This window comes from Nesterenkonia suensis (assembly GCF_054782935.1).
Genome location: NZ_BAAGRN010000009.1, coordinates 1 through 56786, shown reverse-complemented (window position 1 = coordinate 56786; position 56786 = coordinate 1). Strand labels below are relative to the sequence as shown.

Annotated in this window: 53 protein-coding genes (1 of these 53 running past the window's edge); 25 read left to right on the top strand and 28 right to left on the bottom strand. The window is 67.5% G+C overall.

Translation table 11 applies throughout. From position 1 onward, the window contains the following. From ACYVKI_RS08865 to ACYVKI_RS08855, 3 genes are all read right to left on the bottom strand, one after another. Window positions 1-531 carry the 5' end (the start) of an aconitate hydratase gene (locus ACYVKI_RS08865; protein WP_460689991.1) on the bottom strand. 1467 nt of this gene lie to the left of the window's left edge, so 531 of the gene's 1998 nt are visible here — the first part of the coding sequence; it begins with the start codon at window positions 529-531; its stop codon lies beyond the left edge, outside the window. A 206-nt stretch (window positions 532-737) separates the two neighbouring features. Further along, on the bottom strand, window positions 738-2594 hold the full coding sequence (gene menD / locus ACYVKI_RS08860; RefSeq protein ID WP_460689990.1) for a 2-succinyl-5-enolpyruvyl-6-hydroxy-3-cyclohexene-1-carboxylic-acid synthase: 1857 nt from the start codon (window positions 2592-2594) through the stop codon (window positions 738-740). Window positions 2595-2603: 9 nt separating this feature from the next. Continuing rightward, entirely contained in the window at window positions 2604-3671 is a 1068-nt protein-coding gene (locus ACYVKI_RS08855) for an o-succinylbenzoate synthase (protein ID WP_460689989.1), read from the bottom strand. Window positions 3672-3720: 49 nt separating this feature from the next. Between ACYVKI_RS08855 and ACYVKI_RS08850 the strand changes: the two genes are divergently transcribed. Continuing rightward, the gene (locus ACYVKI_RS08850; protein WP_460689988.1) at window positions 3721-4716 is read left to right on the top strand and encodes a phosphatase PAP2 family protein; all 996 of its coding nucleotides are present in this window, start codon (window positions 3721-3723) and stop codon (window positions 4714-4716) included. Between the two features lie 39 nt (window positions 4717-4755). Here the strand turns inward: ACYVKI_RS08850 and ACYVKI_RS08845 are convergent, their stop codons facing one another. Genes ACYVKI_RS08845 through ACYVKI_RS08830 form a run of 4 tightly spaced genes read right to left on the bottom strand, consistent with a single transcriptional unit; the run spans window position 4756 to window position 7890 of the window. Continuing rightward, window positions 4756-4896: a hypothetical protein gene (locus tag ACYVKI_RS08845; protein ID WP_460689987.1), complete on the bottom strand. Its 141-nt coding sequence runs from the start codon at window positions 4894-4896 to the stop codon at window positions 4756-4758. 11 nt (window positions 4897-4907) lie between these two features. Next, window positions 4908-5567 (bottom strand): MBL fold metallo-hydrolase, encoded by a 660-nt coding sequence (locus ACYVKI_RS08840; protein WP_460689986.1) that lies wholly within the window; start codon window positions 5565-5567, stop codon window positions 4908-4910. Then, window positions 5458-7464, bottom strand: coding sequence for a rhamnogalacturonan lyase family protein (locus ACYVKI_RS08835; RefSeq protein ID WP_460690519.1), 2007 nt, complete (start codon window positions 7462-7464; stop codon window positions 5458-5460). Before ACYVKI_RS08835 ends, ACYVKI_RS08840 begins: the two co-directional genes overlap by 110 nt. Window positions 7465-7500: 36 nt before the next feature. Beyond that, complete coding sequence (locus ACYVKI_RS08830; RefSeq protein ID WP_460689985.1) at window positions 7501-7890, bottom strand: rhamnogalacturonan endolyase family protein; 390 nt, start codon at window positions 7888-7890, stop codon at window positions 7501-7503. Window positions 7891-8105: 215 nt separating this feature from the next. Between ACYVKI_RS08830 and ACYVKI_RS08825 the strand changes: the two genes are divergently transcribed. Then, the gene (locus ACYVKI_RS08825; RefSeq protein WP_460689984.1) at window positions 8106-9602 is read left to right on the top strand and encodes an alanine/glycine:cation symporter family protein; all 1497 of its coding nucleotides are present in this window, start codon (window positions 8106-8108) and stop codon (window positions 9600-9602) included. Here ACYVKI_RS08825 and ACYVKI_RS08820 read toward each other — a convergent pair. Beyond that, on the bottom strand, window positions 9550-10242 hold the full coding sequence (locus ACYVKI_RS08820) for an alpha/beta fold hydrolase (RefSeq protein WP_460689983.1): 693 nt from the start codon (window positions 10240-10242) through the stop codon (window positions 9550-9552). The two genes, ACYVKI_RS08825 and ACYVKI_RS08820, sit on opposite strands and share 53 nt — an antisense overlap. Before the next feature lie 127 nt (window positions 10243-10369). Here ACYVKI_RS08820 and ACYVKI_RS08815 point away from each other — a divergent pair, with 127 nt between their 5' ends. After that, a complete protein-coding gene (locus tag ACYVKI_RS08815; protein WP_460689982.1) occupies window positions 10370-11494 on the top strand; it encodes a fatty acid desaturase family protein in 1125 nt (374 codons plus the stop codon). Between the two features lie 189 nt (window positions 11495-11683). Here the strand turns inward: ACYVKI_RS08815 and ACYVKI_RS08810 are convergent, their stop codons facing one another. Both ACYVKI_RS08810 and ACYVKI_RS08805 read right to left on the bottom strand, forming a co-directional pair. Beyond that, window positions 11684-12496, bottom strand: a complete 813-nt coding sequence (locus ACYVKI_RS08810; protein ID WP_460689981.1) for an endonuclease domain-containing protein — start codon at window positions 12494-12496, stop codon at window positions 11684-11686. Between the two features lie 462 nt (window positions 12497-12958). Continuing rightward, window positions 12959-14818 carry a sensor histidine kinase gene (locus ACYVKI_RS08805; protein ID WP_460689980.1) on the bottom strand — a complete coding sequence of 620 codons (1860 nt, stop codon included), beginning with the start codon at window positions 14816-14818 and terminating at the stop codon, window positions 12959-12961. Between the two features lie 85 nt (window positions 14819-14903). On the opposite strand from ACYVKI_RS08805, the gene ACYVKI_RS08800 reads away from it, so the two are divergent. Next, window positions 14904-15581 carry a response regulator gene (locus ACYVKI_RS08800; RefSeq protein WP_460689979.1) on the top strand — a complete coding sequence of 226 codons (678 nt, stop codon included), beginning with the start codon at window positions 14904-14906 and terminating at the stop codon, window positions 15579-15581. Between the two features lie 80 nt (window positions 15582-15661). Here ACYVKI_RS08800 and ACYVKI_RS08795 read toward each other — a convergent pair whose 3' ends face one another. From ACYVKI_RS08795 to ACYVKI_RS08765, 7 genes are all read right to left on the bottom strand, one after another. Beyond that, on the bottom strand, window positions 15662-16978 hold the full coding sequence (locus tag ACYVKI_RS08795) for an ABC transporter substrate-binding protein (RefSeq protein ID WP_460689978.1): 1317 nt from the start codon (window positions 16976-16978) through the stop codon (window positions 15662-15664). Window positions 16979-17015: 37 nt separating this feature from the next. Next, entirely contained in the window at window positions 17016-18176 is a 1161-nt protein-coding gene (locus ACYVKI_RS08790; protein WP_460689977.1) for a branched-chain amino acid ABC transporter permease, read from the bottom strand. Continuing rightward, window positions 18173-19069 (bottom strand): branched-chain amino acid ABC transporter permease, encoded by an 897-nt coding sequence (locus tag ACYVKI_RS08785; RefSeq protein WP_460689976.1) that lies wholly within the window; start codon window positions 19067-19069, stop codon window positions 18173-18175. Before ACYVKI_RS08785 ends, ACYVKI_RS08790 begins: the two co-directional genes overlap by 4 nt. Then, window positions 19066-20946 (bottom strand): AMP-dependent synthetase/ligase, encoded by a 1881-nt coding sequence (locus ACYVKI_RS08780; protein ID WP_460689975.1) that lies wholly within the window; start codon window positions 20944-20946, stop codon window positions 19066-19068. The genes ACYVKI_RS08785 and ACYVKI_RS08780 overlap by 4 nt, the downstream gene beginning before the upstream one ends. Further along, window positions 20943-21821, bottom strand: a complete 879-nt coding sequence (locus ACYVKI_RS08775; protein WP_460689974.1) for an ABC transporter ATP-binding protein — start codon at window positions 21819-21821, stop codon at window positions 20943-20945. Before ACYVKI_RS08775 ends, ACYVKI_RS08780 begins: the two co-directional genes overlap by 4 nt. Further along, window positions 21818-22600 carry an ABC transporter ATP-binding protein gene (locus ACYVKI_RS08770; RefSeq protein WP_460689973.1) on the bottom strand — a complete coding sequence of 261 codons (783 nt, stop codon included), beginning with the start codon at window positions 22598-22600 and terminating at the stop codon, window positions 21818-21820. The genes ACYVKI_RS08775 and ACYVKI_RS08770 overlap by 4 nt, the downstream gene beginning before the upstream one ends. Before the next feature lie 276 nt (window positions 22601-22876). Next, window positions 22877-23809: a hypothetical protein gene (locus ACYVKI_RS08765; RefSeq protein WP_460689972.1), complete on the bottom strand. Its 933-nt coding sequence runs from the start codon at window positions 23807-23809 to the stop codon at window positions 22877-22879. 178 nt (window positions 23810-23987) lie between these two features. On the opposite strand from ACYVKI_RS08765, the gene ACYVKI_RS08760 reads away from it, so the two are divergent. The 4 genes from ACYVKI_RS08760 to ACYVKI_RS08745 all read left to right on the top strand — a co-directional run bounded on the left by ACYVKI_RS08760 (window position 23988) and on the right by ACYVKI_RS08745 (window position 29078). Continuing rightward, entirely contained in the window at window positions 23988-25220 is a 1233-nt protein-coding gene (locus tag ACYVKI_RS08760) for a histidine kinase (RefSeq protein WP_460689971.1), read from the top strand. Window positions 25221-25295: 75 nt separating this feature from the next. Beyond that, window positions 25296-25964 carry a response regulator transcription factor gene (locus ACYVKI_RS08755; protein WP_460690518.1) on the top strand — a complete coding sequence of 223 codons (669 nt, stop codon included), beginning with the start codon at window positions 25296-25298 and terminating at the stop codon, window positions 25962-25964. Between the two features lie 40 nt (window positions 25965-26004). Further along, entirely contained in the window at window positions 26005-28260 is a 2256-nt protein-coding gene (locus tag ACYVKI_RS08750; RefSeq protein WP_460689970.1) for a S9 family peptidase, read from the top strand. Continuing rightward, complete coding sequence (locus tag ACYVKI_RS08745; protein ID WP_460689969.1) at window positions 28260-29078, top strand: class I SAM-dependent methyltransferase; 819 nt, start codon at window positions 28260-28262, stop codon at window positions 29076-29078. The genes ACYVKI_RS08750 and ACYVKI_RS08745 overlap by 1 nt, the downstream gene beginning before the upstream one ends. Here ACYVKI_RS08745 and ACYVKI_RS08740 read toward each other — a convergent pair. Genes ACYVKI_RS08740 through ACYVKI_RS08725 form a run of 4 tightly spaced genes read right to left on the bottom strand, consistent with a single transcriptional unit; the run spans window position 29017 to window position 32829 of the window. After that, window positions 29017-30507: a sensor histidine kinase gene (locus tag ACYVKI_RS08740; RefSeq protein ID WP_460689968.1), complete on the bottom strand. Its 1491-nt coding sequence runs from the start codon at window positions 30505-30507 to the stop codon at window positions 29017-29019. The two genes, ACYVKI_RS08745 and ACYVKI_RS08740, sit on opposite strands and share 62 nt — an antisense overlap. Beyond that, complete coding sequence (locus ACYVKI_RS08735) at window positions 30500-31207, bottom strand: response regulator transcription factor (RefSeq protein ID WP_460689967.1); 708 nt, start codon at window positions 31205-31207, stop codon at window positions 30500-30502. The genes ACYVKI_RS08740 and ACYVKI_RS08735 overlap by 8 nt, the downstream gene beginning before the upstream one ends. Before the next feature lie 30 nt (window positions 31208-31237). After that, on the bottom strand, window positions 31238-32158 hold the full coding sequence (locus tag ACYVKI_RS08730; RefSeq protein ID WP_460689966.1) for a polyphosphate polymerase domain-containing protein: 921 nt from the start codon (window positions 32156-32158) through the stop codon (window positions 31238-31240). Then, window positions 32155-32829 carry a DUF4956 domain-containing protein gene (locus tag ACYVKI_RS08725; RefSeq protein ID WP_460689965.1) on the bottom strand — a complete coding sequence of 225 codons (675 nt, stop codon included), beginning with the start codon at window positions 32827-32829 and terminating at the stop codon, window positions 32155-32157. Before ACYVKI_RS08725 ends, ACYVKI_RS08730 begins: the two co-directional genes overlap by 4 nt. Before the next feature lie 135 nt (window positions 32830-32964). Here ACYVKI_RS08725 and ACYVKI_RS08720 point away from each other — a divergent pair, with 135 nt between their 5' ends. Beyond that, on the top strand, window positions 32965-33342 hold the full coding sequence (locus tag ACYVKI_RS08720) for a hypothetical protein (RefSeq protein ID WP_460689964.1): 378 nt from the start codon (window positions 32965-32967) through the stop codon (window positions 33340-33342). Here the strand turns inward: ACYVKI_RS08720 and ACYVKI_RS08715 are convergent. After that, window positions 33320-33835 carry a DUF4269 domain-containing protein gene (locus tag ACYVKI_RS08715; protein WP_460689963.1) on the bottom strand — a complete coding sequence of 172 codons (516 nt, stop codon included), beginning with the start codon at window positions 33833-33835 and terminating at the stop codon, window positions 33320-33322. The genes ACYVKI_RS08720 and ACYVKI_RS08715 overlap by 23 nt on opposite strands. Beyond that, a complete protein-coding gene (locus ACYVKI_RS08710; RefSeq protein ID WP_460689962.1) occupies window positions 33832-34824 on the bottom strand; it encodes a DUF2332 domain-containing protein in 993 nt (330 codons plus the stop codon). Before ACYVKI_RS08710 ends, ACYVKI_RS08715 begins: the two co-directional genes overlap by 4 nt. 58 nt (window positions 34825-34882) lie before the next feature. Between ACYVKI_RS08710 and ACYVKI_RS08705 the strand changes: the two genes are divergently transcribed. Beyond that, window positions 34883-35650 (top strand): hypothetical protein, encoded by a 768-nt coding sequence (locus ACYVKI_RS08705; protein ID WP_460689961.1) that lies wholly within the window; start codon window positions 34883-34885, stop codon window positions 35648-35650. Here the strand turns inward: ACYVKI_RS08705 and ACYVKI_RS08700 are convergent. Continuing rightward, a complete protein-coding gene (locus ACYVKI_RS08700) occupies window positions 35557-36381 on the bottom strand; it encodes a YwaF family protein (protein WP_460689960.1) in 825 nt (274 codons plus the stop codon). The genes ACYVKI_RS08705 and ACYVKI_RS08700 overlap by 94 nt on opposite strands. Before the next feature lie 188 nt (window positions 36382-36569). Here ACYVKI_RS08700 and ACYVKI_RS08695 point away from each other — a divergent pair, with 188 nt between their 5' ends. The 9 genes from ACYVKI_RS08695 to ACYVKI_RS08655 all read left to right on the top strand — a co-directional run bounded on the left by ACYVKI_RS08695 (window position 36570) and on the right by ACYVKI_RS08655 (window position 45470). Continuing rightward, window positions 36570-37745: a PucR family transcriptional regulator gene (locus ACYVKI_RS08695; RefSeq protein ID WP_460689959.1), complete on the top strand. Its 1176-nt coding sequence runs from the start codon at window positions 36570-36572 to the stop codon at window positions 37743-37745. Between the two features lie 126 nt (window positions 37746-37871). Then, window positions 37872-39284 carry a GntP family permease gene (locus tag ACYVKI_RS08690; RefSeq protein WP_460689958.1) on the top strand — a complete coding sequence of 471 codons (1413 nt, stop codon included), beginning with the start codon at window positions 37872-37874 and terminating at the stop codon, window positions 39282-39284. A gap of 83 nt (window positions 39285-39367) precedes the next feature. Next, window positions 39368-40165 carry a 3-hydroxybutyrate dehydrogenase gene (locus ACYVKI_RS08685; RefSeq protein WP_460689957.1) on the top strand — a complete coding sequence of 266 codons (798 nt, stop codon included), beginning with the start codon at window positions 39368-39370 and terminating at the stop codon, window positions 40163-40165. A gap of 71 nt (window positions 40166-40236) precedes the next feature. Next, on the top strand, window positions 40237-41019 hold the full coding sequence (locus ACYVKI_RS08680; RefSeq protein ID WP_460689956.1) for a CoA transferase subunit A: 783 nt from the start codon (window positions 40237-40239) through the stop codon (window positions 41017-41019). Between the two features lie 7 nt (window positions 41020-41026). After that, complete coding sequence (locus ACYVKI_RS08675) at window positions 41027-41695, top strand: CoA transferase subunit B (protein WP_460689955.1); 669 nt, start codon at window positions 41027-41029, stop codon at window positions 41693-41695. Window positions 41696-41787: 92 nt separating this feature from the next. Further along, window positions 41788-42774 (top strand): 1,4-dihydroxy-2-naphthoyl-CoA synthase, encoded by a 987-nt coding sequence (locus ACYVKI_RS08670; protein ID WP_460689954.1) that lies wholly within the window; start codon window positions 41788-41790, stop codon window positions 42772-42774. A 613-nt stretch (window positions 42775-43387) separates the two neighbouring features. After that, a complete protein-coding gene (locus ACYVKI_RS08665; protein WP_460689953.1) occupies window positions 43388-44305 on the top strand; it encodes a hypothetical protein in 918 nt (305 codons plus the stop codon). Window positions 44306-44455: 150 nt separating this feature from the next. Next, complete coding sequence (locus ACYVKI_RS08660; protein WP_460689952.1) at window positions 44456-44677, top strand: hypothetical protein; 222 nt, start codon at window positions 44456-44458, stop codon at window positions 44675-44677. A gap of 76 nt (window positions 44678-44753) precedes the next feature. After that, window positions 44754-45470 carry a DUF6994 family protein gene (locus ACYVKI_RS08655; RefSeq protein WP_460689951.1) on the top strand — a complete coding sequence of 239 codons (717 nt, stop codon included), beginning with the start codon at window positions 44754-44756 and terminating at the stop codon, window positions 45468-45470. A gap of 48 nt (window positions 45471-45518) precedes the next feature. Here the strand turns inward: ACYVKI_RS08655 and ACYVKI_RS08650 are convergent, their stop codons facing one another. Then, window positions 45519-45968: a hypothetical protein gene (locus tag ACYVKI_RS08650; RefSeq protein WP_460689950.1), complete on the bottom strand. Its 450-nt coding sequence runs from the start codon at window positions 45966-45968 to the stop codon at window positions 45519-45521. A 33-nt stretch (window positions 45969-46001) separates the two neighbouring features. On the opposite strand from ACYVKI_RS08650, the gene ACYVKI_RS08645 reads away from it, so the two are divergent. Continuing rightward, a complete protein-coding gene (locus ACYVKI_RS08645) occupies window positions 46002-46484 on the top strand; it encodes a hypothetical protein (protein WP_460689949.1) in 483 nt (160 codons plus the stop codon). A gap of 137 nt (window positions 46485-46621) precedes the next feature. Continuing rightward, a complete protein-coding gene (locus ACYVKI_RS08640; RefSeq protein ID WP_460689948.1) occupies window positions 46622-46912 on the top strand; it encodes a hypothetical protein in 291 nt (96 codons plus the stop codon). Between the two features lie 23 nt (window positions 46913-46935). Here the strand turns inward: ACYVKI_RS08640 and ACYVKI_RS08635 are convergent, their stop codons facing one another. Together ACYVKI_RS08635 and ACYVKI_RS08630 are read right to left on the bottom strand one after the other, a co-directional pair. Beyond that, window positions 46936-47244 carry a HigA family addiction module antitoxin gene (locus ACYVKI_RS08635; protein WP_460689947.1) on the bottom strand — a complete coding sequence of 103 codons (309 nt, stop codon included), beginning with the start codon at window positions 47242-47244 and terminating at the stop codon, window positions 46936-46938. 34 nt (window positions 47245-47278) lie between these two features. Then, window positions 47279-47935: a hypothetical protein gene (locus ACYVKI_RS08630; RefSeq protein WP_460689946.1), complete on the bottom strand. Its 657-nt coding sequence runs from the start codon at window positions 47933-47935 to the stop codon at window positions 47279-47281. Between the two features lie 845 nt (window positions 47936-48780). Here ACYVKI_RS08630 and ACYVKI_RS08625 point away from each other — a divergent pair. Together ACYVKI_RS08625 and ACYVKI_RS08620 are read left to right on the top strand one after the other, a co-directional pair. Beyond that, a complete protein-coding gene (locus tag ACYVKI_RS08625) occupies window positions 48781-49884 on the top strand; it encodes a helix-turn-helix transcriptional regulator (RefSeq protein WP_460689945.1) in 1104 nt (367 codons plus the stop codon). Window positions 49885-50601: 717 nt separating this feature from the next. Continuing rightward, complete coding sequence (locus ACYVKI_RS08620) at window positions 50602-50922, top strand: hypothetical protein (RefSeq protein WP_460689944.1); 321 nt, start codon at window positions 50602-50604, stop codon at window positions 50920-50922. 977 nt (window positions 50923-51899) lie between these two features. On the opposite strand, the gene ACYVKI_RS08615 is transcribed toward ACYVKI_RS08620, so the two are convergent. Next, window positions 51900-52976, bottom strand: coding sequence for a glycosyltransferase family 2 protein (locus ACYVKI_RS08615; RefSeq protein ID WP_460689943.1), 1077 nt, complete (start codon window positions 52974-52976; stop codon window positions 51900-51902). A 537-nt stretch (window positions 52977-53513) separates the two neighbouring features. Between ACYVKI_RS08615 and ACYVKI_RS08610 the strand changes: the two genes are divergently transcribed. Continuing rightward, window positions 53514-55928, top strand: coding sequence for a LuxR C-terminal-related transcriptional regulator (locus tag ACYVKI_RS08610; RefSeq protein WP_460689942.1), 2415 nt, complete (start codon window positions 53514-53516; stop codon window positions 55926-55928). A 506-nt stretch (window positions 55929-56434) separates the two neighbouring features. After that, window positions 56435-56638, top strand: coding sequence for a hypothetical protein (locus ACYVKI_RS08605; protein WP_460689941.1), 204 nt, complete (start codon window positions 56435-56437; stop codon window positions 56636-56638). Window positions 56639-56786 lie beyond the last annotated feature (148 nt).

The following is a 56786-nucleotide window of genomic DNA, read 5'->3' as shown; positions in this document are numbered from 1 at the left end:
CGAGATCCAGGGCGGCAGCTCACCGGTGAGCTCCACACCCCAGACCTCGGGCATGGTGACGTACAGCGGCTCCCCGGCCATGGCCATGGCCACCTCGAGGCCGCCGACGCCGATGGCGAGCATCCCCAGGGCTCCCGCCGCACAGGTATGGGAGTCGGAACCGACCATGGTGGCCCCGGGCCGTCCGAAGTGCGCCTGGTGGACCGGATGCGAGACGCCGTTGCCCGCCTTGGAGAACCACAGTCCGAACCGCCGAGCCGCCGACTGCAGGAACAGGTGGTCCTCGGGGTTCTTCTCGTCGGTCTGGAGCAGGTTGTGGTCCACGTACTGGACGGAGAGCTCCGTGCGCACCTGGTCCAGGCCCATCGCCTCCAGCTCCAGCATGACCATGGTCCCGGTGGCGTCCTGGGTCAGCGTCTGGTCGATTCCCAGGGCGATCTCCTCGCCGGGCTGGAGCTCACCCTCGAGCAGATGCGAGGTGATGAGCTTCTGCGTGAGGTTCTGCGTGAGGTTCTGCGAGGCTCGCGCCATGCCTGTCCTCCTTCGGCGGTCGGGGCCCGCGGGTGAAGTCCACGGGGCAGACTCTCTCCCCTCGACCTTCCCTCCCCTGTCCCGCCCGACACAAGGGTTGCGGCACCGTCGACGAGGAGTCTTCCTCCCGCACATCTCCCCGTAGGTGAAGCGCGCCAGCCCCTGCCGATGCGCGGGGACGTGACCCCTGGATCACAGGGGTCACGTCACAGCGCCGCGACGCCCTCTTTCATGCGGGCATGCAGATCGCGCAGGCCGCGCCGATCCGTGCGGACCTCGATGAGCCGGAGTCCCAGCCGGTCGTCCGGATGGGCCAGCGCCTGCCGCAGCTGATCCAGGTCCGTGACCATCCGGTGCTCGATCCCGAAACCGGCGGCCACCGCGGCGAGGTCCACAGCCTGCGGAGTCCCGAACAGCCGCTCCACCGTCTCGGCCTGGCCTGCTCGACGCGCCACCTCGCCGTGCTCGAGCTGATCGAAGATCGCACCCCCGGAGTCGTTGACCACCACCACATCGACACTGGGCGTGCGCTCCCCGGCAGGCAGCAGCAGGGCGTTGAGATCATGCAGGAACGTCAGATCCCCCAGCAGCGCCGTCACCCGATGCCCCCGAGCCAAGGAGATCCCGGAGGCGGCCGAGAGATTCCCATCGATCCCCGAGAGCCCACGCAGCGCGAACAGCTGCACCGGCTCCGCAGCGCGCAGCTGAGCCGCCAGGTCCACGTCACGGATCACCGAGGAGGACCCCAGCAGCAGCGGGGTCCGGACACTCTCCGCCACCGCCTGCGCCACCTGCACCGACGACGGCCCTCCGGACCCACCCTGCGCCAGCTCCCGATCCACGACCTGTTGGGCGCGCCGCCCCAGGCTCATCCACGTCTCGAGCCACCCCTGCGGCGGGGCCCCGGCGAACTCCCGGATCCGCTCCGGATCACTCTGCACCGGTCGCGGAAGCCGCTCATCATGCCACCCGACCCCGGTGGGACCGTACTGGACGACGTCGACCCCTTCCGCGGCCAGCAGCCGCTGCACCGGACGGGACAACGTCGGCCGACCGGCGACCACCACGCGCTGCACCGAGGCGGTGAGCCGCCCGGCCGCGCTGGTCTGCGGGGCCTGCAGCAGCAGCCGGTAGGCCGGCACTGCCGCATCGGCGTGGCGTGAGCCACTGGTCGGCTCGGCCAGCAGCGGGTGGCCGAGCTCCAGCGCCAGCTGCGCCGCCTCCGTCGGGGCGTCATGGCCCAGCACGAACACCGTGCGCACATCCGGTTCGATGCTCTGCACCGCCCGCAGGCTGCGCCGGATCTGTTCGCGGGCCGCCTCCCGCTCCTCGGCGTCGAGCCCGTCCAGCAGGGTGCTGCTGTGCAGCTGCTCGGCCGGCTGCACGGACGAGTCCCGCAGCACGGGGCGGCGAGCCCACCGTTGCGGAGTGGCCACCGCACTGCCGTCGGGCGTCCGAGGGGTCAGCGGGTCACGGAAGCCGATGTTCAGATGGACCGGGCCAGGCCCCCGACCGCGGGACTCCGTGGCCTGCCGCATCAGCAGCGCGACCTGCGTCTCCGCGGAGAGCATGTCATCCCGCGAGATCGGCTCCAGACGCACCTCGCCCTGCTCCAGGTGGATCTCGTCACGCACACGGGCGCCGAACATGCCCTGCTGCCAGGTGGTCTGGTTCGCTCCGGTGCCGTGCAGCTCCTCCGGACGGTCCGCGGTGATCGCCACCAGCGGCACCCCGGCCATATCGGCCTCCATCATCGCCGGCGTCAGGTTCCCGGCCGCGGTCCCGGATGTGGTCACCACTCCGGCCGGCTGCCCGGAGTCCAAGGCGATCCCCAGCGCCGTGTAGGCCGCCGAACGCTCGTCGATGCGCACATGCAGGGTGATGACGCCCAGTTTCTCCGCCTCGGCCAGGGCGTAGGCCAGCGGGGCGGACCGGGAGCCGGGCGCGATCACCACATGGCGCATGCTCAGCGTCAGGCCGCGCACCACCCGGCGGGCGAGACGCATCGCCTCAGCGTCCACAGAGTCGTCGAATTCTCGGAAGGGACGCCGGCTGGAATGCATGCCCCAATCCTAAGACGCCGGGCTCTCCCGTACCGGGTCGGCGAGCACTGCGTGGGCGGCGCGCAGCCGCTGCTCCCACCAGGTGCGCCGCTCCCCCGCCACCCGGTGCTGCGCCAGCAGCCGCTCTGCGGGTTCGGGGGCCGTCACCATGCCGTCACGCATCGACACCGGGAGCATCCCCTCCTGCGGGATGAGCGGATGCTCCACGACGTCGGCGGCCAACAGGGTCGCGGTGCCCAGCCCACAGGCGTAGGGCAGGGTCTCGAGCCGGGCGGCCAGCGCGAGCCCGGCGGCGAGTCCCACGGAGGTGTCCAGGGCGGAGGAGACGACGGCGTCCAGCCCGGAGGTGCGGACCACGGTGGCCGCGGCGTCGACCCCGCCCAGCGGCGGGACCTTCACCACGATCAGGTCTGCCGCCCCCAGGCGGGCGACGCGCAGCGGGTCCTCGGCACGGCGCACGGCCTCATCGGCGGCGAGGCGGATCGGCGTGCCGCGGCGATGCAGCTCGGTGCGCAGATCCGCCAGCGGCTCCACCCCGGCCACCGGCTGCTCGGCGTACTCCAGCCGGTCACCGACGACGTCGGCGATCACCTCGAGCGCCCGCAGCGCCTCCGCGGAGCTCCACCCTCCGTTGGCGTCGATCCGCAGCCCCGCGCCGGGCACCAGTCGGGCGACCTCACGGATGCGGGCGACGTCGTCGGCGAGGCTCTGCCCCGGTTCCGCCACTTTGATCTTCACCGCAGGGATCGACTCCGGGCGCCCGGAGCGGGCCAGCACCCCGGAGACCTCTGCGACGGTGACGGCCGGCATCGTCGCGTTGACCGGCACTCGGGTCCGGCGCGGCGCCCCCAGTCCCTGCCAGCCGGCCTGCACGGCGGCGGCCAGCCACGCGGCGGCCTCGCGGGCCGGGTACTCCGGGAACGGAGCAAACTCGGACCATCCGGCGGGTCCCTGCAGCAGCATCGCCTCCCGCCAGGTCTGCCTGCGGAACCGGGTGCGCATCGGCAGACTGACCACCACGGCGCCGTCGAGCAGATCCTCCGGTTCAGGCAGGTGCGGGGCAGGCAGGCGTGTCATGGGCACAGTGTAGACATTCCGCGCACGGTCTCCTGCGATACTGGTGCACATGTCCGACGCCTCCTCCCGTCTCCGACTGCCGGCCCGCCGCACCTGGCTGTGGGTGCTGGGCATGCTGCTGTGCACCTTCGCGCTCGTCGCCGTGCACGAGTTCTTCCTCCGGTCATCCACGGGGCAGTGGCTGGAGCAGGCGACCTTGGAGTCTCGGTACTGGAACATCACTCAGGGCCCACTCCAGAACGACACCTTCCGCGAGGTGCTCCGCGCCGTCCCGACCGTCGCCGCGATCATCTGCGGGGTGATCTTCCTCGCCGTCACCCTGCTGCGGCAGCGGTTCGTGGCCGCTGGGATCGCCCTGATCGTGTTCCTGGGGGCGAACGTCACCACGCAGGCGCTGAAGAACGTGTGGCTGCACCGCCCCGAGGCCGAGGTACCGATGTCGGACCCCAACATGCAGCTGTGGTGGTGGGACGTCGCCTCGTTCCCGTCCGGCCACACCACGCTGGCCGCCGCGGCCGCCGTCGCCGTGTTCCTGATCAGCGGCCCGCACCAGCGCCCGTTCATCGGACTGTTCACCGGCCTGTTGGCGGTGTTCTCCGGGGCGGCGATCTTCATGACCGGCCATTTCCCCTCCGACATCATCGCCGCCTACCTGGTCGTCGCCCTGTGGGGCCTGGCCGGCGGCTGGCTGGTGTTGCGCACCGGGGAGCCCTGGAACACGGTCACCGTCGAAGACGACACGGCCGTGGGCGCCGGCGCCGGACTGGCCTGGTTCCTGGGGCTCGTGTTCTGCGTGGCGGCCGGACTGGCTCTGCTGTTCGCCGGCGGCTGGGAGGCCGTCCGCACGGCGGCGGAGGATCCCAGCGGCTGGCACTGGCTGGCGGGCACGCTGCTGCCGACCGGACCGGGTTTCCTGCTGTGCGCCGCCGGAATCACGTTCTTCGACGCCGAGACCGGACGGCGGCACCACGGGCAGGCCCTGCACCAACCGCAGCATGCCCGGCATGCGGTCCCCCCGCAGTTCACGCACCTCTACGAGGTGTGACGCGAAGTGTGCCTCGGATATCCTCCTCGGCCCGCCCCCTCAAGGCACCCAGTCGATGTTCGCCCAGATCGTCAACCCCATGATGACCATCACCGCCAGGATCACGACCAGCCGGTTCACCCCGACCTGGGAGTCAGGTTCTTGGGGGCGCTCATCGGAGCGGCGGTTGTTGATCAGCATCGGTGGGCGGGTCAGTGCCCGCCGCGCAGTCGGCTGATGAGTTCCCGGGACTCCTCCGGCCCATAGGGCAGGATCGGGATCGCTTTGGTGGCGTCGGTGACCGCGTCACGCAGCGCCTGCTGAGACACCGAGTGGCCCTGCTCCATCCGCCGACGCATCGAGGCGATGAAGTCCGCGTCCACGGGTCGGCCGTGACCGGGGATGAACCTCGAGCAGCTGCCCGCCAGCGACCAGATCCTGCCCAGCGTGCGCACCCACTCCTTCGGGTGAGAGTCCCGGAAGCTCGGATCCGTGCCTTCCCGGACCAGGTCGCCGCAGAACATGATGCCGTCGCGGCCCGAGCGGTGGCCCGAGTCCGGGTCTGCGCCGGGGATCGTCACCACCAGGTCCCCGTCGGTGTGGCCGCGGCCCAGGTGCTCGACGATGACCGTGCGGCCACCGATGTCCAGAGTCACCGGCTCGTCGGCGACCAGGCGGGTAGCGGTGGCGACGTCGGCGTCGCGGTGGGCCAGGACGGTCTCCACTCCCTGCTCACGCAGGTAGGCGTTCGCGCCGATGTGATCACCATGCCCATGGGTGTTGACCACGACCAGCTCCGCGTCGGTGACCTCCCGGACGGCGGCCAGCAGAGCCCGATGGTCTCCGGCGGCAGGTCCTGGGTCGATCAGCACGGCCTGTCGCGTGCCGACCACCAGGCCGACGTTCAGCGGTGTGAGTCCGCCGGTGACGGTGGCCATCCAGACGTCGTCGTCCACTCGGGTGAAAGGGGCGAGGCCAGGGCGTTCGGCCATCGTGATCACCTTCTCTGCCAAAAGGGGGTGCCCGTAGGGCTTCATTCTGCACCACGGGCGCCCCTCTGGCGAGGAACCGGCCGACTCGGCGGGCCTCAGCCGGTGCTCGGGTAGTGACCCTCCGGCACCGGGACCTGCCGCCAGTCGATGTCATGGCCCAGGTAGAAGTCCGGGTAGGTCGGCTGATCGTAGACGGTCTGCTGGTAGGCCACCCCACCTGGTACTGCGGGTCATGCATCAGCGTGTACAGCTTGCCGTCGGTCACCTCGGTGGCCGTGTGGATCCGCAGCGCGGAGCTGTCTGACGTGCGCAGCACCAGCTCCTCACGCCAGTCGCCGAAGATGTCCGCCACCAGAGACGGGTTGCCCTTGGTGTAGTTGTTCGTCCGCGGGCCCTCGGCCTCCAGCAGGATGCCGTCCTGCCAGTCCTCGATGCGCAGGGTTGACTCCCGAGCACCGACGATGATCTGCGTCGTCATGTCGGCCGCCCAGCGGCTGCTCATGTTCGTGCCGGGGACATCCCCCTCGACGGCCTCGCCGTCTGCCGTCCACAGCCCGGTGGCGCCCTCCTCCTCGTTCGGCGGGATGGAGACCCATGCGTGGTATCCCGGGGGCTCCGGGTCGATGTCGCCGACCATCCCCCGGCCCACGTCGGTGCCCGTGCAGTCGCCCCACAGGGTCTCGCCGGTGGCGGCGTCGCGCATCACGGAGCCGTAGGGCGCCCAGGGTCCGGCCTCATGGACGGAGAAGATCTCCTGGCCCTCCCGAGCCGGGTCGAAGTGCTCCACGTGCAGGGCACCCCCGTGGCCCAGCGGAGCCTCCTTCCCGGCGATCGGACTGCCCGGGTGTCCGATGCCGGTGGAGGAGTAGAGCAGGCTGCCGTCGTGGTCCAGGGTGGCGGAGCCGTAGATGATCTCCTGGTTGCCGTCGAAGTCGTAGGCGGCGACCGCCGACTGCGCCTGGCCGTCCAGGTGGGCCACTCCGGTCAGGAAGCGATCCACCCGGTTGCCCGGCTCGACGCGGGACATCGCGTAGTCACCCCACATCAGCCCGTCGACGCCGCGCTCCGGGGTGTAGGGGACGGTGTCCAGCTCAGTGCCGGTCTCGCCGTCGAAGACCGTCAGGCACTCCGGGCCGTGGACGATGAATCCCTCGAAGGTCCGCAGGTCATTGCGGTCGCTGCGTTCGGGCACGTAGTCGTCGATGAAGTGGTCGGCCAGCTGGCGGGTGTCGGCGTCGCCGAGCGGGTAGTCATAGGAGGGCTCCTCGCCGAAGGCCTCCTCCAGGGTCTCCGGCCAGTTCCCGGCGACCACCTCGGGACGCTCGTGCCAGCCGCAGAAGACCTCCACCACATGCTCGTAGTAGTCATCGGCGCTCATCCGATGGTCGTCCTCGTGGCTGTACCCGGCGTCCAGGTCTTCCTGCGGCATGGTGATGTGCTCGCCGTCGTCGGCCACCGTGCCGGGGGCGGACTTCATCATGATCTCGGCAGTGCCGTCGCCGTCGAAGTCATAGACGAGGAACTGGGTGTAGTGGGCCCCGGCGCGGATGTTGGGGCCCAGCTCGATGCGGTTCAGCAACTCACCGTCGAGGGTGTAGGTGTCCACGTAGACCTCCCCGGTGCAGCCCACCTGGGAGACGTCCATGGAGTTGTTGGGGTCCCACGTCACGACGAACTCGTACTGCCCGTCGCCGGTGGCGTCCCCGACGGAGACGTCATTGGCGAGGTACTCATACTCCTCCCCGGCCGGGGTGGACGCCGACTCGGGCTTCTGCAGCGGCAGGTCATAGTGACCCTCCGCCCAGACCTCCGCCTACCCGTCGGGCCCGTTGTGCGGAGCGTTGCCCACCGGGGCGACGGCGTAGGTGGCGTCAGCGTCACCGGCGGCGTCGAGATAGTTCGTGGAGTCGTTGACCGTGGCGATGCGCTCACCGTCCCGCAGGACATGGAAGGTCGGACCCCTCATACCATGATCGGTGGCACCGGAGGTCTCCTCGCCCAGCAGCCGCCAACTGAGGGAGACGCCGTCGTCGGTGCCGACGGCGACCAGCCCGCGGTCCAGGGCCTCCAGCTGGTGGCCGGGCCGGGCGTCCTGCGCGGGGGTGATCGGCCCTGCGGACACGGATCCGGCGGTCAGGCTCAGCGCCGCGGTGCCCGCCAGCACAGCGGCGGCGGTGCGGGCTGTTCGTCGTCGACAGGGCACAGGCTCAGCTCCTCGTTCATCGCTCTCCGGCCATCCAACGTTGCAAGGTAGGTCACCCTAGAGCGAAGAGGCGCCCCCGGACAACGGTGAGGAAAAAACGTTTCAATAGCGGTGGGGACAGCGTTGTCGTGACATGACGGCCGACGGCGCACCGGCCCTCAAGCTCGACCTCCGCCTGTTGCCCGCCTCACAGCGCACGATAAGGTCAGCCCATCATGACTATGGATTCACTGCTCCAGATCATCGGAGACATCGAGGAGACCGCATGGTCCTGGCTCGGCGTCTGGGTCATCATCGGTGTCGGCATCTACATGACCATCCGCACCGGGGTGGTCCAGCTGCGACACCTGCCCGCGATGTTCACCGCCATCGTGGAGAAGGCCCGACGGGACGAGACCGGACGCACCAAGTCCCTCTCGGCATTCCAAGCCTTCACCATCACCGCCTCCGCCCGCGTGGGCACCGGAAACATCGCCGGTGTGGCTGTGGCGATCACCCTGGGCGGCCCGGGCGCGATCTTCTGGATGTGGATGATGGCCATCCTGAACTCTGCGACCTCCTTCGTGGAATCCACGCTGGCCCAGCTCTACAAGACCCGCCGCTTCGACACCTTCAAGGGCGGACCCGCCTACTACATCCAGCGCGGACTGGGCTCCCGCAGCGCCGGCATCGTCTTCGCCGTGATCTTCATCTTCTGCTTCGCCCTGTCCTTCACCTCCCTGCAGGCCAACACCGTCGTCGACGCCATCACCGGTGCCGCAGGCGCCACCGGGATGGCGGACACCACCACGCTGACCTGGGTGCTGGCCGTGGTGCTCACCGTGCTGACCGGACTGATCGTCGTCGCCGGCCTACGCAGCGTCGCCCGGGTGGCCCAGAACGTGGTGCCGCTGATGGCCTCGCTCTACATCATCCTCGGGCTCGTGGTGATCCTCCTGAACCTCGATGAGGTGCCCCGGGTCTTCTCCCACATCCTCGGCGACGCCTTCGACTTCCGCGCAGCCGCCGGCGGCGCCTTCGGCGCGATGATCATGGCGGGCGTGCAGCGCGGCATGTTCTCCAACGAGGCCGGCATGGGTTCGGTGCCGAACGTCGCGGCCACCGCCGACGTCTCCCACCCCGCCAAGCAGGGTCTGGTCCAGACCCTCGGCGTCTACCTGGACACGATCATCATCTGCTCGGTGACCGCGTTCATCATCCTCTTCACCTTCGAGGACCCGCTGGGAGCGGACGCCGACCTCGGCGTCGAGCTCACCCAAGGCGCGCTCGAGGCCAACTTCGGGGCATTCGGTGCCATCGCCTTGGCCGTGATCATCACCCTGGTCGCCTTCACCTCGGTGCTGGGGAACTACTCCTACGGCGAGGCGAACATCCTGTTCATCACCCCCTCGGAGAAGGTGCGGAAGATCTTCGCCCTGGTGCTCACCGGCGTGGTGTTCCTCGGGTCCATCATGAGCGTGGACCTCGCCTGGACCATCGCCGGGGTCACGATGGTGATCATCGCGCTGTTCAACCTGGTGGTGATCTGCCTGCTCGGAGACAAGGCGTTCCGCCTGCTCAAGCACTTCGACTCCCAGCGCAAGCAGGGCCTGGACCCGGTCTTCGTGGCCGAGGACATGCCGGACCTGAAGAACGTCGAATGCTGGGACCGCGAGGACGTCAGCGACTACCTGCAGCAGCGAGACGCGCCGCCAGCTCCGCGGGGCGGGTGAACTGCGGCCAGTGGCCGGAGTCGATGTCGACCAGCTCGACATCGTCCCCGGCCGCCAGCTCCGGCATGACCCCCGCCGCCATCCAGCCCCGGGCGTCCTCCACCGAGAACTCCGGGCACACCAGCGTGACCGGGACCTGGTGCCGCCGCCGATCCCGGTAGGTCACTATCGCCTCCAGCACCCCGGCCGGGCTGGGACGCATCATCTCCTCCAGCCGCGCGCGGGCGTCGTCATCCAGGTCCCGGACATCAGCGGGCTCGAAGCCCTCCCAGCCGGGGAAGGGGACGTCGTCGCCGTCGGCGGCGAAGCCCTCCAGAAAGGGCCGCCCCTCCGTGGCCGGCATCCCACCGATCATCACCGTGCGGGCCACCGAGTCCGGCCGGGCGTCCGCGGCCAGATACGCCAAAGTGGCCGCGGCCGAATGACCCACGACGACGGCGGGCTCCGGGCCTTCCTCCACGGCGGCGAGCACAGCGCCCAGATGGTCGTCCAGGCCGAGGCCCGCTCGGCGGGCGTCGCAGGACTCCAAGCCGGGAAGGGTCAGCGCGTGGACCTCGTGGCCGGACTCCCGCAGCAGGTCAGGGACGGTCCCCCAGGAGTCGGCGGCCAGCCAGAGGCCGGGGATCAGAATGAATCGCATGGGGTGAACCCTCAGCGCAGACCGGGGCAGAGTCAAGAGTCGGCGCCTGACCCCCTACCCCAGTAGGGGGCGGAGTTGGCTCCAGCGGGTGACGCCGTCGGACCGAGCTGCCGCTTACGCTGACGCCATGAGCATCGCCAGCATCGACACCCCGAGCACCGAGCGGGGACGCACCGAGAGCACCGTGGAAGACACCGTCTCGCGGATCCCCCGCAACTCCCTGACCAAAGACTTCGCGGCCCTGGCCGCCGAGGTCAAAGAGGCCGGCCTCATGGACCGCCGGGCCGAACGGTACATCCTGCGCCTGGTGCTCCTCGGCCTGGCGACCATCGGCTCCGTGGCCCTGATGCTCACCCTCGGACAGAGCCTGTGGCAGCTCGCGGTGGCCGCCGTCTTCGGCATCCTGTTCACGCAGCTGGCCTTCCTCTCCCACGACAGCGCCCACCAGCAGGTCTTCGCCTCCGGGCACCGGAACGAATGGTTCTCGCGCATCGTCGGCAATCTCGGTGTGGGGCTGAGCTACGCCTGGTGGTCCCGGAAGCACGGGCGTCACCACGCCAGCCCCAACACCATCGGGCGCGACGGCGACATCGCCACCGGCGCCCTGGTGTTCGTCCCCGGGGAGAACGAGGGCCGCACCGGCTTCATGGGGTGGATCACCCGCCGCCAGGGATGGCTGTTCTTCCCGCTGCTGACGCTCTTCGCCTTCGCCCTGCACTACAACGCCGTGCGCACCATCATCCTCGAGAAGAAGGTCAAGCACCGCGCCGTCGAGGCCGTGCTGATCACCATCCGCCTGATGGGCTTCCCCGCCCTGGTCCTGCTCACCCTGGGCCTGCCGCTGGGACTGGCGTTCCTGGCCGTGCAGCTGGTGGTCTTCGGCGTCTACATGGGCGGCAGCTTCGCTCCGAACCACAAGGGCATGCCGCTGATCCCCAAGAACGAGCGGGTCGACTTCCTGCGGCGCCAGGTGCTGACCTCGCGCAACATCCGGGGCGGACTGCTCATGGACTGGGCGATGGGCGGTCTGAACCTGCAGATCGAGCACCACCTGTTCCCGCGCATGCCCAGCATGAACCTGCGCAAGGTCCGTCCGATCGTGAAACGCTTCTGCGAGGAGCGGGGCGTCACCTACACCGAGGCCGGGCTCGTCGAGTCCTACGGCATCGTGCTCCGCTACCTGAACCGGGTGGGGCTGGGCTACGCCGACCCGATGGACTGCCCGCTGATCACCCAGTACCGCGGACGCTGAGGCCAGCCGCGCGGGGGCGCGGGTGGCCGGAGCAGGTGCCCTCCCCGGCTCCTCCCCGGTTCGCTCCGACACCCCCTCCCCTGCTCGAGGGGCCACTATCCCGTACAGCTTCTCCGATCTGACACGCGTCAGGTCAGGACGATCCGCGGGACTCTGACTCCTCGACGCCATCGATCTCTCAACGAGACCTCAGGGCCGCCAGCCGCGGGCGAGCAGCGCCTCGGCCACCTTCTCCACAGCAGGGCCCCATGCGCGCACCTGATGCCGCCGAGTGATGCGCACTTCGACCCATCCCAGCGCCGCAGCGAGCTCCGCCCGCCAGACATCGCGCTCCACCTGGTGAGGGCTCGAGTGATGAGCCCCCTCATACTGGACCGCAACCTTCCACTCCCGGAACATCAGATCCGGTTGGAACGCCGGTCGGCCATACTCGTCGAACACCCACGCGTTGACCTCCGGATCCGGAAGGCCCGCCCGGTGCAGCGCCAGCCGCAGACGGGTCTCCTGCGGCGAGTCCACCCGCTCCCGGGCCAGGGCAACAGCCTGCCGAAGCATGGCAACGCCACGCCCTCCGCTCCTCGAGTCCACGGCCGCCTGCAGCTCCTGGCGCGTCGCAGCGGCCCCCCCTGGGCCTTCGAACTCCATTCGCGGGGTGCGGAGGACGACGTCTGCGGCGATCAGTGCATCGTCCAAGGACCCTCCTGCGAACTGGTCCGCCCAGGTCCTCGCCGCGGTGGTGACCTGGACATCCCCGATCCGTGTGATGTGATCGCTCGAAATGTCAGCACGATGCCCCACGACGCCCTCCCGTCGAATCCGGGTGCGGGACCGGGGCACCGTGAGGTGGAGGGGTTCCTGCAGCTCCTCGCCCCACAGTCCCAGCAGCGCGGCGGCCGTGCGATGGGTGGCGACGTCGGCGTCGGCGGTGAGCACCTGCAGTGCGGCCATCAGAGGAGACAGCTGGTGCCCACCGGCGTCGTAGATCCCGTGCCCCAGCCTCACCAGGGTCCTGTGCCGCAGGGCGCGCTCCAGATCGGCGTTAGAGCACGCAGACAGGTCGCGCCGTCGCACAGGACCCTCTGGCACCGACGGCGGAGGGCGGCGACGGCCATCCGTCGCCGAGTCGTCGAAGGGATTCATGGCATCCATCCCACCGGATTCCGGAGCGGCTCGCAGGCGTTGTCCACAGGGCTGTGGATGATGTGACGCGCGCCAGGCCGACCAGACAGCCTGGGCGGGAGCAACACGCCTCGCTCACCACGGATCCAAGAGTCATTCTCCCGGACGCCATCCAGAGGTGAAGCGCTTCACGAGTGGTCCGATGCGCCGGAAAATGACTCCTCGTCGGGGCAGGGCGCACGGGGCAGGGCGCACGGGGCAGCGCCTGCGGGAGGCAGGACGCACGAGGCAGGGCGCACGAGGCAGGGCGCGCGGGCCGCACCGCGACGAACCAGCCCGGGACCATCACTGCAGCGGCAGGCGAGCCTCCACTCGGAAGCCACCCTCCGGCGTCGGGCCGGTCTCCACCTCTCCGCCGACTGCGCTGACCCGCTCCTCGATGCCCTCGAGCCCCAGCCCGGCACCCGGCGAGGGCTCGACCTCACCCTCCGGAGAGGCGGTGTTGACCACCGCCAGCAGCAGCCCGACCGGTGTGGCCCGTGCCGTGACCTCCACCGTGGATCCCGGAGCGTGGCGCAGCGCGTTGCTCAGCGCCTCCTGGACCAGCCGATAAGCCGCCAGGCCGGCACTGACAGGAACCCTCGGCAGATCCCCCAGGCCATGGGCATGAATCGTCACCCCTGCAGCACGAGTGGACTCCACCAACTGACCGATGTCCCCGAGCCCCGGAGTGGTACCGGTGGGGGCGTCATCCTCGCCCCGCAGGATCCCCAGCAGGTTCCGCATCTCCCCCAGCGCCTGCCGCGAGGAGCGGGCGATCTCCTCGAACTCCCGCCGGGCGTCGTCGCTGATTCCTGGCACACGGTAGGTGGCGGTGGCCGCCTGCACGCTGATCACCGACATGCTGTGGGCCACCACATCATGCAGCTCACGAGCGATGCGGTTGCGCTCCTCCAACTCCCGACGGCGCCGCGCCTGCTGGGCGCTGTCCTGCTCAGAGGCCTGCAGCCGCCCGGCGTTGAAGATCCACTGGCGGATCAGCACCCCGAGGACCACCACCGCCGCACTGACAGCAGTGAAGACGATCGCGGTGCTCAACGCCCCCTCGCCGAGGTCCGGGGTGGTCGCGACGACGGCCGAGACGGTCAGCAGCGCGCTGGTCGCCCAGCCGCTGGCCGCCACATACCAGCGGTCGCGCAACGCGACCACCAAGAGCACCCCGCACTGGGTCAGCATCGCAGGCACCGGCCAGGGCCAGATGCCCACCCCCGACTCTGCGGTGACGCCCATCGTGGCCGCCGCGGCGACGAGCGAGAGCCCGATCCCGGACCAGGCATGGCGCAGGGTCAGCACCAGCGCCCCACAGTGGGCGAGTGTGACCACCATCGCCGCGACGACGCTGACCTGGTACGCCACGACGATCACCGGCCAGCCGACCGCCAGGAGCACGACGGCGGCGAACACCGCCCCCAGCCAGGACCACGCTCGGGCGCTGAACGAGGCCCCGGCGGAGGCCCGCTCTGCCGCGGAACCAGGAGTGACCTGCGGCTCGCTCACCGGGGCGACGCTGCCGTCACCGGGGAGCCGTCCGCGTCCACCGGCGCCGAGCAGACTGGTGGCGAGCACCGCGTCCAGCCAGGCCAGCCCGTGCATCACCGCTGGCAACGTGGCCAGGAAGACCACCCCAAGAGTGAAGAACACCGCCGAGTCCAGCAGGTAGCGCCCCGTGGGATCAGCCGGCAGCAGGGCGGGGGCGGCGATCTCCAGCAGCTGGATCAGCCCCCGCTGACCCGGGATGAACCGCGACCAGAAGAAGTAGGTGAGCCCGGCAGGACCCATCGCGATCCACACCACTGCGATCACGAACGTCACCAGCCTAGCCGGCAGAGCCACCAGAGACTCGAAGATCAGATCGAGCCACCGCCGCGGATCTCCCAGCAGACGCAGCAGCCCCGCCAGGCCCGCTCCCCGCCGGCGGTACAGCACCGGCTCCGGCATGGCACCCCAGATCCGCAACCGACGGCGAGAGAGCTCGGCGAACTCGGAGGCGATGATCAGCGTCAGCGGCAGCAGCAGCGCCCCCGCCCCCAGCGGAGCGGTGGCGATGGAGGCCGCAGTGAGGCTGATCAGCAGACTGAACCCGAAGACCGCGATGGGCAGTCCGGGCAGCACGTAGGCGCTGTCACGCAGGAGACGGCGGATCATTGGGGGATCCTCGAAGGTGGGCTCTGATGATCACATCACATCACAGAGCGCTGTGCAGGGCATACCAGAGGGGTACCGTAGGACCATGTCTGAGACCCCCTCCGACGCGGTGCGCGTGCTGATCGTCGATGACCAGTCGATGATCCGCGCCGGATTCGCCGCACTGCTCGACGCCCAGGAAGACCTCACCGTGGTGGGCACCTCGGAGGACGGGCAGGGGATCGTCGACGTCGTGCACAGCGCCCGGCCCGATGTAGTGCTCATGGACATCCGGATGCCCCTGGTCAACGGCCTGGAGGCGACCCGCCTGATCGCTCAGATGCCCGGTGCTCCGCCCCGGATCCTCATGCTGACCACCTTCGATGCGGACGAATACGTCTTCGACGCGCTGCGCGCCGGGGCCAGCGGCTTCCTGCTCAAGGACGCCACTCCGGAGGAACTGGTGCACGCGGTGCGCGTGGTCGCCGCCGGTGAGGCGCTGCTCTCCCCCAAGGTCACACGCACCCTCATCGCCGATTACGCCGACCGGCCGACGTCGAAACCCCAGACCCACCTGATCGCCGAGCTGACCGACCGCGAGCGCGAGGTGATGACCGCTGTGGCCCGCGGCCGGGCGAACGGGGAGATCGCCGGAGACCTGCACCTGGCGGAGCAGACGGTGAAGACCCACGTCTCCAGGATCCTGACCAAGCTCGGGCTGCGGGACCGCACCCAGATCGTCGTCACCGCCTACGAGTCGGGGCTGGTGCGCGCCGGAGAGTGAGCGGACAGGACGGCGGGGGTGCCCCGGTCGTCGGCGCACCCCCGCCGTTCAGAGCCCCTCGGCTCTCAGTCCAGCGCCGTTCAGTCCAGCGCCGCGCAGGGAGAGTCGAAGGTGTAGGCCTCTGCCGTGGCGCCGACGGTGAGGTCCTGCTCGGTGACGGTCCCTCCGGGGGCGTCCGGGTCCACCGAGTTGATCACACTGGCCCGGTAGGCGCTCTCGTCAGGGTCGCCGACCTTCGATCCCGCCTCCGGGGGGAGCATCCCCTCGTAGTCGACCTCCTCCAGTTGCTCGGCGGCCAGGACCATGTTCTCCCGGGTGATGCCGCCGTCGAGCTCAGCGGAGTGCTCCAGAGCGGCGAGCATCGGGTAGCTCCAGACCCACCCGGCGACGTAGCCGTCACTGGGTGAGACATCACCCAGCGTCTCCCGCATGGCGTCATGGCCCGGACTCTCCGTGGACCAGTTGCCCCAGGCGCTGGCCTGGAAGTACATGGCTTCCAGAGCATCCGCCGCGGCCGAATCGAGCAGGCCGGGGTTCCACGTGGGGCTGGACCCCACGGCGGTGCCCTCCCACCCCTCGGAGGCGGCTCCGGCCACGATGGCGGCCGTTTCGGTCGGACCGGCGGTGATGACGATGAGGTCCGGGTCCTCCTGCACCACCGTCGACACCGCCTCAGCCTGGTTGTCCTGACCCGGAGGGGTGGTGACCTGATCGAAGTCCAGCCCATGGGCCTCGGCGGCCGTCTCTGCCCCGACGGCGGCGTCGGTGCCGAAGTCCGTGGGGTAGCCGATCGCCAGCACGGAATCGACGTCCCCACGGTTCTCGGTGGCCCAGTCCACGCCGTTCATCGCCTCGAAGCAGTAGTTCGCTCCGGACTGGACGATCATCGGCTCGAAGTTCCAGGCAGAGTTCCAGGAGGCGGGTGCAGCGATGACGCCGTCGTCTCGCATGTCCTCCAGGATCGCCATCACCTGGGAGGATCCCAGCGCCTGCGCCAGTGCGAGGACGTCGGTGCGCATCTCCTGATAGCGCTGGCTGGTCAGCTGGGGGTCGTACTCGGCGTCGGCGACCACCAGCTGCACGTCGTAACCGGCGACGCCGCCGTCCTCGTTGACCCGCTGCCAGAACGCCTCCTGCGCCTCGGTGAGCGGGACCGCCACCGCCGAGAAGGTGTCGGAGAGGTCGGAGATGATGCCCAGGGTGATGCACCCGTTGTCCTCGTTGACGGCATCCGGGCAGGGGTCGGGGCTGACGCCCGGCGAGGCGGCGTCGGCCTCGTCGCCTCCGCCTCCGCGGCAGCCGGTGAGCAGCAGGGCGGCGACGGCCGCGCCTGCCAGTGTGCGGGGGAGCAACGTTCGTGCTGTCCGGGGTGAACGTGTTGTGTGTGAACGTGTCATGAGTGATCCTTGCCTTTCCATGGCTCGTGGGTGATCGCTAGTAGGTGAACGGCCAGCCCTTCCAGTAGTTCCGTATGCGGATCCAGATGCCGTAGAACCCCCGGGGCTCGGCGATCAGGAAGATGATGATCAGCAGCCCGTAGAGGATCCCTTCGAGCTGGAAGACGTTGAGCAGTCCTCCCCCGGTCACCGAGGTGCTGACGAAGGGCACCACATGGGCGATCTCGATGGCGAGCCGGCCCAGCACGGTGATGAACAGGGCGCCCATGATCGACCCGGAGATGGTCGCCACTCCGCCGATGAGCACCATGGCCAGGAACTGCACGCTGAGCAGCAGGTCGAAGGAGCTGGGCTCGATGACCCGGACCACGCAGTAGTACAGCGCCCCGCAGATCCCGGCGTAGAACGAGGACAGGGCGAAGGCCAGCACTTTGTGGGCGGTGAGGTCCACCCCGATGACGGCCGCGGCGACGTCGCGATCACGGATCGCGGCGAAAGCCCGGCCGACCCCGGAGCGGGCGATGTTGCGCGCCGCCACGGCGAAGATGATCAGGAATATCAGGGCCACCACGAACAGCTGCTGGTCCCGGGACCAGTCCAGGCCGGGGAAGCCGCCCGCCTGGGAGGCGTTGATGCCGAAGAGCTCCACGTCCGGGGCGCGACGCCCCACACCGGGGCCGCCGGTGAAGGTCCGTGCCTCCCGGAAGATGTGCAGCCCCAGGAACACCAGCCCCAGGGTGACGATCGCCAGGTAGAGCCCGCGCAGCCGCACGGCCAGCGGCCCGACGAGCAGCCCGGCGGCGGCGGCCGCCAGTCCGGCCGCGGGCAGCCACACGTACATCGGCATCCCGAACCCGAGCAGCCGCCCGTCCGGGTCGCCTCCGATGACGGCGGCAGTGAAGGCGCCGAGGCCGATGAAGAACGCATGCCCCAGGGAGACCTGCCCGGCGTAGCCGGTGACCAGGTTCAGTCCGATGGCGCCGATGGCGGCGAACATTCCCAGGGTGAGGATCTGCAGCAGGTCATCGGTGACCAGCAGCGGTGCGCAGAACCCCACGAGGATCATCACCAAGGTGGATCGACGTTTCGCCGGGGTGTTCAGCAGCGCCATCTCCTGGGCGTAGGAGGTGCGCAGCCGGGGACGTCCCCGCGGCGGTCGGGGGCCGCGGGATGTGTGACCGGTCGAGGTCGTCGTCATACTCGCTCCACCTCCTTGGTGCCGAAGAGTCCATAGGGTCTGATCAGCAGCACCAGGAACATCAGGGCGTAGGGCGCCACCAGGGAGAAGTTGGAGCCGAGGAACGGCATGTAGGTCCCCTGGTAGACGGCGGTGATCTGTTCGACGACTCCGATGAGCAGTCCGCCGATCACCGCTCCCTGGAGACTGTCCAGCCCACCGATGATGATCGCGGGCAGCGCCTTGAGCGCGATGACCCAGGTGTCCTGCTCGATGCCTCCGGAGCCTGTGGCGATGAAGGTGCCGGCGATGGCGGCCAGCCCGCCGGCGATCGCCCAGGCCAGGGCGAAGATCGCGCCGACCCGCACGCCCTGGGCGGAGGCGGTCTCCTGGTCCAGGGCCGTGGCGCGCATCGCCAGTCCTGCCTTCGCGTACCGGAAGAACAGCGCCAGCGAGACCACGGTGATCAGTGTGACCACGATGATGGTGACCTGCCGGTGGCTCAGCGCCACCCCGAGCAGCTCGTAGCGCTCCCCTCCCCCGGGGAACCGCAGGGCCCGGGAATCGGCTCCGATGTACCGGTTGGCCAGCACCCGCAGCACCACGTCCACACCGATGGTGATGATCGCCAGGGTGAACACCGGCTTGCCGACCATCGGTCGCAGCGCCAGCCGCTCGATGAGCATGCCCAGGCCCGCACCCAGCAGAACCGCCACGATCATGGACGGCCAGAAGGGCCAGCCGAGGATGCCCGAGAGGTGATAGCTGAACAGCCCGCCGCACACCATCAGCGCCGGCTGGGCGAAGCTGATCACATGAGTGGCCTTGTAGATGATGACGAATCCTATCGCCAGCAGGGCATAGATCGCGCCCTGGGCGAGGCCCGAGGTGACGGCTTGAGCGAAGAGTGTCATCGTGCCGCCGCCTCGTGGGTCGTCTCCTGGGTCGTCTCCTCGGTCGTCTCGCCGTACATATGGGCGATCTGCGCGGCGAACTGTGCGGTGATCGCTGACCGTTTGACCTTCTGCGTGGCGGTCAGCTCGCCTTCGTCGTGGTCGAGCTCCTTGGGCAGCAGGGTGAAGTGTTTGATGGTCTCCACCTGGGCGAACTTCTGATTGGTCTCATCGACCACTCCCTGGATGAGCTCGCGCACCTCGTCCTTGGCGGAGAGGTCCCGGTAGGTGGTGAAGGCGATCCTGCGCCGCTGGGCCCATTCGCCGACAGTGTCCTGTTCGATGCCGATCAGTGCGGTGAGGTACTTGCGACCGTCGCCGATGATGATCGCCTCCTTCACGTAGGGCGAGCTCTTGAGGCTGTTCTCGATCTCCGAGGGGGAGATGTTCTTCCCCCCGGCGGTGATGATGATGTCCTTGATCCGATCGGTGATCTTCAGATGGGTGCCATCGACCCACTCGCCGACGTCGCCGGTGTGCAGCCAGCCGTCGTCGTCGATGGTCTCTGCGGTGGCGTCCGGGCGGTTCCAGTAGCCGGCGAAGGTGCCGCGATGCCGGGTGAGGATCTCGCCGGTGTGTTCATCGATGCGCATCTCCACGCCGGGTTGGGGCTCTCCGACCGTGCCCAGCACGACCCTGCCGGGCATGTTGGCCGAAGCCATGGCCGCGTTCTCCGTCATCCCGTACACCTCGTGCATCGGCACTCCGATGCCCATGAAGAACTTCAGCACCTCAGGGGCGATGGGCGCGGCACCGGAGGCGGCGTACCGGGCGTGGCGCAGGCCGAGCCGTTCCCTCAGGGCGCGGAAGCAGGCGACCCAGCAGACCAGGTAGACCAACCGGGTGAGCACCGTGTGGCGGCCCCGGTTCTCCACCAGGGTGTCGCCGATCCAACCAGCGATCCGCATGAACATCGCGAAGGAGGTGCGCTTGAACCAGGTGGCCCCGCTCATGCGGATGTGGATGCCGGCGACGCTCTTCTCCCAGATGCGGGGGACCCCGAACACCACAGTGGGCTGGACCTCGCGCAGCGCGGTGGTGACGGTCTCGATGGACTCGGCGAAATTCACCTGGGTGCCGGATCCGGCGTTGAGCCATGTGGTGAAGCACCGTTCGGCGACGTGGCACAGCGGCAGATAGGAGACCAGCAGATCGTGGCTGTCCGCCGGTTCTCCCAGGAAGGCTCCCTCCTCGCTGGCCCGTTCGATGACGAACTCGATGTTGTCGATCGTCAGCATCGCGCCCTTGGGCTTGCCGGTGGTGCCGGAGGTGTAGATCAGGGTGGCCAGGTCCTCGGGCTCCGCAGACTCGGCGAGCGCGGTGAGCGCCTCCGGGTGCTGCGTGAGGTGCTCAGCACCCAGGGCGAGGAACGACTCCCAGCTGATCAGCCGCTCGTCGGTGTACTGTCCGGCGATGCCTCGGGGCTCGATGTAGACGATGTGCCGCAGCTCGGGCAGCTCGTCGACGATCTCCAGCGTCTTGTCCACCTGTTCCTGGTCCTCGGCGATGAGCACGCAGGATCCCGAGTCCTTCAGCAGGTGGAGCACCTCGGGGGTGGGATTGGTGGGGTAGAGCCCGACGGTCGCGGCACGGACGGCCACCGTGCCGATGTCCGAGAAGAGCCATTCCCGGCGGTTCTCACTGTGGACCGCCACCCGATCGCCGATGCCGACGTCGAGGGCGAGCAGGGCATGGCCGACGAGCACTGAGGTCTCCCAGTACTCACGCCAGGTGGTCTGTTCCCAGATGCCGAAGTTCTTCTCGCGCATGGCGACGGCGTCGGGGGTCTCCTGAGCCCGCTGACGGATGCGCAGGGGCAGCGTGCGGGTGGTGTTCATGGGGCCTCCTGCGGGTGTCTGCCGGCAGCGTCGTCAGCAGCGCCAGCAGCATCGTCGGTGCGGTCCACGTCGTCGGTGCGGTCCGCATCGTCGGTGCGGTCCGCGTCGTCGGTGCCCAGGTAGGCGCGGATGACCTCGGGGTGGGCCTGGACCTCCTCGGGGGTGCCGGTGACCAGTGGGGCGCCGAAGTTCATCGCCATCACCCGGTCAGCGAGGTCCATGACCAGGGCCATATCGTGCTCGACCAGGATCATCGGGATCTTGAGCTCGGAACGGATGTCGAGGATGAACCGGGCCATGTCTTCGGTCTCTTCGCCGTTCATGCCGGCCACCGGTTCGTCGAGCAGCAGCAGCCGCGGCTCCATGGCCAGGGCCCGGCCCAGTTCGATGCGCTTCTGGATCCCGTAGGGCAGCATGCCCACCGGCAGATCCCGGTAGCCTTCGATCTCGAGGAAGTCGATGATCTCCTCGACCTTGCGACGGTTGGCGAGCTCACTGCTGCGGGCCTTGCCCCACCAGATGATCGAGTCCCACCAGCGGTAGTTCAGATGGTGGTGACGCCCGAGCATCAGGTTGTCGGCGACGGTGAGATTCTCGAAGAGCTCGATGTTCTGGAAGGTGCGCGCCATGCCGCGCTGGGCGATGGTGTGGGGGCGGGCTCCGAGCAGAGACTCCCCGCCGAAGCGGACGGTGCCCTTCTGCGGCCGGTAGACCCCGGAGAGCACGTTGAAGATGGAAGTCTTGCCTGCCCCGTTGGGGCCGATGATGGCGAAGAGCTCCGCCTGGCGGATGCTGAAGCTGATCCCGTCCAGTGCTTTGACCTGGCCGAAGCTGAGCTCCACGTCCTGGACCGCACAGATCTCCTGGGTGTTCATGAGAGCCACCTCTTCCGGCGCTTGTAGTGCTTGAGGTCTCGGTAGGAGGTCGCCAGCTCGCCGCGGCCCAGGTAGAAGTCCCGGATGTCGTCGTTCTCCAGCAGCTTCTGGGCGTCGTCGTCCATGACGATCTTTCCCTGCTCCATCACGTAGCCGTGGCTGGCGATGGACAGCGCCATCATGGCGTTCTGCTCCACCAGCAGCACGGTGGTGCCACGTTCCTGGTTGACCTGGACGATCAGGTCCCGGATCTGCTGGATGATCCGTGGCGCCAGCCCGAGGCTGGGTTCGTCGAGCAGGATCACGTCGGGCCGGGCGACCAGGGCGCGGCCCATGGCCAGCATCTGCTGCTCTCCCCCGGAGAGGTAGCCGGCGGTGCGTCGGCGCCGCTCGGCCAGCACCGGGAAGAGCTCGTAGATCTCCTCGATGGAATCGGTGAGGCTACCCCGGCGGGTGTGACCTCCGATGCGCAGGTTCTCCTCCACCGTGAACTCGGCGAAGACGCGGCGACCCTCGAGGACCTGGCCGAGCCCGGCGGAGACGATCCGGGAGGCGTTCCAGTGTTGGACGGCCTGGTCGCCGAGCTGGATCTCCCCTTTGGTGACCTTGCCGTCGTGGATGTCGAGAAGTCCGGAGACGGCACGCAGCAGGGTGGTCTTGCCGGCTCCGTTGGCTCCCAGCAGTGCGGTGATCTTCCCCAGTTCGGCGGTGAGGCTGACTCCTCGAAGGACTTGGATGACGTCGTTGTAGACGACGTCGACGTTCGTGACGGTCAGCACTCGGCCTCCCGGCAGTCGAGGCGCCGCAGTATCTGAGTGATCATGTGTCCCCTCTCGTGCACTGATCATGTGGGAGCTGAACATAGCACCTCGATGTGAGCCCCGTCACAGATGTTACCGAGACGTAATCTACTTTTCAGTATCTGGTCAGGAATGCATCGGACACTTACCCGCGGAAGCTGTAGGGTTCGGGCACACCACCACACACGACGACGGCGGGCAGGCGACCTCCTTCGGTCACCCACCCGCCGTCGTCGTGTACGTCCTCCGGGACGCTCAGTCCACCGCGACGAACACGTCGTCGGCGAACATCCCCGGCGACACCTTCAGCACGCCGTCCTCCACGCCGTCAGTCGGCACGTGGAGTGCGATGTTGCCGGTGGTGGAGGCGCCCTCGTACAGCGTGCTCATGGAGTCGAAGCTGTCCGGCTCCACTGCGCTGCGGTCATGGGAGGCGAACGTGTTCCCTTCCGGAGACACGTAGCTGACGCTGACCATCGGCATGTCTCCCTCGGGGTCGTCACCGATGTACTGGACGCTGAGGTTGACCAGGATGTAGGTGTGCCCCTCCTCGGGGTCCTCGTTGAACTGGTTCTCCTCCAGCACGGCGGCGGTGGCGTCCAGGTCCACGCTGTTGACCGTCACCGCCCAGTCGGAGGTGGTGATCTCCGAGCCCAGCGGGTAGGGGTTCGCGCGGGTGCCCTGCTCGGCGTCGTCGTCGGCACCTGCTGCGGGGGCCTCGTCCTCCTCATCAGATGCCGCGGCGGCGTCTGCCTCCTCCTCGGAGGTCGCCGCGTCCTCAGTCTCAGAGGCGGGCTCGCCGTCGTCGCCCTCATCCTCCTCCGGCGCGGAGACGGTGGTCTCATCGGTGAAGGCGTCGTCGAAGGCGTCGGCCACCACGGCGAAGAAGACGATGACCCCGATGACGGTGCCCACCACGGAGACGATCAGCCCGGCGATCCCGGCTCCACGCTTCTTCCCCTTCAGGAACAGGGACACCAGCGCCAGGACGAAGGCGATGGGCAGCAGCACCCATCCCAGGATCAGCGCGCCCGGCACACAGGCGAAGATCGTCCCGAGGATCGCGGTGACCAGTGCGATGATCCCGACGATGTTCCGGCTCGGCCCAGCCTCGACGGCTGCGGGTCCGGGTTCGGCTCCGGCTCCGGGTCCGGCTCCGGGTCCGTGTCCGGGATGGATGGAAGTCATGGCTCAAACCTGCTTTCTTCAGGGAACTGCGAGTGCTGCACGATGTGCTGATTCGAGCCTGTCGAAATCCGCACCCCCTCGGCACCGCTGATCAGGCAGACCGCGCTGCCCGATCGGGCACACTGACCTGCCGGATCCGCCGTGTCCACATGTCAGAGCGCCTCCGTACACTGGCGGCATGTTCCCCCGAACCTGGCCCCGGATCGTGCGCCTCGCCCTCTCCGGCATCGTCGTGCTGGTGATGATCGGCACCGGGCTGCTGGTGACGGTGGCGACGGCGATGACGAACCCGGGGTACACCGACCCGGCGACGGACGAGCCGACCACTCTCGGCGCCATCATGGCCGGACTGGGGATGCTGGCGCTGCTCACGCTGCCCGTCTACCGTCGGCTCCCGCTGGTGCCGATGATCACCGGCACCGTCGTCGCACTGCTGCTGCGCCTGGACCCGTTCGTGCTCGCCGTCGGGCTGACCGTGTGGATCGTGCGGGCCGAACGCCGCTGGCACTGGGCGGTCGCCGCCGCCGGATTCGCCGTCATCCTGATCTGCGCGGGCCTGCACCTGCACGCCCTGTCCGGCTGGCCGGACCCGGACTACCGACGCACCGGGCAGATCCTGGTCGCCGTCGTCACGGTCCTGTGCCTGGGGCTGGTGCTGGGGATCTCCCTGGGCGTGCGGCAGCGCCGCACCGCCCGGGCGGCCGAGGCCCACGCCCGGGCCGCCGAACACAGCAACGAGCAGCTCACCGAGCAGCTCACCCGTCAGCAGGAGCGGCAGCTTCTGGCCCGTGAGGTCCACGACACCTTGGCCTCCGACCTCTCCGGGCTCTCCCTGCATGTGGGCGGCCTGGAGAAGGCCGCGCAGAGCACCGGCGACCCACGGCTCGGTGACGAGCTGCGCACCACCCGCCACTATGCCGACCGAGCCCTGACCAACCTCCGCGCCCTGCTCACCTCCCTGCGGGAGGGCGGAGCCGGCGACGACGCCCCAGCACCCTCCCCTCAGGGTGTGGCCGATCTGCAGGCCCTGTTCGCCGAGGCCGCGGCCGGCGGCGTCGACGTCCGCCCCTTCGTGCTCGTCGATGGTTTCTCCACAGCCCCAGACGCCCTGCAGCACGCGGTCCGCCGCATCCTCCAGGAAGCCCTGACCAACGTGCTGCGGCACAGCAGCGACCGCACCGCGGAGATCAGCCTGACCGGCGGTGAAGGCCAGGGGATCGAGCTGCGGGTCACCAACCGGCTCCCGGAGCAGCCCCGCTTCACTGCCGGCTCCGGCACCGGCCTGGTCGGCCTCGAGGAACGGGCCCGGGCGCTCGGCGGCACAGTGGAGACTCATCAGCACGAGGGCCGCTTCATCCTCACCGTCCAGCTGCCCTGGCCTCCGCCCGAGGCCGCCCAGCCACCCGGCTGAGCCCCAGCCCGTCCCCCGCCTCTGACCTGGGGATCCCCCGTCGTGTCAGACCCCAGTTGGTAGACTTCCGGCGTGATGCTCTCCGTGGTGATGGTCGACGACGACGCCCTGGTCCTGGGCTCGTTGCAGAACATCCTGAGCGGCGAGGAGGACATCGCCGTCGTCAGCACCGCCCCATCCGGCGCGGAGGCGATCGACGCCGTCCGCACCCACCGTCCCGACGTCGTCGTCATGGACCTGCACCTGGGCGCAGGCATGGACGGCGTCGAGGCCATCCGGCGGATCCGCGAGCAGCTGGCCCCTCCTGCCGTCCTGGCGGTGACCGCCTTCGGCACGGACACCCACCTGCATGGCGCCCTCGACGCCGGGGCCACCGGCTTCCTGCTGAAGGACGACGCCACCGAGTTCCTCGCCACCGCCCTCCGCATGGCCCACGAGGGCGACCCGATGATCTCCCCGGCGATGACCTCCCGGCTGGTCGCCAGCTACGTCGGCCCGCAGACGGAGCCGGTCTGCGAGGCGGCCCGTCGACGCGTCAGCGGACTCGCCGAGCGCGAGATCGCCGTCGCCCGGCTGATCGGTGACGGCAAGACTTATGAGGACATCGCAGGTGAGCTGTTCATCTCGCCGAGCACCGTCAAGAGCACCCTGGCCAGCGCGCGGGCCAAGATCGGGGCGGACACCAGCGCCCAGCTGGCCGTCATCGTCGCCCAGGCCCGGCTGGATCTGAACGGACTGGCCTGACGACACAGCCATGACACCGCCCTCTGGTTGAATGGTGCCCATGTCTGAGACCACCACGATTCCCGCTCCCCCGCAGGCGAAGAAGGTTCCCACCACTCGCACCCACCACGGGGACACTGTCACCGATCCCTACGAGTGGCTGCGGGACAAGGAGTCCCCGGAGGTCATCGATCACCTCACCGCGGAGAACCGCTACACCGAGGCCGTCGCCGCGGGCCAGGAGACGTTGAGGGAGGCGATCTTCGCCGAGATCAAGCACCGCACGGTGGAGACCGACCTGACCGTGCCCTCCCGGCGCGGCGGGTTCTGGTACTTCACCCGCACCATCGAGGGCGAGCAGCACCCGGTGTACTGCAGGATCCCAGTCGGCGCCGTGCCCGCGGGCGACGATTCAGACTCCCTGGCGGCGTGGACCCCGCCCGAGGTGGAGCCCGGCGTCGCCCTCGACGGTGAGGTCACCTACTTCGACACCAACGCCGAGGCGAAAGCGCATGCCTTCTACCAGCTCGGCGGGATGAGCATCGACGAGTCCGGCCGGCTGCTCGCCTACTGCGAGGACACCACCGGCGACGAGCGGCACACCCTGCACTTCCGGGACCTCACCACCGGGAAGAACCTTCCGGAGACCGTCGCGGACGTCCACGGCGCCGCCGTCCTGGATCCCACCGGGTCGCGGGCCTACTACATGGTGGCTGATGAGACCTGGCGCCCCTGGCGACTCTATGTCCACACCCTGGGCACCGAGTCCTCCGACGACCGGCTGCTGCTGGAGATCACCGATGAGCAGCTGTGGACCGGGTTCGGCCTCTCCTCGGACAAGCGGGAGCTGATCATCGTCTCCGGCAACTCGGAATACGACGAGACCCGCCTGTTGGACCTCACCGACCCCGACGCCGAGCCGGTCCTGCTGATCTCCGCCGAGCGCCGGCTGCTGCACAGCGTGGACCCGATCGAGCTCGACGGCGAGCGGAAGCTACTGGTCACCCACAACGCACACGGTCCCAACAATGCGCTGAGCCTGACCACCGCGGAGGCGCTGGCCGCCCAGGACTCCGACGACGAGCTGGACCTGGGCCGCACGGTCCTCCCCCACGAGGACACCGTGAAGCTGGAAGGTGTGGCCGTCACCGCCGCGCAGGTGCTGGTCAGCGCCCGACGCGACACCGTGGAGTCCGTGCAGATGCTCTCCCTGGACACGCTGCGCAGCGTCCGCGACGGCGGCGCGGCGGTGCCGACGTCGTCGCTGCCCGGCCCGCGGTTCGAGGAGGAGCTGTTCACCTGCGCGGTGACCTCCGCCGAGCACGAGGCCCCGCTGTTCCGGGTGCTCTACACCTCCTGGTTCACTCCGCCGCGGATCTATGACATCCCCCATCCCGCCGCCTCCGACGACGGCGGGGACACCGCCGCCCCCACTCCGATCCTGCGCCGCGAGACCCCCGTCAACGACGTCGACCTCTCCGCCTACCGGGCCACTCGGATCTGGGCCCCCGGGGAGGGCACCGCGCCGGACGGTTCGCCGGTGCAGATCCCGGTGACGGTGATGCACCACCGCGACGTCGCCCCGGACGGCACCAACCCCACCCTGGTGTACGGCTACGGCTCCTATGAGATGAGCATGGATCCGTTCTTCGGAATCCCTCGGCTCTCCCTGCTCGACCGCGGGATCGTCTTCGCCGTCGCCCATGTGCGCGGCGGCGGGGAGCTGGGCCGCTGGTGGTACGAGGACGGCAAGAAGCTGGCCAAGACGAACACCTTCACCGACTTCCTCTCCGCGACCGACCGGCTGGTGGAGGCCGGCTGGGCGGACCCGGCGCGCATCGCCGCCTTGGGCGGCTCCGCCGGCGGGCTGCTGATGGGCGCGATCGCGAACATGGCGCCGCAGAAGTACACGGCGATCGTCGCGCAGGTGCCGTTCGTGGACAACCTGACCTCCATCCTGGACCCTGACCTGCCGCTGTCCGCCCTGGAGTGGGAGGAGTGGGGCAACCCGATCGAGGACCCCGAGGTCTACGCGTGCATGAAGTCCTACTCCCCCTATGAGAACGTCCGGAACACCCGCTACCCGGCGATCGCCGCAGTCACCAGCCTGCATGACACCCGGGTGCTCTACGTGGAGCCGGCCAAATGGGTCCAGCGGTTGCGCGAGTATCAGCAGGGTGAGGACCCGGTGCTGTTGAAGATCGAGATGGACGGCGGCCACGGCGGCGCCTCCGGCCGCTACGAATCCTGGAAGGAGCGCGCCTGGGACTACGCCTTCCTGGCACACCACCTGGGCGCGGCCGAGCGGCGGTTCTGATGGGCGAGGTCATCACCGTCGAAGGGCCGTGGACGGAGCATCCCCCGATGGTCCGGGTCTACGACGTCGAGAACTCCGGCGGGTGGGATCACGAGTTCTACACCGCGCTCATCGAGGAGACGGGCGCCCGGAGGATCAGCGACATCGGCTGCGGCACCGGGGTGCTCGGCGTCGAGCTGGCCCGCCGGGGCTTCGAGGTCACCGGGGTGGACCCCGCGGCGGCGATGATCGAGGCCGCCCGCACCCGCCCCGGGGGTGAGGCCGTCACCTGGATCCACGGCACGGCGGAGCAGCTGCCGAGCGGCTGGGCGGACTTCGCGCTCATGGAGGGCCACGTGGCCCAGTACTTCCTGCCCCGATCGGCCTGGGACGAAGTGCTGCGCCATGCCCACCGGACCCTGGTGCCCGGCGGCTGGCTGGCCTTCGAGTCCCGGAACCCGGAGGCGATGGAGCTGGACGCCTGGGACCCCGAACACACCCGAGAGACCCAGCCGCACCCCGACGGCGGCGAGTTCACCTCCTGGGTGGAGCTCGCCGGGGTGGACACCACCTCCGCCGACGCCGTGACCGACGGACCGCTGATCACCCACCGCGGCCACACGGTGCTGCCCGACGGTCAGCACCTGGTGGTCCACGAGACCCTGCGCTACCGGAGCCTGCCCACCCTCGTCGAGTCCCTGGGGCAGGCCGGCTTCGTGGCGGTCGAGGTATGGGGCGACTGGGACCGGGAGGAGCTCACCCCGGACTCCCCCGAGATCATCGTGCTGGCGCAGAAGCTGCCGGACCCGCCGAGTGAGGAGCCGCCGGCAGCCGGATGACGAACCGGGTGCGGCCCGGACGGGACTCGCAGCGGATCGTCCCCCGGTGGGCATGGACGATCGCCGCGCAGATCGCCATCCCCAGGCCGGTGTTGCCCTGGCCGGCGTCGGCATCGCCGCGGCTGCGAGCGCCGTCGCCGCGCACGAACCGGTCGAAGATGCGTGGCCGCAGCTCCGGCGGGATGCCGGGGCCGTCGTCCTCGACGGCCACCTCCACGGCCTCAGGCCCGTCCGCGCGCAGTCTCAGGGTCACCGCGGTGCCCTCCGGGGTGTGGTCCTTCGCATTGTTGACCAGGTTGGACACCACCTGGTGCAGCCGGGCGGCATCGCCGCGCACCGTCAGGTCCGCAGCGCCCTCGGGCAGGTCGATGTGCCACTGATGCCCTGGGGCGGTCAGCTGGGCGTCGGCGGAGACGTCCACCAGGATGCGGGCCAGCTCCACGGGTTCGTCGGCCAGCGGCACCCCGGAGTCCAGGCGGGCCAACAGCAGCAGGTCCTCCACCAGCAGCCCCATGCGCTGCGATTCGGAGCGGATCCGCTGGGAGGAATGCCCCAGCTCCTCCGGCATCTCCGCCCGCCGGCGCTCCATCAGTTGGGCGTGGGCGCTGATCGCCGCCAGCGGGGTGCGCAGCTCGTGGCCGGCGTCGGCGATGAACCGGCGCAGCTGGTCCTCGCTGCGCTGCCTCCGGCCGATGGCGTCCTCCACATGGTCGAGCATCCGGTTCAGCGCCGCACCCACCTGCCCCACCTCAGTGCCCGGGGACGTGTCCTGGTCCTGTACCCGGCTCGGCATGGAGACGGTGCCCTCGGCCAGCGGGGTCTGCGACACCTGGGAGGCCGTACGGGCCAGCCGCTCCAGCGGGCGCAGCCCCAGCCGGATGATCCATCGCCCGCCCAGGGCCGCCAGCGTGACCCCCAGCAGCCCCACCACGGTGAAGGACAGGGTCATGTCCCGGATGGTCTGATCCACCTCGGACAGCGACTGCCCCACCACCACCTGTCCGCCGTCGTCGAGCGCGGCCGAGGTGACCCGGTAGGAGCCGTGCTCGCTCAGCTGGATCGTCTCAGCGTCGGGCTCCAGTCCGGCACCGTCACGCAGCTCTCCGCGCTCCGCGTCCGAGAGTGGGGAGACCACGCCGGACTCGTCGGTCAGCTCCGCGACGTCGTCGACGCCGTCGGCCTCGATGATCACCACCGAGCGGGCCCGCATCCGCGGGATCTCCTGGCTCTCGTCCTCCACCGCGGAGCGCTGCGCCTCCAGCACCGTCTCCAGCTGGTCGTCCACCCGGTCCAGCACGGTGTGCCGCTGCACCGCGACCGTCACCACGCCGATCACGCCGGTGGCCACCACCAGCAGCATCACGATCCCCGCCACCAGCTGGCGGCGCAGCGGCCACCGGCTCAGCCGGCGCTGGGTCCGCTCACTCATCGGCGGCCCGGATGGAGTAACCGACCCCGCGCAGCGTGTGGATCATCGGCGAGCCGAGCGCGTCGATCTTGCGCCGCAGGTAGGAGATGTAGAGCTCCACCACCGACGAGCGGCCGCCGACGTCGTACTGCCACACCGCGTCCAGGATCTGGGCCTTGGACAGCACCTTGCGCTGGTTCTCCATCAGGTACCGCAGCAGGGAGAACTCAGTGGCGGTGAGCTCCACCGGCTGGCCGGCCCGGGCGACCTCATAGGTGTCCTCGTCCAGGACGAGGTCTCCGACCACCAGCACCGAGGACTCCTCCGCCACGTGCCGCATGTGCCGGCGCACCATGCCCCGCAGCCGCACCACCACCTCCTCCACGGAGAACGGCTTGGTGACGTAGTCGTCCCCGCCGGAGGTCAGCCCGGCGATCCGATCGGCGACATCGTCCTTGGCGGTGAGGAACAGCACCGGCACGTCCTCTCCGGAGGCGCGCAGCCGACGGACCACCTCGAAGCCGTCGATGCCCGGCATCATGACGTCCAGCACGACGACGTCGGGGCGAAGCTCCCGCACCGCGGCGAGTGCGGCCTGGCCGTCCCCCACCCGGCGGGGCTCCCATCCCTCGGCGCTGAGCGCCATGGCCAGGACCTCACTGAGCATCGGGTCGTCGTCCACCACCAGCGCACGGATCGGGCTGCCGTCCAGGCGGGTCATCGCATGCTCCTGACTCCCCATGGGAGCACCCTACCGGCTGGACAGGCTCTCACCATGGTGGATCCCGGAGGAGAAGTGCCGGCGCAGCGTGCGCTTCCAGGGGGTCGCCGGAAGCTCCGGACACAGCGCCGCCAGGCCGGTGCAGTACTTGGACAGCCGGGTCGGACGCACCCCCAGCTGCCACAGCATCCGGTCCGCCTGGCCCGCGCCGGAGGCCGACTTGGTCTCGACGACGGCGAGGCGCGGGGTGGTCAGGGACTCGGTGCGCGCGAGGGCGCGGGCGGCGGGATCAGCGACGTCGACGGCGTCAGCGGCGACGTCAGCGGCGACGTCAGCGGCGTCCCCCTGTCGGGTCCAGCGCAGGTCGGTGTCGATCGTCATCCGCGACGGCGGCTCCCCCGGCTCGGCGGGCGGCAGCAGCAGTGTGGTGCGCCGGTAGGCGGTGCCCAGCGACGGCACCAGCTCCTCGATCCGCGCCGGGTCCACCCCGGTGGAGGACAGGGCGGAGGCGACGTCGTCGTCGGCGGTGCCGCGGAAGCGGTCCAGTTGGACGGAGGGGTGGCTGGTGCGCTCCTTGACGGTCTCCCCGCGGGCTCCCGAGCGCTTGATCTCCAGGTAGGCCTGACCGGTGTCCACATACTGGCGGGTGCGCAGCTTGAAGCGGCGCCGGCGTCGCAGCGTGGACTGCAGATAGGAGACCCGGTCCGGGGTGTCGAAGTACAGGGACCGGTAGCGCATGGCTCGCGTCCCGGAGACCTCCAGCACCCGTGATGGGCCGTCCTGGAGGGAGCGCAGCAGCTCCTCCAGCTGGGTACCGGGGACCACGTATTTGCGGTCCACCCGGGTCTGCAGCGCGGCCTGGGCGTTGAGCTCCTCCAGAGCGATGGGGGCGAATCCGGCGGCGAGGGCGTCGATGAGCAGGCCGGGATGGGCGGCGCGGGCGAGGCTCATGCCCGGCGCTCCATCTGCGCGGCCACGGACTGCTCAGGCACGGACTGCTCGGCCACAGGCTGCTCGCTCACGAGCTGGGATGCCCCGGCCTGGACTGCCCCGGCCTGGGCTGCCCGGAGGTCGCGCGGGCGAGGGTCGGCCCAGCGCACGTTGACGGTCATGGTGTCGTCCACGAGATCGACACGCGTGATGCTCACCGAGCGGACCGGCGCGCCGATGAGCGGCTCCAGGCGGGCGCGCACTGTGTCCAGGTCGAGGTCCGCACCGTCGAGGCGCAGGGTCTGCTGGCGGGAGCGGCCCAGGACCAGCGGCGAGTCCACCAGGGCCACGGCCAGCAGGATCAGGGCGATCAGCGCGATGCCCAGCACGGGATAGATGCCGTCGAAGCCGGCGATCAGGCCGATGGCGAGGGAGGCGAAGTAGTAGGCGACCTCATGCTGGGAGATCTCGGAGGAACGCAGCCGGATGATGGACAGCACGCCGAAGAGGCCGAGACCCACCCCGATACCGATCTCCAGGGAAGACAGCACGGCGGCCACGGCGAAGACGCCGATGTTGACCACGACGAAGGCGGTGACCAGATCACGGCGGTGGTGCCGGCGGAAGTACAGGCCGAAGGTCAGCAGCAGGATCGCGGCGGCGTCGACCATGACCATCCAGAGGTGTTCCATGGGGTTCTCCTGGGATTCTCGATGACGTGTCGAGTCCCCATGGAAGGGCACGATCTTATGAACGCCCTATGAATCGGCGATGTCTGGGTCAAGAATCCATAGGGCACGCTCCTGACCCCCTGCTACCGTGTGGCCATGCCATGGTTCGCCTGGATCGTCCTCACCGCCATCATCGTCGGTGGCATCGTCGCCGTGGTCACCACACGGTCGGAGCGCGGCATCGGGGCCCCGGGCGACCGGGAGGAGCTCGAGCAGCTCAAGAAGCGCCTCGCGGAGCTGGAGAGGCGACCCGCCGCCCCGGAGGTGGAGGAGCCGCACATCCCCACCCGTGCGGAGGAGAACCTCACCGCCGAGGACCGGTGGCGCCTGGACATGCTGGAGGCCCGGCTGGAGAGCCTCGAGGGAAGCACAGGACGGACGTCGGCCGACGCCGACGACGAGCGGAACAGCGGCAAGCCGAATGACGGCGACTCCGGCGAGCCCGACGGCCTCAGCGGCGACACCAGGCACTGACGACGTCGTCGTCCAGAAGGGCCGCATAGGGGTCGCCCGAGATGCCCAACGCCTGGGCGAAGGCAGGTTCCGTCTTCATGCCGTGAGACTTCAACCCCCGCACCCGATCCCGAAGCCGTTCACCGTGTGCCTCCAACAGGCGGCGCTCTGCCACCATGTGCCGGTGCGCCCGGTGCTGAGCCACCGGCAGCGCCTGGACGAAGAGCTCCACCAGATGACCCGCCCGGCGGAAGGCCACGCACCAGGCCGCTTCTCGACTGTGCCGCCAGGCACTGAACCCCAGCTCATCGGCGAACCGATCATGCAGTCTCTCGTAAACGATGTCGATATCGTGCGCGTGGATGAGCACGTCCAGGTCAGAGCCCTCGATGTCAACACCGATCGGCAGCGTGCCCGCCAGCGCCCAGTCTTCGACGCCCGCGATGCCATCGAGCCCGAGCCCGTCCACCAACCGCTGCGCCTCCGCCAGCCGCCTACGGCTCCCCTGAGTCACAGTGCCTGGGCGTACTGCCCGTGGGGGCCCGTGCGGGCGATCGGCTCGCCGTCGAGGGCCAGCACGAAGTCCGGGGTGTCGCCGCCCTGGGGCAGCTTTTCGGTGATCTCCGGCAGCACCCGGGCGCCCTCGTTGGAGATCCACCGGGCGTGGGAGGCCCGCACCTGTCGGACGAACGACTCCCGGTCCTCCAGCGGCAGATAGGCCAGCACCGCCGAGTGAAAGACCACCGGGGTGACACCGTAGGGGACCTGGGAGAGCAGCTGGGGCAGCATCCCGTTGAGGTCGCCGCGCACCAGCGACGGCGGCTGGGACGCCACCAGCAGAGCCCCGGCGTGGATGCGGTCCAGGCGGTACTCCATGCCCGGCCACACCAGGGTCTCCAACCATTCGCGGTCTTCCTCGTGGCGCAGGTCCAACGGGTTGAGGTCCACCCCGGCCCGCCAGGCGATCTCCGGCAACGACGACGGCGCCTCGACCCCCTCCAGTCCGCAGTCCAGCTCCACCTCTGCCCGGATGGGGCCGGTCGGCTCCAGAGTGACGGGCCCGGCCGCGGTGCCATAGCGGATCGTCCAGCAGTCCGGGTAAAGCAGCAGGCCGGCCGAGGCCCCCACCTCGATGAGCGCCACCGGCCCCTCGATCTGTGCGAGCGCGAGGTTCAGCACCGCACTGCGTCCGGGCTCGTTGGTCTGGGTGCGGCGCTGCCGCATCGTCTCGGCGATGTCCTCCCAGTGGGTGATGACCTGCGGGCGGGCGTCCTCCCAAGACTTCAGCGGAGTGCCGTGGAGGCGCGCAGCGGCGAAGAGCAGGTTCGGCTGGCGCTTCTCCGGCGGCAGGCCGAGCAGGCGGTCGAGCACTTCGGTGTCCTCGGCGACCCCCAGGGCCCAGTCCTCGTACAGCACTGACACCGGGGCCGCCTCGACGTGCCCGAAGTGCCGGTAGAACTCGCGCAGATGGTCCAGGTCGCCGTCGTGTGTGATCTCCCGCATACCCACACCCTACGGCCAGCTCAGCATCCGGGGAAGGACCCTCCGGTACGGTGACCACATGGAGCGCACCCCGGACTCTGAAGCGCCCTCAGGTACCGAGCGCCGCACCGGTTTCTCCCTGCGTCGGCAGGCCTTCCGGTTCCCCAACCGGTTCGTCGACGTGCTCTTCTCCTGCCGACTGCCACCGATCGTGGGCCGAAGGGTCACCTGGACCGGACGCGGGCGATGCGGCGGCATGGCGTTCTCCGCGCTGGACCACTTCCACGCCGGAGCGGAGGTGCCGGCGTCGACGGCTGAGGACTTCCGCACGGCGGACGGGACCTGTCCGGACGTCCCACCGGATGGGCATCCGCTGGCCGACCACATCCGCACCCGTCAGCGCCACAGCATGCTCACCGGTTGGGGCGGGGCCCGCAATGGGCTCCGGTATCTGACGTGGAGCGCACTGCCCACCGGGTGGCTGATCCGGCTCACCCGGCGGGAGCTCCGGCGCGCCCTGGCCTCACTCGACGACGGCGTCCCCGTGGTCATCGGCCTGGTGAGCGTCCACTCGCTGCGCCCGTCGGCGCTGGGCCGCAACCACCAGGCGGTCTGCCACGGGTATCGACGCACCCCGGCGGGCGAACTGGAGCTGCTGGTCTACGACCCCAACCACCCCTACGATCCGGACGTCCCGGCCCGCAGCGCAGTGGTGCTCCGGCGGTCCGTGGGGGACGCGCCGTCGTCGCCGTATCAGTCCGGCGCCCCAGACTCTGGGCCCCGGCCCTGGCGCGGCTTCTTCATGGCGCGGTACCGGCCCCGTCGGTTGCCGACCGCGCTGCGCTGAGGAGCTGGCGTCCGGGTCCGCTGTCTGGCCCGGGAACCCGACCTGGTCCAGGGCAGCGTCATCAGCGCCCACACCGCAGCGACGAGCACGATCTCCCAGAGGATGTAGATCGGCCAGGGTCCCAGCAGATCCAGAATCGAGTCGCCCGGGGGAAGCGCGTTGAGAAATCCGTAGTTGGTGCCCAGCCAGGAGTTGAGGACCATCACGAGCCCCGCCCACGCCAGCACCGCCCCGTAGGCGATGCCGAAGTCCCGCCACGTCGGCCGGTGGCCCAACCCCCAGACGACCAGCAGCGCCACCAGCAGCACCACGATGTGCAGCCCCCAGTAGAAGGGGAACTCCACCGGGGAGAGCCGCAGCTGGCTGGGATGCGGAGTCAGCAGCGCCTGGGTGTTGAGCGTCAGCCCCCAATACCAGGTGATGGCCACCGCCCAGCGGGCGCGGCGGATGAGCGCGACCGCGGCGATGATGCGCAGCACGTCGGAGTAATGCAACGGCAGCGAGCGCCCGATGTGCCAGTTCTCCGGCAGCATCCACCAACCCATCCAGGCCAGCGATGCCGCCAACAGGATCCACCCCGCGAGCACTGTCACGCGCTGCTCCACCGGGTGACCGCGCAGGCGCCTCCCACCCCAGATCACGACGGCGCCCAGGACGGCCGCCAGCCCGAGCAGGGCCAGGTGCCGGGCGCCGAAGACCTCCGGGAGGGCGGCCGCGATCGCAGGGGTCACCTCTCCACTCTACGTGTGAGCGGGGCACCGACCCCACAGCCCAGAGCGCCGCACAGCTTCGCCCGCTCCCTGCGGAGGGAAGTGCACCCCGGAATCACGATCGCCCCGCCATGTCTGGTGAGGCAGACGTGATTCCGGGGTGCAGAACGGCCGGAGCTCCCGACGGCGACAGCGGTATCGTGAGCTTCATGACCGCGGAGGAGAGACCCGAGACCCGGTGGGATGAGCTGCTGACCCGTCTCGCACAGGATGAGTCGATCCTCGAGCAGACCATCCGCGAGCTGCGCGCCACTGTGCCTGGCTACGACGACGTCCCCACCGCCGCGCTGCAAGCCTCAGTGCGGCGGAACATCAACCTGAGCATCCGGGCCATCCGTGCCGGCTTCGACCCTTCCCGTGACGACGTCGCCGAGGCCGACGCCCTGGCCTCCGAGCGCCACGCCCAAGGCGTGCCCGTCGGCAGCGTGCTCGCCGGATTCCGCGTCTGCATGTCGGTGATCCTGCACCGACTGCTGGACCACGCCCCGGCCCACGGCATCCCCGCCGATCAGGTGCTGGACTCCTCCACTCTGCTCTGGGAGCTGGGAGACGCGTTCTCCGCCCGGGCCGTCCTCGTCTACCAGGACAGAGACGTCGCCCGCGCCCTGGCGGACTCCACCCGGCGGGCCGCCTGGATCGGTGACGCCGTCACCACCCGGATGGACCCCGCCGAGCTGGCCCGCGGCGCCGCGCTCTACGACATCCCCACCGCCGGCCCGCTGCGCGCGCTGGCCGCCGACGCCGACCCGGCGGAGGACATGGAGCACCAGCACCGCCTCCAGGACTGGGCCGAACGGGCCGACGTCCGGCTGCTCACCGCCGTCCGCGGCAGCTCATTGGTGGGGCTGATCATCGGCGAACCCCGAGCCGCCATCCGCCTGGACCAGGTCACCGCAGGAATCGGCGCCGCGGGGACGCTGGAGGAGCTTTCCGAGTCCTTCACATCCGCCTCCACGGCGCTGCGCGCCGCCGCCGCCGTGGGACAGCGCGGGCTGGTGGACCTCGAGAGCCTGTCCTGGCGGGCCGGGGTGCATGCCAGCCCCGAGGTGACCGCCATGCTCCGCGAGCGCTACCTGCAGCCGCTGGCGGATGCGGGAAGCTTCGGCGCGCATGTGCTCGAAGCCGTGGAGGCCTACCTGGCCCACCGGATGAACATCCCTCTGGCGGCCCGCAGCATCCCGGTGCACGTCAACACCCTGCGCTACCGACTCCAGCGCTTCGGGGAGATCGCCGGAGCGGATCTGGGCGATCTGGACACGCTGATCGAGGTCTCGTGGGCACTGGCCTCCCGGCGGGCCGACCCTCCGCGGAGCGGCGTTTCGTAGCTGGGCACAAGATCACCGCCCCAGCGTTGAACATGCCGATGTAGCCCAGGTCACAGCCCGCGGAGCATGCTGGTCCACGGCGACGAGATCGCGTCGTCCGACCACCACCTCCGAAGAGGAGACCTCATGATCCTGGGCATCATCGGCATCATCGTGTCCCTGCTGCTGCTGATCACGCTCGCCTACCGGGGCGTGCCGGTCATCCTGGCCGCACCCATCTCCGCGGTCGTCTGCCTGGTGTTCTCCGGGGCCCCGATCCTGGCTTCCTACACCGAGGTGTTCATGCCCGCGATGGCCGGATTCGTGGGCAGCTGGTTCCCGATCTTCCTGGTCGGGGCCATCTTCGGAATCCTGATGACCGTCACCGGATACGCGGAGTCCATCGCCCGCACGGTGACCGGCTGGATCGGCAGCCGCAGCGCCATCGCCGCCACCGTGATCACCTCCGCCCTGATGACCTACGGCGGGATCAGCCTGTTCGTGGTCGCCTTCGTGATGTACCCGCTGGCCCGCGAGCTGTTCCGCGTGGCGGACATCCCCCGTCGCCTCATCCCGGGCACCATCGCGCTGGGCATCTTCACCTTCACCATGACCGCTCTGCCGGGCTCCCCGCAGGTGCAGAACATCATCCCCGGGCAGTTCTTCGACACCGGAGCCTATGCAGGCCCCGGCGTCGGCATCCTCGGCGGTGTGCTGATCTTCGGCCTGGGCCTGCTGTGGCTGGAGCACCGGCGTCGCAGCCTCATCACCAAGGGTGAGCACTTCGAATCCCCGGAGTCCAAGAAGGTCATCGGAGGCTCCGCCGACGACGGTTCCCAGGTCACCACCGCGCTGACCCCGCCGAACCGGATCGTCCCCTTCCTTCCGCTGCTGACCGTATTCGTCGTGAACTTCGCCTGCACCCTGGTCATCTTCCCCGCCCTGGACTGGTCCTACCTGCAGGAGGAGACCTTCGGGTCCATCGCCTACGACTCCCGGGCCGGCCTGTGGGCCGTGATGGTCGCCATCGTCGCCGCCATCGGGCTGATCGTCGCCATGAACTTCGGCCGGTGGAGCACCTTGAAGATCGGATTCCACGACGGAGTCAAACGTTCCATGCTGCCGATCTTCTCCACCGCCTCCGAGGTCGGCTACGGCGCCGTCGTCGCCTCCGTGGCCGCCTTCGCCGTGGTGCGCGACTCGGTGTTCGGCATGGGCGCCAACGCCCTGGTCACCTCGGTGGTCACCACCTCCATCACCGCGGGCCTCACCGGCTCCTCCTCCGGCGGCATGACGATCGCGCTCAACGCCCTCGGCGGGGACCTGCGCGCCATGGCCGAGGCGGAGGGGATGAGCCTGGAGATGATGCACCGGCTGACCGCCATGGCCGCCGGCGGGCTGGACACCCTGCCGCACTCCGGCGCAGTGGTCACCCTGCTGATCGTGTGCGGGCTCACCCATCGCCAGTCGTACAAGGACATCGGTATGGTGACGCTTGTCATCCCGGTGCTGGTCGTGGCCGCGCTGATCGCCCTGGTCTCCGCCGTCGGCGGCTTCTGATCCGCACCCCACCGGTCTCGACGTCCGCCAGTCCCGACACCTGCCCGCCCCGATCCTCACCGTCATCCCCCAGGAGGAGATCCATGGACCCCCAGCCCACCCGCACCCCGCCGATCCCGGCCGATGCGCTGGCCGGACGTCGCGCCGTCGTCACCGGAGGCGCCTCCGGCATCGGGGCGGCCTGCGTGCGGGCCTTCGCCGCCGCCGGGGCCCATGTGACGGTCTGCGACCGTGACGGCGACGCCGCCGAGTCGCTGGCCGACGAGCTGGGCGGCCGGGCCTGGACCGTGGACCTGGCCGAGACCTCCGTGCTCGAGGATCTGGGCGAGGAGTCCGGAGTGCCGGACACCGACATCCTGGTCAACAACGCCGGCATCCAGCGGGTGTCTCCGCTGCACGAGTTCGACCCCGAGGCCTGGCGGTTCATGCACCGGCTCATGGTGGAGTCGCCGTTCCTGCTCATCCGCGCCGCGCTGCCCGGAATGTACGAGCGCGGGTTCGGCCGGATCCTCAACATCTCCTCGGTCCACGGGCTGCGCGCCAGCGCCTACAAATCTGCCTACGTGGCCGCCAAGCACGCACTGGAGGGGCTCTCCAAAGTCACCGCCCTGGAGGGCGCCGCCCACGGGGTGACCTCCAACTGCCTCAACCCGGCCTATGTGCGCACCCCGCTGGTGGAGCAGCAGATCGCCGACCAGGCCCGCCTCCACGGCATCGGTGAGGACGAGGTGGTGGAGCGCATCATGCTCACCGAGTCCGCAGTGAAGCGGCTGGTGGAGCCGGAGGAGGTCGCCTCCCTGGCCACCTGGCTGGCCTCCGACGCCGCCGGCATGGTGACCGGCACGTCCTACGCCGTCGACGGCGGCTGGTCGGCCAGCTGAGCCCTGCCCGCCCGATCGCAGATCACAGCAGAGAGCACGAGTCCCCGTCCACGAGTTCCTGAGGAGGACCCATGACCATCGACAAGACCGTGGCGACCGCCGCCGAGGCCGTCGCCGACATCCCCGACGGAGCCTCGCTCGCCGTCGGCGGCTTCGGCCTCTCCGGCAACCCCATCCAGCTCATCGAGGCCCTGCTGGAGCAGGGAGCCTCCGGGCTCTCGGTGGCCTCCAACAACTGCGGCGTGGACGACTGGGGCCTGGGCATCCTCCTGTCGGCCGGGCGCATCGTGAAGATGACGTCGTCGTACGTGGGCGAGAACAAGGAGTTCGCCCGCCAGTACCTGGAGGGCGAACTGGAACTGGAGCTGGTCCCGCAGGGCACCCTGGCGGAGAAGATGCGCGCCGGCGGCGCCGGGATCCCGGCCTTCTACACCCGCTCCGGCGTCGGCACCCAAGTGGCCGAGGGCGGCATCCCGATGACCTACGACGGCGCCGGCGGGGTCGCGCAGGCGTCCGCCCCGAAGGAGGTACGCCCCTTCCCCGTCCACGACGGGCGCGAGCTGGAGTTCGTGCTGGAGGAGTCAATCGTCACCGACTTCTCCCTGGTGCACGCCAAACGCGGAGACCGGCACGGCAATCTGGTGTTCAACAAGGCGGCCCGCCAGTTCAGCCCGGATGCAGCTATGGCCGGCCGCCTCTGCATCGCTCAGGTGGAGGAGCTGGTGGAGCCCGGGGAGATCGACCCCGATGCCGTCCATCTGCCCGGGGTCTTCGTGCACCGGATCGTGGAGGTCGGTCCGGAGATCGAGAAGCCCATCGAGAAGCGCACCGTCCGCAGCGACGAGAAGGAGTGATCCTGCCATGAGCAGCGACGTCAGCACCGAGTCCCGCGCGGGCTGGACCCGCGACCAGATGGCCGCCCGCGCCGCCGAGGAGCTGCCCGACGGCTCCTATGTGAATCTGGGCATCGGGATGCCCACGCTGATCCCGAACCACATCCCCGCCGAACGCACCGTGGTGCTGCAGTCGGAGAACGGGATCCTCGGAGTGGGCCCCTATCCCGCCGAGGACGCCGTGGATCCGGATCTGATCAACGCCGGCAAGGAGACCGTCACCGTGCTGCCGGGCGCGGCGTTCTTCGACTCTTCCACCAGCTTCGGAATGATCCGCGGCGGCAAGATCGACGTCGCCGTGCTGGGCGGCATGCAGGTGGCCGCCACCGGGGACCTCGCCAACTGGATGGTCCCCGGCAAGATGGTCAAGGGCATGGGCGGAGCCATGGACCTGGTCCACGGGGCCGAGCGGGTCATCTGCCTGATGGACCACGTGGCCAAGGACGGCTCCCCGAAGATCCTGCCCGCCTGCACCCTGCCGCTGACCGGCAAGGGCGTGGTGGACCGGATCATCACCGACCTGGCGGTGATCGACGTCGTCGGCACCGAGGCCGAGCCGCGCCTGCAGCTGGTGGAGACCGCGCCAGGCGTGAGCGAGGAGCAGGTGCGCGAGGAGACCGGCGTCGAGCTGGACTGACGCGTTCCGCCCCCGACGGCGCCGAAAGAGCGTACGATTCCGCCCCACCGGTCCTTCGCGCCGTCGTCTGCGCTGGTCGGTAGACTCTGCACGTGACCGACGCACAGAACACTGACACATCCCTCGCTCAGGCGCCGCCGCTCCCCGAGAAGGTCTCCGACGTCTTCGACCCCTGGCAGTGGCGCCCGGTGGAGGGCTTCGAGCTGACCGACATCACCTATCACCGGCGGGTGGAGCGCGACGTCGAGGGACGGATCCTGCGTGATCTGCCGGCGGTGCGCATCGCCTTCGACCGCCCGGAGGTGCGCAACGCCTTCCGCCCCGGCACGGTGGACGAGCTGTTCCGCACCCTGGACCACGCGCGGATGACCCCCGACGTCGGCGCGGTGATCCTCACCGGCAACGGCCCCTCGCCGAAGGACGGCGGGCATTCCTTCTGCTCCGGCGGGGATCAGCGCATCCGCGGCCGGGACGGCTACCGCTACGCCTCGGGCGAGACGGCCGAGACGGTGGACCCCGCCCAGGCGGGCCGGCTGCACATCCTGGAGGTGCAGCGGCTGATCCGCACCATGCCGAAGGTCGTCATCGCCGTGGTCAACGGCTGGGCCGCCGGCGGCGGGCACTCCCTGCACGTGGTGGCCGACCTGACGCTGGCCTCACGGGAGCACGGGAAGTTCAAGCAGACCGACGCCACGGTGGGCTCCTTCGACGCCGGATACGGCTCCGCCCTGCTGGCTCGCCAGGTGGGTCAGAAGAAGGCCCGGGAGATCTTCTTCCTGGCCCGGGAGCACTCCGCCGAGGACATGGTCACCGCCGGGGCGGTCAACGAGGCGGTGGACCACGGGCGGCTCGAGGAGGTGGCCCTGGAGTGGTGCTCCGACATCGCCGCCCAGTCCCCGCAGGCGGTGCGGATGCTGAAGTTCGCGTTCAACGCCGTGGACGACGGGCTCGCCGGCCAGCAGGTCTTCGCCGGGGAGGCCACCCGCATGGGGTACATGACCGACGAGGCCGTCGAGGGCCGCGACGCGTTTCTGCAGAAGCGTGACCCGGACTGGTCCAGCTACCCGTACTACTTCTAAAAGGGCCCTCCTTCCCTGTCATTCCGCGGGTACATGCTTCTACCGTGCACGCACCGTGCACAGGATTCGGAGGACAACACTTCTGTGCACGGTGCGGTGACGTGGCGAAAAGACCCCTCCCGTCGTGATCGCGTTCCCGTGCGGCCTTCGCACCGGGGATTGAAGTGACCCGAGGCGCTCATCTCGACGCGCGATGCCTTGTACCGATCAAGGCGCTGCTGGCGCTCGGCCTGTGCCTGGCCCACGGTGACGACACCCCGCCCTCCACACGTCATAGCCGCCCAGCAGCTGCAGGACCGTCGCCTCATCGAAGCAGCTCGGGGGCCCCGCTCACAGAGCATCTTCAGGAACTATGAGCAGGCCAGTCGCTACGGAGAGGGAATCCCGGGTGTTGTGTTCGCACTGACACACAGGACGTGGAACACCTGAGGGCACCCGGTCGCCCTCAGTGACAGGATCGAATACGCGCAAATGCCTAGGCCCATCCGATGCTGCAGTACGAACGCCATTTGCTACAGGGGCTACGGCTCAACAGGGCTGCCCGGGAGCGTGCTCGCATGTTCCCGGGCACTGGACAACTGGCAACTCGAAACACCACCAGGAGGGATTCGCCATGGACGCCATCATTGGGTTCTTGAATAGCATCAGCGCGGATGCATGGACGGCCGTATTCACCGGCGGTCTCTTCGTCACAGCCCTGGCGACAGCCATCTACGCCCATCAGCAGTGGAAGAGCTCCCGGGAGCACCATGAGGCGCAGGTACAAGCCCAGGCTGAAGCCATCCGTCCCTACGTACTTGTGACGGTGGAGACCAGCCGGGCTGCCTTCAACCTGTTCGACTTGGTCATCCGCAACATCGGCAAACGCCCGGCTGTCGACGTGGAGATCTCCCTGGACCCTGCACCCGTTCGCGCACGCGAGATGGATGATCCTGAGATCCAGATGCAGAACATGAAAATGCTGAACGAACCCATGTCTCTGCTGGCACCAGATCAAGAGATCCGCGCGTTCTACGACAACCACATCGAGCGCAGAGGCAGAGACGACCTGCCAGACGAGCATCTGGCCACAGTCACCTACAAAGACATGTCCGGCACCACGTACACGACAGAGTTCACTCTCGACATCTTGGCCCTGAAGGGAATGTCTCATACATCGGTAGGCACGATCCATGAGGTCTCCAAAAGCCTCGAGAAAATCACCAAGATCCTGTCAAGCGCGCGGATTCTCCAGCGCTCCCCTGATCTAGTCGTGCATGCCGTCACCGAACCTCGGTCACGGCACGAGTTCCGCGATCTCCAGGACCGCCAGGACTCAGCTCGACGAAGCCTGAACCTCGTGCAACAACTCACTCGAGGCCGAGAGAAGGGTCAATTCGAGCGGGATCTCATACGACGCGCCCAGGAAGAACAGGAGAGGCTCGTTGTTGAACCGCTCCAGCACGCGATTCTCCGATGCCGGAGCGGCCTCCGCTTTGCGTGGCGTTCGGCCAAGAGGCACGTGAGGCAGCCCGTCCGCCGCGGAGGATGATCCAGCCGTAGCCGAGAAGGGGTTCGCAGAGAGGCAACGTAACGCGAATCGGGGATATTTCGGCAATACTCTGCGTCCAGAAAGAATACTTCTATCACGCGAGCGTGGATATCCGCCGAAGCAACGGATCACTGGTTACACTCAGTCTTCATGACAACAATTTATGCCACTCAGGAGTGGTCTGGACACGGTAAGCAGAACTATTACTGGTACGAGTACCGGAGGGAAGCAGAAACCGTGGTCAAGTACAAGTGCCATCGACAGAAAATCTTCGACGGGGATGAGAACACCTGGCACACGGACGAGACCCAAGAGGAGTCCTGGTCAGTTGACGACTCGAGCCTTCCTGACTGGCTGAGGCAATATTTGTGATCGATCCCCTCCCACGTAGTCATTGATTTGAGTCTGGGAACACCGAGTGTCACCCGTGGACTGTACGTTGGTAGACATGGAGTACAGCCTGGACGCCATCGATGTGGAGTTCGACGTCCGCTCGGACACTCCCCCAGGCAAGGATCCCGACAGCCACAGTCCGACCCTGCGCCGGTATCACCAGATCCTGTGGAGCAAGCCGTTGCCGAATGGGGACCCCTTCACGCTCTCCACCGCCCGCCGCTATGCCTACCTCCACCACGAGTCGCACCGCGGCAGCTTCGTGCTCGCCAGCGACCGGATCACTCAAGGCCGCTCGTGGCGTCCTGCCGAGGCCGAGGAATACTTCACCGCTGAGCAGGCTGAGGCCTTCCGTGCCCTGGCCAATTCGGTGGCCGGGGTGATGATCTGGCCCGGCAACCGGATCGAACGCAAGATGACGATCAATGGAGCCCGAGGCTTCACCCGCAAGATCGCCGACCGCATGGACCTCACCCTGGAATGCGTGCGCCGCCACTACCGCAGCGAGCACAGCCCACTAACGCAGACCCTGGCCAGGTATTCCGACTTCTTCGACCTGTTCGAGACCTTCGACGGGTTCGTCGACTTCTTCCACTTCCAGGACCTGCTCACCGACACCGGCGAGGACGTCGCCTTCTTCACCGACTTCGACGACTTCCGCTCCAGCGGCAAAGTCACGGACCCCGAGGCCTACCCAGCCTTCCACCGGAGGAACGAACAGTTCCTGCAGGCCCGTCGAGAACGCATCAGAGCATCACTGCGCCACCAGTGAGATGCACCGGCCAGCACGTCGTATAACAGCCGTGAAGCGCCCTGTTTCTCAGTACCGGCGCTGCGCGTCGCTCCACGTGCCGGCGACTACGATCAGGGCATGCTGATCGCCCGCATCAACTTCCGCGTACGCTCCCAGGACGCTCGCGCGTGGGTCCTGACGGGTCTGACCGAGGAGCTCCGGCACTGCATGCCGGAGAGCGTCCTCGCCGCCATGACAGAGCACTGTCGCGGCGGGGGCCTCAGTGCCCGCCCAGGCGGACACAAACGCCTCCAGGCCCTCCCACTCGCCGACCTCCAGGCAGTCGGGATGGCAGTACGGGTCAGGTATGCCCCTCACCGCCCCAGCCGAAACCGGCGAGCATGAGGGTCTTCTCGCACAGAGAAGCAATACGAGGATAATACTTGTATACAGTGATTTAATCCCGTAGACTTGCTTCTTGTACGACTTGGTATTTATTAACGACCCCTCAATGCCCGTCGCCGTTGGCACGAACATCGCATCAGGAGGGGCCGACGTTTGGAGGTTGGCATGAACGACTCTCTTACCATCGACCTGGCGGGACTGACCACTGCGCAGGTCGGGCAGATCGTCGAAACGGTCCGGGGAATGCGATCCAGCACCTCTGCCCACGAGTTGGAGCCCGAGCTCCCCGACTGGCACACCGCCGAGTCGACGGGCTGGACGATCGAGCACGTCGAGTACCTGCGCGGCGAGCTGGCGGCGCGGGGCAAGCGCGTCCAGCTCGCCGCGTTCGAGGCGGCCCTTGAGAACGACGGTTACATCAGCCGCGGTGACCTGTACGCCCTGGCGGGCTACGGTCCGGACCGCAAGCTCAATAAATGGACCAGCCCGTTCCGGAGTATCACTGCCGAGCTGGTCGACGAACGCGGCCTGCCCGAGGGCGCGGCGCTGCCGATGGAGGCTGGCTACACCGACGCGCCGAGCTACCAGCAGACCCATGGTTTCGTGGTCGCGCCCGAGATCGTGAAGCTCGTCCACGAGCAGGGCTAGCGGCAACCGCGCACCAGAGGGCCAGGACCCCGAGACTCACCCCGCATGACGTCGCGGTCAGCAGCACTCGTTGAGCGCCCTGTTTCTCAGTACCGGCGGTGCGCGTCGCTCCACGTGCTGGCGACTACGATCAGGGCATGCTGATCGCCCGCATCAACTTCCGCGTACGCGCCCAGGACGCTCACGTGTGGGTCCTGACGGGTCTGGCCGAGGAGCTCCGGCGCTGCTTGCCGGAGAACGTCTTCGCCGCTCGATTCAACGAGACAGCGGTCGCCACGATCCTCGAGCTGGAGCTGCACATCGCCACTGAGTCCTTCGCGGAGGCTGAGACAGTCGCCCAGGCGTTCATCAGCTCCGCGGAACCCTTGCAGAGCAGCCGCTTCCGCGCCGAAGCCACGCAGATGAGCACCGGCATCAGCCCAGGCTGAGCCCCGGTGAAGGGGGACTTGCCTCACCGCCACGTGTCAGAGCCGCGGGAAGGCCTTGATCGCTTCGAACCGGCTATCGCCTCCGGCGTGCGCCATCGACAAGCAGTAGGTGGTCTGGAGAGGTTCATCCAGAACTGCTCTGTGGTCTGGAAGTACCGGGCAAGGCGTATGGCGGTGTTCGCGGAGATACCTCGCTCACCGTCGGTGATCCTGCAGATCCGGGTCTTGTCCACTCCGATGTCTTGTGCCAGCTGGTATGCCGTGATGCCCAGCGGCTCCAAGAACTCCTCGCGGAGGATCGCGCCAGGGTGAATGAGATGCGTCGTGCTCACAGCCCTCCCTTCACTGTCGTGGCCCGCTGCGGATTCACTCTGACCAGTTCGCCCGCGCCTGGGACTGCTCCCACAGGACAACGTTGACCTCGTCCTGGGACTGCCCGAGGTCGTTCAGCGTTGAAGTCTCGATTCCCTCCCAGGCGGACGTGAAGGCCTCCAGGTCCTCCCACTCGCCGACCTCCAGGTAGTCGGGGTGGCAGTACGGGTCAGGCATGGCTCCCTCACCGTCCCAGTCCTGGGGCCATCCCGCCGGCTGGCTCTCTCCATTGTGCTGCGCCTTCTCGGCCAACGCGTCCGCATCCTCACAGTGCAGGTGATGGACCTCGACGCCGGCACCCTCTTCGCCGTCGAGATACAGGATCTCAACCTCATCGCCGAGGAAGAGCATCTGACTCGGCCGGAAGACACGGTCCTCGGCAGACTCACGAGGACAGAACAAGACGACAACGTCATTCTCAGTGAAGACGGACCCGCCCTCAACGCGGTGGTCGTGACCGTCTTCCAGACAGTCGGGCATCTCTTCGCCTTCGGCGAGGTGCTCCTCAGACAAGGGCATACTGGCCGGCTCTGCCACGTCGATGTCGTCAGTCTGCGTTTCATCCTCGGCGCTGGTCTCCGGCACAGGTTCTTCCGCGGCCTCTCCCAAGGATGAGGCGTCTGTCGAGCAGGACGCGTCCATCAGGGCCACGCCCACAGCGGGGATCAACGGTGCCAGGGTTGTGATGCGCATGGACTCACCCTATGCCGGTAGCGCGTAAGTCTGCACAGGTGGAATGCCTGTCTGGTCCCGTCGTGGTCTCTGATAAGTGCCCTTATCAAGGCATGGAAAGCCGGGCCCGTCGCGTGAGTCGGTGAAACGACCATCGCCCACGCTACCCCACCCTGGGGTGAAGTAAATCTTCACCCTCTAACCTCATTGCTATGGACTAAAGCGCACCAGATGCTGGAACCAGTATCAATCGGAGGTCCAACCGCAGTCCGGGGGAGCAAAGCATGCTTAGAGGAGTAGACGAACGGGGCACACCTGATGCTGGCGCAGTGGAGGAGATTGCGCTCTTCAGCCCAGCATCTACCAAGCATCACTCTCCAGGAGCGCGGACGCACGCGACTGCCGCCGAGATCGCTGAAACCCTGTGCTCACGATGGTGCGACTTTCTCGGACGTCAACACAAGGAAGCCCTCAGGGATCTCACACGCCTTGGGCCTGAGTTACGCCAACAGCAGCCGGTCTTGACCCTCATACATATGCACTTGCGGAGAATGCCCGCCGACGACACCGATCCCAGTGCCACAACCCTTCTCGCAGCTCTCGATGAGGCTCATGCAGAGCTCAATACGTACTTGGGAGCTGAGCGCGATCTACTCGACCATGCCTCAGGATCGCCCAATCAGCTGGCTGTACTGGCGGGCTACCTGAGTCGTGGGTTGTGCCTGCAACGTGAATACGAACGGGCTCAACTCATCTGCGAGTACACGGAGCGCCAGCTCAGGAGTATCCCAACCCCGCATCGCCCGCTTCATAGCCAGGCTTCGATGTATTTTCACTATCAGTATGCTGTGGTTGCCGCCTCCATGAACGACCTTTCGGAGGCCCAACGCCAGAACTCCTTGGCCCAGAGTCCAGTGCACCCGGAGGCCCCAATCCCGTCGCTGGCACTGGCCGCTCAAGCGAACCACCAGCTGATCAGTGCAATTACGGGTGACGGCGAGGCAACGATGGCCGTTCGCGGGTCCGCTGCAGTCCTGCACGCAGCTGACGGACTCAATCTCGACCAGCTGCGGCAACTACCTGGGGAGCGCCCCTCATCAGACAGCGATAGCTTCCTCCAACCCCTAGACACGCTTGCGGAGCTCTTCGGAAGACTACTCAGGGGGCTGCCTCCCAGACCTGCCGGGATGCGGAGGCTGGAGAGCCCCCTCGAACACGATGTTACTGAACAGTCGCAGGTGATCCTCCTGCTCTCGGCAGGCCAGCTCGACCGTGCTGAGGAACTCCTCGAGTCGTGCTCCAAATCCCGCCCCCACACGGCGGCAAACACCGCACGCCTGGCGTTGATGCGAAATCAGCCGCACTCTGCCCTCCAGGAATTGCACCCGTCTGCGGAAAGCCTTCAGCTGACTCCACGCCAACACGCAGACCTCCAGGCGTTAAGGTGCGCGGCACTTATCACCATTGACTCTCGCCAGCCCCACGAGGATGCCCTGGCCGCCCTCGCGGAAGCTTGTGTCGAAGCGCGCACCGTGTTGCCACTCGCCCTGATTCCAGGCAACGCACGCCGACTCGTCGCCCAGCGACTCGCTTCCCACTGTCTGGCTCAAAGGATGGGGCGGCACCGGCTTGGCCTCCCTGACGATGCCTTGGAACGTGCCGCCTCAGTTCACACCGTTTTCGAGGCACAGAACTCTACAACTGCCCTATCCACCCGCGAGCGTGAGGTCCTGGCCCGCATGGCCGACGGTCTATCCCTGGCCGAGATTGCGATGGAACAGTACCGGTCTCTATCAACGATCAAGAAGCAAGCAATGTCTACCTACCGGAAGCTGGACGTCCGCACGAGGGAAGGAGCCGTCACACGCGCCCACCAGCTAGGCCTCTTGGGCAGCCATCTTGCGGCTGAGCAGACGACCCACGTCTGAGATCATCACTGGACTTCGAGGTCCATCTGAGGCCCAATTGCAGGACCATTATCTGCCACATTGCTCTCCAATTCACATTTGATATGCCCGCGAGTAGTAGTGTTTATTCATGCAGGACTCAGGACCAGTCATAAGCGCTACTGGAAAGCCCAGGTCCTGCAAGGAACCGTGTTGCGCTTTGCACGGATTCCGTCAACGGCCATTGGCGACGAATGGGAACGTCTCGACCGGTCGTTGCACAACTGAATAACGAGTCATGCTACGCCAGCGGTGGCCTGCACGGCTCATTCCTCACAGGCGGGGCCCGCATCTGCCAAGCACTACTGCTTGGGATTGTCACCGATGCGGGCCTCGCCATATCCAATAGAACGGCTCACTACGATACGCGAACGGAAGCGATGACGGTGCTGATGATGGCTCAGTCCTCGAGAGTGGAGCTGCTGAATAGATGGATGACATCTGAGTATGACATGCCCGCGGGGCGCGCCTGGAAGGATGGCAACATGCCCGCCCCATCCCTAACCGAAGGATTTCCGCTATGACGTCATTCGCGGTACTGAGAACCGTGAGCCCGGCGTGACGATCGAGCAGATCGCCAAGAGGACTTCGGCGTTCATTCCAAGACGCTTTAGAAGTGGCTCCATCATACCCGCGTCGAATGCGACGATAATGCAACATCCAACGCGATGCCGTCATTAGCCCAGGCCGATCAGCTGCGTGAAGCGAACCGACGGATCCGTCTGCGCGAACCACAGAACGAAGTCCCACAGCCTCGCGGCGGCGCATCTCTGGCAGGCGCACCTGCCGCCAAAGAGGATCTTCCCGCTCGTGACAGAACTCGCCGATGATGGTCCCCGTCACGGTGACGTGCCGGTGTTGAAGCACTCCCGTCAACCCTATTGCCGCTGGCTGGCCAGTCTTGTCACCACTGCGGAGCTGGCCCAGGCGTATCGCGCGAACGCGCTGCTCGACGCACCTCTTGACGATCCCGAGTCCGGGCATCGCTTCCTCACCGACGAGACCTTCAGCAGACCCTGACGTGAGTGAGGCGATCTCGGCCCGGACGGCGTGAAGGATCACATTTGAGAATGGCTGGCGGTCGGCGTTCGGGAACAGGAGTGCCCGCGCGAAGGGCATCGAACCCGGCCCGCCGGTCCATGACAACCTGGTCGAGTGCGAGCTCACGGCAGAAGTGTCTAACCGGCCGTGGCTTACCGATATCACCGCGCACACCAGGGGCGAGGGCAAGCTCTACCGCGCGATCAAGGACGCTTTCTCGGGCCGGATCGACGGGTACTCGATCGACGCTTCTGAGCGACGCGGGAGGATCTACGCATCGCGATCCTCACTTGGATCGAGCGCACATAACCGGCGTCGGCGGCAGGCACGGCTGGGGAGGTAGACCCTGGGCGAGCTCGGGGTCACGACGAGACCGCCTATGGCCCACGCCAATTGGCCGCTGCCTCCCATCCGTACAGGAACCCCGTCCGGGAGGGCTCTCCGTTGAGGGTAAAGACTTCGGCGTGGCGGATGCCTCAAGCCCCATAGCTCCTGTGGCGATCAGTCGCCAGCCACCCTGGCCCCGGTGAAGTTCAACAACGTCATACCTTCTTACACCAGGATGGCGAACCGCGGCCGACGTCGCTGAACGCCGTCGACCGCGGCCCAAACCTCGACAGGCGAAGCCTCAGAGGGAATCACCTCTGATCTGCCAGGCCCCTGTTCCCGGAACGCCCGCCACGGCCTGGGAATGATGTATTCCCGACGGGACGCCCGTTGAAGGTCATCCTGAGCTTGTGCTCAGATCCACCAGCGTCGGTAGTACCGAATCGAATAGGTTCCACGGCCACCCGTCCCATCAGGCGGCTCACTGCAAGCAATGTCGTCCCGGCTATGACAGCGAGCAACGCGACCACGAGACTCTGAGTCGCGGTGCCGGCAAGCGCACCTGATGCTCCCGTGGTAGCGAGCGCTTCATTACTAGGAGGAGTGTATCCCATATTTTTCCTTTCATTTCATGTTGAATACCATTCTCCGCGTCTCCTGCGGATATGGTCGAAGAGAGCGCGCGAATATACGGCCACGAGAAGGACCGAATATGCAAGCTCTGGAATATATAGTGATGCAATGACTCTATAATGCCAACCCATCGACCATACTGTCGCAACTCTCTCGAATATATGAATTACAAGAACAAGGACGATAAGTTGCATAAACAGGGTCCACTGGGGGTTGAATCCGAGGATGCTGATAGCTGCAACATTGACGATGAGGACAAGCGCGAGGACCAGGAGAGACGAAAGAAGACCGGCCTGCTGCCTCCAGTACGTCCAACGCATGTGCCAGGGCATCAGCAGGCCATAGTTCCTGACATTATCCAATGCGCCGAGATACCATCTGTGCCGCTGCCGGTAGAGATCACGGATGCTCTCCATGACATCGGTCGTGCTCGTGACCCCAGGAGCCAGGCATGTCCAACCCAGGGTCTTCAATGCCAAGGTCAGCTCATTGTCTTCAGTCAGGGAAGCAGTGTCGTAGTAGCTCTCACCGCGCGGCAGGAGGGCCCCGTCCAGCCTCTCGTTCCTGACTTCTTGGATCGCCTGCCACCGAATCATCGACGCCGTGCCGCTCAAGACGAGCGCGTTATTGTCCCGCTGATGGATTTCACGCCGATAGCGGTGAAACTCCATCTGCTGCATCCGGCCGAGCAATGTGCTGGCAGGGCGTCCAAGGAAGACCGTTCCGACCGCCCCAACTTCTTCGCGGGCAGCCAAGGTCTCCAGTGCCACCGTGGCAAATCGCCTTTCGACCAGCGTGTCGGCATCCATGATCATCAATGCGTCTTGACTGCGCAGCGACGGCTCGAGGAGCTCGATGCCGAAGTTGAGCGCTCCGGCCTTCTTGTCGCGGTTCTCCTCCATGATGACGACTTGCGCACCGGCGCTTCGGGCCTCTTCTGCGGTCGAGTCCGTCGTGTTATTGACAACCACCAGCACCAGTGAGGGTCGAGGAACCATCTGCTGAGCGCTTCGTATGGTGGCGGCTACGCCCTGCTCCTCGTTCCTTGCCGCGATGAGGACCACATAGCGCATCGGACGCATCGTTGATGATTGACCCTGGCTCCGCTCCGGCCCATGAGCCTGCCCGGAATCCCCTGGGCAGACTAATGGCGTCTGCTCCTCCACTATTCACCCGCTCTTACTGTGACCAGAATCGACGCTTTACCCCACCAGACTCAGTGCCTGCGCAGTTGATTATCAAGCTATTTCTGACAATCTCACCCCAGATTGTTATGAGTTCACCCCCGGACTAGTACCTGTCATGTGCTAGCTTGCGATCGAGGAGTTTATGCTGGCACTCTCAAGCAGGACAGATCACTGTGTAGTGAATTACGAGTAGATTCAGAAATGGTTGCACGTTTTGACTTATACCTTGCCTCGATCCCAGGGTTGGTCATGAGCCGCTCTACACAGGAAGCCGATGTCGTTGCCGGTATCCTGAAGCGGCCTCGCCTCCTCGACCAACTAACGACTCGAGACATACGCCTCTGTGTGCTGCAGGGGCCCATTGGCAGTGGAAAGTCTGCGTTGCTGGACAGCTGGTTCCACGAGCACTCTGCTCCTCAGTCCGTGGCCTGGGTGACGCTCGGCAGGGATGCATCAACGCGTGAGGCGTTCTGGGCAATGGTGCAGGACGCGGCCAGCCAAGGAATCTCCTCCCTGACGGCAAAAACTGACTGGGGTGGCGATAATGGCCGAACGAATTCACCTGTGAACGCGGCAAGGACGCTCAGGAGCGCCCGAATCGACACGCTTGTCATCGACGCCTACGAGCACCTTGGCTCGTCCATCCCCCAGGTCGATCGCGAGTTGTGCCAGCTACTGGAGCTCCTGCCCCCGCTTCGGGTCATCATTGCAGCAAGGTGTACGACCACGCTTCAGAGGCACGAAGCCGACCAGCCGGATCGCGTGAGGGTTTCCGGACCCAGTGAGCTGCAGTTCACCCTGGATGAAGTTCGGCAACTGCTCGGTCATTGCGGCATCTCGACCTCAGAGGAGACGGCCCGCACTGTCCTCCGAGCATCCGGGGGTCTTCCATTGGCCGTCGACTCCCTCATACAGGTTCTGTCGCAACTCGAAACCGCGCACCAGGTGCACACCGGAGAGTGGATGGACGTCATCGCCAAGCGCCTCGAAGCTCAACTCCCCCCAAGTGTCACGCCACAACTCCTCGCCGACGCCTGCATCCCTCCGTATCTAGACAACGACCTGGCAGCTCGCATATTCGGCAGCAGCACGGCAAGACTCTTGATGGACTCCCTCGAGCCCAACGGTTTCGGCAGCTGGGTGACACACGCCCATCATCGGCAGGTTTTTCGTTTCGTTAAGGTAATTCGTGATGCCTTTTACCAGAGGGCACAGCGAGATCCAAGGCGACACAGGAGAGTTTCTTCGATCGCCGCCACCTGGGTTCTCGACACCGAACCGGTCATAGATCACGCGCTGTCGCTGGCGATCGATGGAGGAGACTATGAACTCGCCGACAAGATATTCGCATCTCTGATCATTAGAGACTCCGAAACGTACACGACCGACCGATTCTTGCCGACACTTCAGCGCGTGCCGCGGAAACTGCTGCCTGACTATCCCATGCTTGCCTTCGGGCTAGCACTGTCCCTGAACTCCAACCCGCTACTGCGTGGCGAGGCTTCAACAGCCTTTGCGATCGCGGCCGACGCTTCAGTCAGCAGAGTGTATTTCAATGCAGAAGTAGATTCCGTCTCGCTGGCAGGCATGCGGGCAGTCTCCAAGCGACTGGGCGGCGATTATGACGCCTCTGGAAGGGAAAGCCTCAGTGCGCTTGACCTCTACTACAGGTTGACGCCTTCCGCTATGGAAGGGTACGAGGATCACCTGAGCATAGTTCTGCGTGAACTCGGATACTCGTTGCTGCAGGCGGGCATGACTGATGACGCCCTCTCTGCATTTGCACAATCTGTAAGCCTCAGTCGGGCACCTGAATCCAGGAACAGCGCAACCGCACATACCGCCGGCGCGCTTGCCTTTGTGGGCAACATGCGCCTTGCGGCAGCCATGGAAGAGCCCGACCAACGTGGAGCATGGTCTACAGATCACCAGCCAAGGCGGACAGAGGCCATGGGAGTGCTCGCCAGGGCCTTCACTCACCTCGATAGCTTCAGGTTCGACGCGGCGCTGGACGAGCTTCAGAAGGCAGCCGATGACATTGCAGTTGCAGAATCGTGGCCGTTTCTAGCTCAAGCCTCGCTGATCGCGCACCAAGGTCTTGGGCAGGGCGAAGCGGAGGCTGCGCGCATCTCCAGGGACCTACTGCGACCATCGGCATCCCCCGGCGTGGGCAGCAACAGTGCCACTGAGGCGCTTAGGGCCACACTGGCCAGCGCGTGGCTCAGCGTCGGCAACACACGCGCAGCCAGGGAAGCTCTGGAGCCTGTACACACTAAGAGCCCCCACACATCTGCGGCCCGAGTTCTCCTGGGACTCTCTGAGCAGCAGCGGCCGCCGAGCATGGAGCATATCGAAACGCTCGTAGAGTTGCCGGGGCACACGATCCGTACTCTGGCACATGCCAAGCTTGCGTCCGCGTGCGCGTCCCTGCACTCCGGGGACGGAATGAGAACCTGGAAGTGGCTCAGCGCTGCCGCCGTGGACTGGGCAGCCCATGGGGTGCGTTCCAATGTCATTTTCATCCCCCCGAGGGACCGACTTGAACTACTGAGCCTCGCGCACGATCGCAAGGCGAAGTCAGTGATTGAGTTTCTGGAGTTTGACACCCCATATAGCAATCGTAACGATCACAATACTTTCATCACCCAACGTGAACAAGACGTACTAGAATCATTGGTTTCGACCGACCAGGTTCAAGAGATCGCAAGGGAACTTTATATATCGCGCAACACCGTCAAGACGCACCTTCAGAACATATACCGAAAGCTCGGAGCCACGACGCGCGAGTCGGCACTACGTAACGCAGCCTCACTCGGTATCCTCCCTCCCCCTGAATGAACGCCACAGTGAACTGCAATGTCACAGAACATCACCGATAGTGGTGTCTCGCCCCATCCTGACTCACGGGACGCCGCCAAGCAGAAGCGTCCCGGAAACGCTCGCAGCCTCCGATCTCAGGATTCAAGGCTCTAGGAACAGCACGTGCGGAGTGCGCGTCCGGGGCTGCAGAAATCAATGCCGTGGATGAGGGGCCGTCCCTCACCTCCTCGCTAACGCGTCACCGCCCTGTGAGACTGGAATCCATGAGTCGCCGCGACCGGACGCCAGGGACCACCAAGCCTGTCGAATCTCCGTCAGATCAACCTCCTGAACCGTCGGATGAGCTCAGCACCTCGCCAGAGGCGCTGCTGGCCAGCCTCGGGGCTTCAGACAATGTGGTAACCATTGCGGATCCCACCCCGTCCGTGCGGGCTGCTTGCCGTAGGACGATCCACCGAACGAACGCAGAGCGCCTCGTTCCCGAGGGATTCACTCTTCGGTACACCGGGCGGGATCACGGAGACATGACCATCCAGCTGGTCCCTCAGGCGGAGGACTCAGCTGCCGCTAATGAGACTGAACCTATCGCTGTGCCCTCAGTACTGGGGGAGCCCCATCCGGCAGTCGCCGAGCTGCGTGATCATCGGCCCGAACTGCTCGACGTCAGCGAAGCCGAGCGTGATCGCGCGCTCTTGATCCTGCAGGCCATCGCATCAGAGTGTGAGTGAAGCGCCCCAGGTTTGATGCCGCATCTTTTCAAGCTGAAAGGATGTAGCCATGCCTCGTCGAATCGATCCCGCTCTGAAGGAGCGCGCTGTCCGTCTGGTGCTGGACCACCAGTCCGAATACTCCTCCCGCACCGCGGCCATCAAGGCT

Bases quoted from the DNA above. Each gene is read 5' to 3' on its own strand.
- ACYVKI_RS08825 (WP_460689984.1), top strand. From the start codon at position 8,106: ATGACTATGGATTCACTGCTCCAGATCATCGGAGACATCGAGGAGACC.
- ACYVKI_RS08815 (WP_460689982.1), top strand. From the start codon at position 10,370: ATGAGCATCGCCAGCATCGACACCCCGAGCACCGAGCGGGGACGCACC.
- menD (WP_460689990.1), bottom strand. From the start codon at position 2,594: ATGCATTCCAGCCGGCGTCCCTTCCGAGAATTCGACGACTCTGTGGAC.
- ACYVKI_RS08730 (WP_460689966.1), bottom strand. From the start codon at position 32,158: ATGAGCCTCGCCCGCGCCGCCCATCCCGGCCTGCTCATCGACGCCCTC.
- ACYVKI_RS08820 (WP_460689983.1), bottom strand. From the start codon at position 10,242: ATGCGATTCATTCTGATCCCCGGCCTCTGGCTGGCCGCCGACTCCTGG.
- ACYVKI_RS08675 (WP_460689955.1), top strand. From the start codon at position 41,027: ATGAGCAGCGACGTCAGCACCGAGTCCCGCGCGGGCTGGACCCGCGAC.
- ACYVKI_RS08680 (WP_460689956.1), top strand. From the start codon at position 40,237: ATGACCATCGACAAGACCGTGGCGACCGCCGCCGAGGCCGTCGCCGAC.
- ACYVKI_RS08795 (WP_460689978.1), bottom strand. From the start codon at position 16,978: ATGACACGTTCACACACAACACGTTCACCCCGGACAGCACGAACGTTG.
- ACYVKI_RS08790 (WP_460689977.1), bottom strand. From the start codon at position 18,176: ATGACGACGACCTCGACCGGTCACACATCCCGCGGCCCCCGACCGCCG.
- ACYVKI_RS08800 (WP_460689979.1), top strand. From the start codon at position 14,904: ATGTCTGAGACCCCCTCCGACGCGGTGCGCGTGCTGATCGTCGATGAC.
- ACYVKI_RS08755 (WP_460690518.1), top strand. From the start codon at position 25,296: ATGCTCTCCGTGGTGATGGTCGACGACGACGCCCTGGTCCTGGGCTCG.
- ACYVKI_RS08625 (WP_460689945.1), top strand. From the start codon at position 48,781: ATGTATTTTCACTATCAGTATGCTGTGGTTGCCGCCTCCATGAACGAC.
- ACYVKI_RS08705 (WP_460689961.1), top strand. From the start codon at position 34,883: ATGGAGCGCACCCCGGACTCTGAAGCGCCCTCAGGTACCGAGCGCCGC.
- ACYVKI_RS08780 (WP_460689975.1), bottom strand. From the start codon at position 20,946: ATGAACACCACCCGCACGCTGCCCCTGCGCATCCGTCAGCGGGCTCAG.
- ACYVKI_RS08720 (WP_460689964.1), top strand. From the start codon at position 32,965: ATGCCATGGTTCGCCTGGATCGTCCTCACCGCCATCATCGTCGGTGGC.
- ACYVKI_RS08710 (WP_460689962.1), bottom strand. From the start codon at position 34,824: ATGCGGGAGATCACACACGACGGCGACCTGGACCATCTGCGCGAGTTC.
- ACYVKI_RS08690 (WP_460689958.1), top strand. From the start codon at position 37,872: ATGATCCTGGGCATCATCGGCATCATCGTGTCCCTGCTGCTGCTGATC.
- ACYVKI_RS08845 (WP_460689987.1), bottom strand. From the start codon at position 4,896: ATGCTGATCAACAACCGCCGCTCCGATGAGCGCCCCCAAGAACCTGAC.
- ACYVKI_RS08785 (WP_460689976.1), bottom strand. From the start codon at position 19,069: ATGACACTCTTCGCTCAAGCCGTCACCTCGGGCCTCGCCCAGGGCGCG.
- ACYVKI_RS08805 (WP_460689980.1), bottom strand. From the start codon at position 14,818: ATGATCCGCCGTCTCCTGCGTGACAGCGCCTACGTGCTGCCCGGACTG.
- ACYVKI_RS08775 (WP_460689974.1), bottom strand. From the start codon at position 21,821: ATGAACACCCAGGAGATCTGTGCGGTCCAGGACGTGGAGCTCAGCTTC.
- ACYVKI_RS08605 (WP_460689941.1), top strand. From the start codon at position 56,435: ATGACCATCCAGCTGGTCCCTCAGGCGGAGGACTCAGCTGCCGCTAAT.
- ACYVKI_RS08765 (WP_460689972.1), bottom strand. From the start codon at position 23,809: ATGACTTCCATCCATCCCGGACACGGACCCGGAGCCGGACCCGGAGCC.
- ACYVKI_RS08655 (WP_460689951.1), top strand. From the start codon at position 44,754: ATGGAGTACAGCCTGGACGCCATCGATGTGGAGTTCGACGTCCGCTCG.
- ACYVKI_RS08685 (WP_460689957.1), top strand. From the start codon at position 39,368: ATGGACCCCCAGCCCACCCGCACCCCGCCGATCCCGGCCGATGCGCTG.
- ACYVKI_RS08725 (WP_460689965.1), bottom strand. From the start codon at position 32,829: ATGGAACACCTCTGGATGGTCATGGTCGACGCCGCCGCGATCCTGCTG.
- ACYVKI_RS08740 (WP_460689968.1), bottom strand. From the start codon at position 30,507: ATGAGTGAGCGGACCCAGCGCCGGCTGAGCCGGTGGCCGCTGCGCCGC.
- ACYVKI_RS08640 (WP_460689948.1), top strand. From the start codon at position 46,622: ATGCTGATCGCCCGCATCAACTTCCGCGTACGCGCCCAGGACGCTCAC.
- ACYVKI_RS08665 (WP_460689953.1), top strand. From the start codon at position 43,388: ATGGACGCCATCATTGGGTTCTTGAATAGCATCAGCGCGGATGCATGG.
- ACYVKI_RS08850 (WP_460689988.1), top strand. From the start codon at position 3,721: ATGTCCGACGCCTCCTCCCGTCTCCGACTGCCGGCCCGCCGCACCTGG.
- ACYVKI_RS08695 (WP_460689959.1), top strand. From the start codon at position 36,570: ATGACCGCGGAGGAGAGACCCGAGACCCGGTGGGATGAGCTGCTGACC.
- ACYVKI_RS08645 (WP_460689949.1), top strand. From the start codon at position 46,002: ATGAACGACTCTCTTACCATCGACCTGGCGGGACTGACCACTGCGCAG.
- ACYVKI_RS08760 (WP_460689971.1), top strand. From the start codon at position 23,988: ATGTTCCCCCGAACCTGGCCCCGGATCGTGCGCCTCGCCCTCTCCGGC.
- ACYVKI_RS08855 (WP_460689989.1), bottom strand. From the start codon at position 3,671: ATGACACGCCTGCCTGCCCCGCACCTGCCTGAACCGGAGGATCTGCTC.
- ACYVKI_RS08615 (WP_460689943.1), bottom strand. From the start codon at position 52,976: ATGCGCTATGTGGTCCTCATCGCGGCAAGGAACGAGGAGCAGGGCGTA.
- ACYVKI_RS08660 (WP_460689952.1), top strand. From the start codon at position 44,456: ATGACAACAATTTATGCCACTCAGGAGTGGTCTGGACACGGTAAGCAG.
- ACYVKI_RS08650 (WP_460689950.1), bottom strand. From the start codon at position 45,968: ATGTTCGTGCCAACGGCGACGGGCATTGAGGGGTCGTTAATAAATACC.
- ACYVKI_RS08750 (WP_460689970.1), top strand. From the start codon at position 26,005: ATGTCTGAGACCACCACGATTCCCGCTCCCCCGCAGGCGAAGAAGGTT.
- ACYVKI_RS08735 (WP_460689967.1), bottom strand. From the start codon at position 31,207: ATGACCCGCCTGGACGGCAGCCCGATCCGTGCGCTGGTGGTGGACGAC.
- ACYVKI_RS08745 (WP_460689969.1), top strand. From the start codon at position 28,260: ATGGGCGAGGTCATCACCGTCGAAGGGCCGTGGACGGAGCATCCCCCG.